At 66.8% G+C, this 56,288-nt stretch carries 53 protein-coding genes and 3 pseudogenes (1 of these 56 running past the window's edge); 18 read left to right on the forward strand and 38 right to left on the reverse strand.

All coding sequences use genetic code 11. The annotated features are described in order from the left end of the window. Positions 1-435 precede the first annotated feature (435 nt). The 3 pseudogenes from SM191_RS06540 to SM191_RS06550 all read left to right on the forward strand — a co-directional run. Positions 436-573: pseudogene (locus SM191_RS06540) on the forward strand (IS3 family transposase); the annotation flags it as partial. Positions 574-589: 16 nt separating this feature from the next. Beyond that, positions 590-808: pseudogene (locus tag SM191_RS06545) on the forward strand (transposase); the annotation flags it as partial. Positions 809-854: 46 nt separating this feature from the next. Then, positions 855-1,073: pseudogene (locus SM191_RS06550) on the forward strand (transposase); the annotation flags it as partial. A gap of 6 nt (positions 1,074-1,079) precedes the next feature. Here SM191_RS06550 and SM191_RS06555 read toward each other — a convergent pair. From SM191_RS06555 to SM191_RS06595, 9 genes are all read right to left on the reverse strand, one after another. Then, complete coding sequence (locus tag SM191_RS06555) at positions 1,080-1,397, reverse strand: 2Fe-2S iron-sulfur cluster-binding protein (RefSeq protein ID WP_341505474.1); 318 nt, start codon at positions 1,395-1,397, stop codon at positions 1,080-1,082. A gap of 14 nt (positions 1,398-1,411) precedes the next feature. Next, entirely contained in the window at positions 1,412-2,341 is a 930-nt protein-coding gene (locus tag SM191_RS06560) for an electron transfer flavoprotein subunit alpha/FixB family protein (protein WP_341505475.1), read from the reverse strand. Then, on the reverse strand, positions 2,338-3,084 hold the full coding sequence (locus SM191_RS06565; protein WP_341505476.1) for an electron transfer flavoprotein subunit beta/FixA family protein: 747 nt from the start codon (positions 3,082-3,084) through the stop codon (positions 2,338-2,340). The genes SM191_RS06560 and SM191_RS06565 overlap by 4 nt, the downstream gene beginning before the upstream one ends. A gap of 670 nt (positions 3,085-3,754) precedes the next feature. Beyond that, the gene (locus SM191_RS06570) at positions 3,755-4,393 is read right to left on the reverse strand and encodes a TetR/AcrR family transcriptional regulator (protein ID WP_341505477.1); all 639 of its coding nucleotides are present in this window, start codon (positions 4,391-4,393) and stop codon (positions 3,755-3,757) included. 56 nt (positions 4,394-4,449) lie between these two features. Further along, positions 4,450-5,553: an NAD(P)H-dependent flavin oxidoreductase gene (locus tag SM191_RS06575; RefSeq protein ID WP_341505478.1), complete on the reverse strand. Its 1,104-nt coding sequence runs from the start codon at positions 5,551-5,553 to the stop codon at positions 4,450-4,452. Positions 5,554-5,579: 26 nt separating this feature from the next. Continuing rightward, a complete protein-coding gene (locus SM191_RS06580) occupies positions 5,580-6,470 on the reverse strand; it encodes a crotonase/enoyl-CoA hydratase family protein (protein WP_341505586.1) in 891 nt (296 codons plus the stop codon). 113 nt (positions 6,471-6,583) lie between these two features. Beyond that, positions 6,584-7,561 (reverse strand): SDR family NAD(P)-dependent oxidoreductase, encoded by a 978-nt coding sequence (locus SM191_RS06585; RefSeq protein WP_341505479.1) that lies wholly within the window; start codon positions 7,559-7,561, stop codon positions 6,584-6,586. Then, positions 7,561-8,556: an SDR family NAD(P)-dependent oxidoreductase gene (locus SM191_RS06590; protein WP_341505480.1), complete on the reverse strand. Its 996-nt coding sequence runs from the start codon at positions 8,554-8,556 to the stop codon at positions 7,561-7,563. Before SM191_RS06590 ends, SM191_RS06585 begins: the two co-directional genes overlap by 1 nt. Next, entirely contained in the window at positions 8,553-8,972 is a 420-nt protein-coding gene (locus tag SM191_RS06595; protein ID WP_341505481.1) for a carboxymuconolactone decarboxylase family protein, read from the reverse strand. Before SM191_RS06595 ends, SM191_RS06590 begins: the two co-directional genes overlap by 4 nt. Positions 8,973-9,209: 237 nt before the next feature. On the opposite strand from SM191_RS06595, the gene SM191_RS06600 reads away from it, so the two are divergent. Continuing rightward, positions 9,210-10,532, forward strand: a complete 1,323-nt coding sequence (locus tag SM191_RS06600; RefSeq protein ID WP_341505482.1) for an MFS transporter — start codon at positions 9,210-9,212, stop codon at positions 10,530-10,532. On the opposite strand, the gene SM191_RS06605 is transcribed toward SM191_RS06600, so the two are convergent. Beyond that, complete coding sequence (locus SM191_RS06605; protein ID WP_341505483.1) at positions 10,529-11,299, reverse strand: tyrosine-protein phosphatase; 771 nt, start codon at positions 11,297-11,299, stop codon at positions 10,529-10,531. The genes SM191_RS06600 and SM191_RS06605 overlap by 4 nt on opposite strands. Next, a complete protein-coding gene (locus SM191_RS06610) occupies positions 11,289-12,410 on the reverse strand; it encodes a phosphotransferase family protein (RefSeq protein WP_341505484.1) in 1,122 nt (373 codons plus the stop codon). The genes SM191_RS06605 and SM191_RS06610 overlap by 11 nt, the downstream gene beginning before the upstream one ends. A gap of 171 nt (positions 12,411-12,581) precedes the next feature. On the opposite strand from SM191_RS06610, the gene SM191_RS06615 reads away from it, so the two are divergent. The 4 genes from SM191_RS06615 to SM191_RS06630 are packed head-to-tail and all read left to right on the forward strand — an operon-like array spanning position 12,582 to position 16,812. Further along, positions 12,582-13,715, forward strand: a complete 1,134-nt coding sequence (locus SM191_RS06615) for a hypothetical protein (protein WP_341505485.1) — start codon at positions 12,582-12,584, stop codon at positions 13,713-13,715. Positions 13,716-13,737: 22 nt separating this feature from the next. After that, a complete protein-coding gene (locus SM191_RS06620; RefSeq protein ID WP_341505486.1) occupies positions 13,738-14,673 on the forward strand; it encodes an NADP-dependent oxidoreductase in 936 nt (311 codons plus the stop codon). Positions 14,674-14,699: 26 nt separating this feature from the next. Further along, positions 14,700-15,581: an enoyl-CoA hydratase/isomerase family protein gene (locus SM191_RS06625; protein WP_341505487.1), complete on the forward strand. Its 882-nt coding sequence runs from the start codon at positions 14,700-14,702 to the stop codon at positions 15,579-15,581. Between the two features lie 25 nt (positions 15,582-15,606). Further along, positions 15,607-16,812 carry a cytochrome P450 gene (locus tag SM191_RS06630; protein WP_341505488.1) on the forward strand — a complete coding sequence of 402 codons (1,206 nt, stop codon included), beginning with the start codon at positions 15,607-15,609 and terminating at the stop codon, positions 16,810-16,812. 100 nt (positions 16,813-16,912) lie between these two features. On the opposite strand, the gene SM191_RS06635 is transcribed toward SM191_RS06630, so the two are convergent. From SM191_RS06635 to SM191_RS06645, 3 genes are read right to left on the reverse strand one after another with little or no spacing between them, the layout of a single operon-like run. Then, on the reverse strand, positions 16,913-17,398 hold the full coding sequence (locus tag SM191_RS06635; RefSeq protein WP_341505489.1) for a MaoC family dehydratase: 486 nt from the start codon (positions 17,396-17,398) through the stop codon (positions 16,913-16,915). Beyond that, positions 17,395-18,570 carry an acyl-CoA dehydrogenase family protein gene (locus tag SM191_RS06640; protein ID WP_341505490.1) on the reverse strand — a complete coding sequence of 392 codons (1,176 nt, stop codon included), beginning with the start codon at positions 18,568-18,570 and terminating at the stop codon, positions 17,395-17,397. The genes SM191_RS06635 and SM191_RS06640 overlap by 4 nt, the downstream gene beginning before the upstream one ends. A 13-nt stretch (positions 18,571-18,583) precedes the next feature. Further along, positions 18,584-19,333: an SDR family oxidoreductase gene (locus tag SM191_RS06645; protein ID WP_341505491.1), complete on the reverse strand. Its 750-nt coding sequence runs from the start codon at positions 19,331-19,333 to the stop codon at positions 18,584-18,586. A 206-nt stretch (positions 19,334-19,539) separates the two neighbouring features. Here SM191_RS06645 and SM191_RS06650 point away from each other — a divergent pair, with 206 nt between their 5' ends. Beyond that, entirely contained in the window at positions 19,540-20,352 is an 813-nt protein-coding gene (locus SM191_RS06650) for a helix-turn-helix domain-containing protein (protein ID WP_341505492.1), read from the forward strand. Positions 20,353-20,384: 32 nt separating this feature from the next. On the opposite strand, the gene SM191_RS06655 is transcribed toward SM191_RS06650, so the two are convergent. Beyond that, a complete protein-coding gene (locus SM191_RS06655; RefSeq protein WP_341505493.1) occupies positions 20,385-21,167 on the reverse strand; it encodes an enoyl-CoA hydratase-related protein in 783 nt (260 codons plus the stop codon). Between the two features lie 187 nt (positions 21,168-21,354). Between SM191_RS06655 and SM191_RS06660 the strand changes: the two genes are divergently transcribed. Next, the gene (locus SM191_RS06660; protein ID WP_341505494.1) at positions 21,355-22,164 is read left to right on the forward strand and encodes an IclR family transcriptional regulator; all 810 of its coding nucleotides are present in this window, start codon (positions 21,355-21,357) and stop codon (positions 22,162-22,164) included. A gap of 17 nt (positions 22,165-22,181) precedes the next feature. Here SM191_RS06660 and SM191_RS06665 read toward each other — a convergent pair whose 3' ends face one another. From SM191_RS06665 to SM191_RS06675, 3 genes are read right to left on the reverse strand one after another with little or no spacing between them, the layout of a single operon-like run. Beyond that, entirely contained in the window at positions 22,182-22,937 is a 756-nt protein-coding gene (locus tag SM191_RS06665) for an SDR family NAD(P)-dependent oxidoreductase (protein WP_341505495.1), read from the reverse strand. Continuing rightward, positions 22,934-23,506, reverse strand: coding sequence for a nuclear transport factor 2 family protein (locus tag SM191_RS06670; RefSeq protein ID WP_341505496.1), 573 nt, complete (start codon positions 23,504-23,506; stop codon positions 22,934-22,936). Before SM191_RS06670 ends, SM191_RS06665 begins: the two co-directional genes overlap by 4 nt. Next, positions 23,503-24,645 carry an NADH:flavin oxidoreductase gene (locus SM191_RS06675; RefSeq protein WP_341505497.1) on the reverse strand — a complete coding sequence of 381 codons (1,143 nt, stop codon included), beginning with the start codon at positions 24,643-24,645 and terminating at the stop codon, positions 23,503-23,505. The genes SM191_RS06670 and SM191_RS06675 overlap by 4 nt, the downstream gene beginning before the upstream one ends. 150 nt (positions 24,646-24,795) lie before the next feature. Here SM191_RS06675 and SM191_RS06680 point away from each other — a divergent pair, with 150 nt between their 5' ends. Together SM191_RS06680 and SM191_RS06685 are read left to right on the forward strand one after the other, a co-directional pair. Continuing rightward, the gene (locus SM191_RS06680) at positions 24,796-25,437 is read left to right on the forward strand and encodes an SDR family oxidoreductase (protein ID WP_341505498.1); all 642 of its coding nucleotides are present in this window, start codon (positions 24,796-24,798) and stop codon (positions 25,435-25,437) included. After that, entirely contained in the window at positions 25,434-26,207 is a 774-nt protein-coding gene (locus SM191_RS06685) for an SDR family NAD(P)-dependent oxidoreductase (RefSeq protein ID WP_341505499.1), read from the forward strand. Before SM191_RS06680 ends, SM191_RS06685 begins: the two co-directional genes overlap by 4 nt. A gap of 18 nt (positions 26,208-26,225) precedes the next feature. Here the strand turns inward: SM191_RS06685 and SM191_RS06690 are convergent, their stop codons facing one another. Together SM191_RS06690 and SM191_RS06695 are read right to left on the reverse strand one after the other, a co-directional pair. Next, on the reverse strand, positions 26,226-27,188 hold the full coding sequence (locus SM191_RS06690; protein WP_341505500.1) for a DMT family transporter: 963 nt from the start codon (positions 27,186-27,188) through the stop codon (positions 26,226-26,228). Then, positions 27,185-28,192, reverse strand: a complete 1,008-nt coding sequence (locus SM191_RS06695) for an acyl-CoA dehydrogenase family protein (RefSeq protein ID WP_341505501.1) — start codon at positions 28,190-28,192, stop codon at positions 27,185-27,187. Before SM191_RS06695 ends, SM191_RS06690 begins: the two co-directional genes overlap by 4 nt. A 171-nt stretch (positions 28,193-28,363) precedes the next feature. Here SM191_RS06695 and SM191_RS06700 point away from each other — a divergent pair, with 171 nt between their 5' ends. From SM191_RS06700 to SM191_RS06710, 3 genes are all read left to right on the forward strand, one after another. Next, complete coding sequence (locus tag SM191_RS06700; RefSeq protein WP_341505502.1) at positions 28,364-29,686, forward strand: aromatic ring-hydroxylating oxygenase subunit alpha; 1,323 nt, start codon at positions 28,364-28,366, stop codon at positions 29,684-29,686. After that, on the forward strand, positions 29,683-31,353 hold the full coding sequence (locus tag SM191_RS06705) for an FAD-binding protein (RefSeq protein ID WP_341505503.1): 1,671 nt from the start codon (positions 29,683-29,685) through the stop codon (positions 31,351-31,353). Before SM191_RS06700 ends, SM191_RS06705 begins: the two co-directional genes overlap by 4 nt. A gap of 66 nt (positions 31,354-31,419) precedes the next feature. After that, positions 31,420-32,649 carry a CaiB/BaiF CoA transferase family protein gene (locus SM191_RS06710; protein WP_341505504.1) on the forward strand — a complete coding sequence of 410 codons (1,230 nt, stop codon included), beginning with the start codon at positions 31,420-31,422 and terminating at the stop codon, positions 32,647-32,649. A gap of 176 nt (positions 32,650-32,825) precedes the next feature. Here SM191_RS06710 and SM191_RS06715 read toward each other — a convergent pair whose 3' ends face one another. Next, positions 32,826-35,342, reverse strand: coding sequence for a TonB-dependent receptor (locus SM191_RS06715; RefSeq protein WP_341505505.1), 2,517 nt, complete (start codon positions 35,340-35,342; stop codon positions 32,826-32,828). Between the two features lie 313 nt (positions 35,343-35,655). Beyond that, complete coding sequence (locus tag SM191_RS06720) at positions 35,656-36,546, reverse strand: SDR family NAD(P)-dependent oxidoreductase (protein WP_341505506.1); 891 nt, start codon at positions 36,544-36,546, stop codon at positions 35,656-35,658. A gap of 136 nt (positions 36,547-36,682) precedes the next feature. Between SM191_RS06720 and SM191_RS06725 the strand changes: the two genes are divergently transcribed. Next, the gene (locus SM191_RS06725; protein ID WP_341505507.1) at positions 36,683-37,495 is read left to right on the forward strand and encodes an SDR family NAD(P)-dependent oxidoreductase; all 813 of its coding nucleotides are present in this window, start codon (positions 36,683-36,685) and stop codon (positions 37,493-37,495) included. A gap of 1 nt (position 37,496) precedes the next feature. Further along, positions 37,497-38,246, forward strand: a complete 750-nt coding sequence (locus SM191_RS06730) for an SDR family oxidoreductase (RefSeq protein WP_341505508.1) — start codon at positions 37,497-37,499, stop codon at positions 38,244-38,246. Between the two features lie 16 nt (positions 38,247-38,262). On the opposite strand, the gene SM191_RS06735 is transcribed toward SM191_RS06730, so the two are convergent. The 15 genes from SM191_RS06735 to SM191_RS06805 all read right to left on the reverse strand — a co-directional run bounded on the left by SM191_RS06735 (position 38,263) and on the right by SM191_RS06805 (position 53,518). Then, positions 38,263-39,867, reverse strand: a complete 1,605-nt coding sequence (locus SM191_RS06735; RefSeq protein ID WP_341505509.1) for a GMC family oxidoreductase — start codon at positions 39,865-39,867, stop codon at positions 38,263-38,265. A 5-nt stretch (positions 39,868-39,872) separates the two neighbouring features. Then, the gene (locus SM191_RS06740; protein ID WP_341505510.1) at positions 39,873-41,015 is read right to left on the reverse strand and encodes a serine hydrolase domain-containing protein; all 1,143 of its coding nucleotides are present in this window, start codon (positions 41,013-41,015) and stop codon (positions 39,873-39,875) included. 25 nt (positions 41,016-41,040) lie between these two features. Further along, positions 41,041-41,784, reverse strand: a complete 744-nt coding sequence (locus tag SM191_RS06745; RefSeq protein WP_341505511.1) for a 2-oxo acid dehydrogenase subunit E2 — start codon at positions 41,782-41,784, stop codon at positions 41,041-41,043. Beyond that, on the reverse strand, positions 41,781-42,107 hold the full coding sequence (locus SM191_RS06750) for a hypothetical protein (RefSeq protein WP_341505512.1): 327 nt from the start codon (positions 42,105-42,107) through the stop codon (positions 41,781-41,783). The genes SM191_RS06745 and SM191_RS06750 overlap by 4 nt, the downstream gene beginning before the upstream one ends. Beyond that, a complete protein-coding gene (locus SM191_RS06755) occupies positions 42,104-42,334 on the reverse strand; it encodes a lipoyl domain-containing protein (RefSeq protein ID WP_341505513.1) in 231 nt (76 codons plus the stop codon). The genes SM191_RS06750 and SM191_RS06755 overlap by 4 nt, the downstream gene beginning before the upstream one ends. Positions 42,335-42,357: 23 nt before the next feature. Continuing rightward, positions 42,358-43,368, reverse strand: a complete 1,011-nt coding sequence (locus tag SM191_RS06760; RefSeq protein WP_341505514.1) for an alpha-ketoacid dehydrogenase subunit beta — start codon at positions 43,366-43,368, stop codon at positions 42,358-42,360. Then, a complete protein-coding gene (locus SM191_RS06765) occupies positions 43,365-44,348 on the reverse strand; it encodes a thiamine pyrophosphate-dependent dehydrogenase E1 component subunit alpha (RefSeq protein ID WP_341505515.1) in 984 nt (327 codons plus the stop codon). The genes SM191_RS06760 and SM191_RS06765 overlap by 4 nt, the downstream gene beginning before the upstream one ends. A gap of 111 nt (positions 44,349-44,459) precedes the next feature. After that, positions 44,460-45,632, reverse strand: a complete 1,173-nt coding sequence (locus SM191_RS06770; protein ID WP_341505516.1) for an acyl-CoA dehydrogenase family protein — start codon at positions 45,630-45,632, stop codon at positions 44,460-44,462. After that, a complete protein-coding gene (locus SM191_RS06775) occupies positions 45,629-47,164 on the reverse strand; it encodes an AMP-binding protein (protein ID WP_341505517.1) in 1,536 nt (511 codons plus the stop codon). Before SM191_RS06775 ends, SM191_RS06770 begins: the two co-directional genes overlap by 4 nt. After that, positions 47,161-48,399 carry an acyl-CoA dehydrogenase family protein gene (locus SM191_RS06780; protein ID WP_341505518.1) on the reverse strand — a complete coding sequence of 413 codons (1,239 nt, stop codon included), beginning with the start codon at positions 48,397-48,399 and terminating at the stop codon, positions 47,161-47,163. The genes SM191_RS06775 and SM191_RS06780 overlap by 4 nt, the downstream gene beginning before the upstream one ends. Beyond that, positions 48,396-49,433 carry an acyl-CoA dehydrogenase family protein gene (locus SM191_RS06785; RefSeq protein WP_341505519.1) on the reverse strand — a complete coding sequence of 346 codons (1,038 nt, stop codon included), beginning with the start codon at positions 49,431-49,433 and terminating at the stop codon, positions 48,396-48,398. The genes SM191_RS06780 and SM191_RS06785 overlap by 4 nt, the downstream gene beginning before the upstream one ends. A gap of 107 nt (positions 49,434-49,540) precedes the next feature. After that, complete coding sequence (locus SM191_RS06790; protein ID WP_341505520.1) at positions 49,541-50,356, reverse strand: enoyl-CoA hydratase/isomerase family protein; 816 nt, start codon at positions 50,354-50,356, stop codon at positions 49,541-49,543. Continuing rightward, entirely contained in the window at positions 50,353-51,456 is a 1,104-nt protein-coding gene (locus SM191_RS06795) for an acyl-CoA dehydrogenase family protein (protein ID WP_341505521.1), read from the reverse strand. Before SM191_RS06795 ends, SM191_RS06790 begins: the two co-directional genes overlap by 4 nt. A 4-nt stretch (positions 51,457-51,460) precedes the next feature. Then, entirely contained in the window at positions 51,461-52,609 is a 1,149-nt protein-coding gene (locus tag SM191_RS06800) for an acyl-CoA dehydrogenase family protein (RefSeq protein ID WP_341505522.1), read from the reverse strand. 105 nt (positions 52,610-52,714) lie between these two features. Further along, positions 52,715-53,518 carry an enoyl-CoA hydratase/isomerase family protein gene (locus SM191_RS06805; RefSeq protein ID WP_341505523.1) on the reverse strand — a complete coding sequence of 268 codons (804 nt, stop codon included), beginning with the start codon at positions 53,516-53,518 and terminating at the stop codon, positions 52,715-52,717. 207 nt (positions 53,519-53,725) lie between these two features. On the opposite strand from SM191_RS06805, the gene SM191_RS06810 reads away from it, so the two are divergent. After that, the gene (locus SM191_RS06810; protein ID WP_341505524.1) at positions 53,726-55,828 is read left to right on the forward strand and encodes a 3-hydroxyacyl-CoA dehydrogenase NAD-binding domain-containing protein; all 2,103 of its coding nucleotides are present in this window, start codon (positions 53,726-53,728) and stop codon (positions 55,826-55,828) included. 48 nt (positions 55,829-55,876) lie between these two features. Here the strand turns inward: SM191_RS06810 and SM191_RS06815 are convergent, their stop codons facing one another. Beyond that, a protein-coding gene (locus SM191_RS06815; RefSeq protein WP_341505525.1) for an acyl-CoA dehydrogenase family protein crosses the window boundary here: on the reverse strand, positions 55,877-56,288 show its 3' portion. It continues 716 nt past the right edge of the window; 412 of the gene's 1,128 nt are visible here — the last part of the coding sequence; its start codon lies beyond the right edge, outside the window; the stop codon is at positions 55,877-55,879.

Consider the following 56,288-nt stretch of genomic DNA (forward strand, 5'->3'; position numbering starts at 1 on the left):
AAAGGCACAGTTCGCCGTCATCTTCGGCGAACGCTTCATCAAGGCCATGGCGGCGTAATGTTCATCCGCCCGCCCGCACACGAAATTCCTGACACTCCCGCTTCAAGCGCGCCGCAGTGGCCGTTGCCCGCAAGCTCGCCGTCATCATGCATACCATGCTGACCACCGGCGAACCGTTCCGGAGCACAGCTGCCGCCATCTGATCCCCAACTCGCCAGCGTCGCAAGGCGCCAACGAGACGTCCTGCCGGGACGTAGGCTGATCCATTCCGCGACGTTCGTTGCACCAGTCGCCTGTCAGCGCTCCAGTGCGCCGAAAACATAGGAAGGGTCACCCGCGAAGCCCCATCATGCGGCGGCTCATGCCGACCGCGAAGACGACCATGCTTCCGGCAGCGACAGCTCACATAAGTCTTGCAACCAGCGCGATTAGACGACCCGTGAGGAAGCCCGGCAGGACGTGTTCGATTACGTCGAGATGTTCTACAACCCTGTGCGCAAGCAGGTCAGGAACGGGTTGCTGTCGCCCGTCGCGTTCGAACGGCAGCAGGTTTCGAAGGTGGAAGGCGTCTAGAAATCTAGGGGCTACTCACACCACCAATGCCATCGAGGCGCTCAATTCCAAGCTGCGCCGGGCCGTGTGTGCCCGCGGACATTTCCCCAGCGACGAAGCCGCGACCAAGCTGCTCTACCTGATCTTGAACCGCTCGGAGAAAGAGTGGAAGATGCCGCCACGTGAGTGGACCATGGCCAAGGCCCAGTTCGTCGTCATCTTCGGCGGACGTTTCATCAAGGCCATGGCGGCGTAATGTTCAGCCGCCCGCACGCACACGAAATTCCTGACAGTCCCGCCACGGCATCGCTCTCAAGGTCGTCAAACGGCCAGAGGCCACGCTTACCTTCGTCCTCCTGCCACGACGCTGGGTCGTCGAACGGTCCTTCGCATGGGCGACCCGCTTCCGACGCCTCGTCAAAGATTACGAGCGATACGCCGGAACACCCGCCGGACTTCACATCGTCGCCTTCGCATGCCTCATGATGAAGCAGGCTGCCACGATCGCCGCAGGTTCATAACAGCTTCTAGTCTTCCGCCGCGATCCGCACGGTCAGTCCATCAAGCGCGGACGTGACCGGAATCTGGCACGACAGGCGCGACGACGGATCGCGGTCACTGGAGCTGTCGAGCAGATCATTCTCGTCCTCGCCAAGGGGTGGCAGGATGTTTTCGAACCCCGGCTCGACATGCACGTGGCACGTCGCGCAGGAGCAGCAGCCCCCGCACAGGGCGAGCATCTCTTCGATACCGGCATTGCGGATCGCCTCCATCAGCGACCCATTCTCGTCCGCTTCGAAAGAGACGGTTTCACCGCTGCGGCGCACGACATTGATGGTGACCATGGGAGCGTGATCCTTCAGAGTTTTCCGGTGAGTTCCGGGACGATCTTGAACAGGTCGCCCACTAGGCCAATGTCCGCGACCTGGAAGATCGGCGCGTCCTCGTCCTTGTTGATCGCGACGATCGTCTTGGAATCCTTCATACCCGCCAGATGCTGGATCGCGCCCGAGATGCCGACCGCGATATAGACTTCGGGCGCCACGATCTTGCCGGTCTGCCCGACCTGATAGTCGTTGGGTGCATAGCCCGCATCGACCGCCGCACGGGACGCACCAACGGCGGCACCCAGCTTGTCGGCCAAGGGCTCGATCAGAGCATGGAAATTGTCGCCGTTCTGCAGCGCCCGGCCGCCCGACACGATGATCTTCGCGCTGGTCAGTTCGGGACGCGCGCTCTGCGCGATCTCGGCGTCGACAAAGGTCGCGACGCCCTGGTCCCCGGTCGCGGCGACCGCCTCGATCGTGGCGCTGCCGCCCTCCGCCGCCGCCTTTTCGAAGGCGGTGCCGCGAACGGTGATCACCTTCCTGGCGTCGGACGTCCGCACCGTCGCGATCGCGTTGCCGGCATAGATGGCTCGGGTGAACACATCCTCGCCCTCGACCGAAAGGATATCGCTGATCTGCATCACGTCCAGCATCGCGGCGACGCGGGGGCAGAGATTCTTGGCGGTCGTCGTCGACGCGGCGACGAAGGCGTCATGCTCCTCCATCAGTCGGACCACCAGCGGCGCGATATTTTCCGCCAGTTGGTACGCATAGGCCGCGTCGTCGGCGACATGGACCTTGCCGACGCCCGCGATCCGCGCGGCGCCCTGCGCCACCGCATCAACGCCCTGCCCCGCGACGAGGAGATGGACCTCGCCCAGCTTCAACGCCGCACCGACAGCGGCGAGCGTGGCGTCCTTGACGGTCTTGCCGTCATGTTCGACCCAGACGAGCGTCTTCACTTGGCAATCCCCATCGCGTGCAGCTTCATGACCAGTTCGTCGACATCGGCGACCTTGACGCCCGCCATACGCCCGGCCGGCTCCACCACCTTCAGTGTCGTGAGGCGCGGCGTGACGTCGACGCCGTAATCGGCGGCCGTGTTCTGCGCGAGCGGCTTCGACTTGGCCTTCATGATGTTGGGCAGCGACGCGTAGCGCGGCTCGTTCAGGCGAAGGTCGGTCGTCACGATCGCGGGCAAGGGGAAGCGATCCGTCTCCAGGCCGCCATCGACCTCGCGCGTCACGGTGACGCCGTCCGCCGCCAGTTCGACCTTCGACGCAAACGTGCCTTGGCCCCAGCCGAGCAATCCCGCGAGCATCTGGCCGGTCTGGTTGTTGTCGTCGTCGATCGCCTGCTTGCCGAGGATGACGAGCGAAGGCTGCTCCTCCTCAACGATTTTCGCCAGGATCTTGGCGACGCCGAGCGGCTCGACCTTCTGGTCGCTGGTGACGAGGATGGCCCGATCGGCGCCCATGGCCAGCGCGGTACGGAGCGTCTCCTGCGCCTTCGGTTCGCCGATCGAGACCACCACGATCTCGGTCACGCCCTTGTCCCGGAGCCGGATCGCCTCTTCCACCGCGATCTCATCGAACGGGTTCATGCTCATCTTGACGTTGCCGAGATCGACCCCCGTCCCGTCCGCCTTCACACGCGGCTTCACATTATAGTCAAGCACGCGCTTGACCGGCACCAGCACCTTCATCAGCGGTCCTTCCTCAACCGATCGCCGATGATCGTCATCGGTTTTCCGCCCCCGTCATCGCCGTACCGGGCCGGGCTGACAATCTGCGTTCTGGGCCACGCAATCATTCATCCCGTTTGTGAAATGGCACGCGGCGCTGCGGCATCTTCCCGGATCGGAATATCGCATATGCGATAGAAGAGCGTCATTTGGTCATTCTCGCGCTGTTATTGACGTGGATCCCAAAGAACCACCGCGCAATCCGATGACGACTCGCACAAATTGGCTATGCTCCGCATCGGCAAGATGACATGATGACGTTCGCAACGACGAAATCGCAAAAGGTTCTTTTCGAGAAAATCTGACGACTGGGCCGCCACCCGTTGACTAAGACCGGAAGAATGCATCATCATCTCCCGACCGAGCATAGACTTGGCATGAGAGGATGCAGCGTGGCTCAGAAAACGGAACTCGCTAAACCGATTCACCCTGTTCACCAGATCAAGCGGAACATCCGCTTGGGGCAAGACGATGGGGAACGCCGATGGCTTTGGGTCCAGGCCATTCTCGCCGCCTGTCGCTGATCCGAAGCACCGCGGGACGCGATGGCAGGACGACAGTCCTGCCCGTGACGGGCCAAAGCGCCGCCCTCGTCGACCGTCCGGTCGTGCCGACGATTACCGCCCGGTGATCATGGCCCGGTGTCGGGCTCGACCTTGAGGCCACGGATCAATGTCTCCATCAATCCGCTCGCGACATGGCGGAAGTCGCGGATGGGACCGCTGATATAATAGCGGGTGATCGCCTGCATCACAGCTGCGGTGGCGAGGCTCGCCTGGCGTGCATCCAGGGTGGCATGGAGTTCGCCCGCCTCGCGCGCCTGCTCGAACAGCCGGTCGAGCAGGCGGCGGACGCGGCGCGTTTCACGATCGATCGTCGCGCGCTGTTCGTCGCTCAGATGCTCACGCTGCTCGTAATAGGCATGGCGATAATCCGCGCGGACCTCCAGATCGACGATATTCTCTTCGATAAAGCGGCGGATGCGCATGTCCATCGTGGCCGGAGACAGGAGCATCGCGTCCAGTCGCGCGACGGAGTCGCGAATGCCCGTCAGACAGACTTCGAGAAGCGCCTCCTCCTTGGACCGGAAATAATGGTAGAGGCTTGCGGGATTGACGCCTGCCCGCTCGGCGAGCGCCCGCATGCTGGTGCCATGATAGCCCTCGCGCGCGAACATGGCAGCGGCGATATCGAGCATCTCTCGCCGACGGGTGGTGGAGGGCGGGCGACCACGCGGCCTGGGCGGCACCTCAACGTCTGATCCGGCCATCCCACTCCTCCCCGACCGCTGTCATGATCGCGCGGTCGCACAGGCGGCTGAGCCGATCAAGCGACCGCGCGCGGCGTGCCCCGCCCGGCCGCCGCCGATGCCGTCGCCACCACCTCCCGCTCCATCAGCGTGGCGAGGCGACCGAAGCTCTCCTCGGCCTCCGCGACGACACGTTCGATCACCTCGGCGATCGACGGGACGTCGTGGACCAGCCCCACCGACATGCCCGCGCCGCACTGGCCATGGTCGAGGTCGCCGGTATCGCGGGCGATCGTTCCCATCTTCAGCATCCGCGCCATGCGCATCATCGCGAAGGTTTCCTTCGGGCCCTTGCGAAGCACGTTGGAGAACATCTTCAGATAGGGCTGGTCCAGTTCGCGCGCGATCGCAAAGGACTGGAGGAAGACCGAGAGCGGGTTCAGCGTCTGCTTGCCCTTATAGATGCGCTCCGGCCCCGGCGTGTTGAGCACCCGGCACATATGGCCGTCGAACTTGTTCGAGAACAATGTGCGATCGACGTCCGATTCGACGGCGCGCTGCTTGAAATTGTCGTGGACGACGCCCTCGTTGGTCAGCAACATACGCGTGCCCATCGACACGCCCTCGGCGCCGAGCGCCAGCGCACCGATCAGGCCCGAGCCGTTGGCGACCCCACCCGCCGCGATGATCGGAATGTCGAGCAATTCGGCCAGGCGCGGCACCAGCACGAAGGTCGGAATGTCGCCCGCATGGCCCGCCGCCTCATGCCCGGCGGCGATCACCGCGTCGGCACCGTGTTTCTGCGCGCTCAGCGCCAGTTTGACGCTATTGACCGACGCCATGACCTTGCCGCCATAGGCATGGGCGCGCTTCACGATCCAATCGCCCCGTCCCATCGAATAGTTGATGACCGGGACCTGCTCGTCCAGCGCGATCTTGACGTTCTCCAGCGCGTTCGGAAGGGCCAGCGGCGCATTGATTCCGAACGGCCGGTCGGTCGCCGCGCGGATGCGACGAATATCCTCGCGCACTCGTTCGGGCGGGTTGGAGCCCGCGCCGTACACGCCCAGGCCGCCAGCGTTGCACACCGCGATCACCATCTCGGGATAGGCGATCCGCCCCATTCCCGCATTCAGGATGGGATGCCGGATATCGAACATTTCGGTAATGGCAGTCTTCATGATCCACCTCTCTCGGACGGATGAGTTCAGCTGTAGGCGGGCTCGTCCCACCATGGATAGAAATCGGGCATGTCGCTCGACACCTTGCATTCGAAGTCGGGAAGGCGTCGCTCGACGAAGGACTTCACGCCTTCCTTCGCATCGGGCGTGCGACCACGGGTCGAAATGCCGCGACTCTCGATCCGGTGCGCCTCCATCGGATCGGCCATGCCCAGCCCCCGCCACAGCATCTGGCGCATCAATGCGATCGATACGGGGGCGGTGTTCTCGGCAATTTCGCGACCGATGGCATAGGCGGTCGGCAGCAATTCCTCGGGCGGCACCACCTGGCTCAGCAATCCGGCGGCCTTCATCTCCTCAGCGGGCACGATACGCCCGCTGAAGCTCCACTCCAGCGCCTTGTTGATGCCCACCGCGCGCGGCAGGAACCAGGACGAGCAACATTCGTGGACGATGCCGCGCCGGGCATAGACGAAGCCCAGCCGCGCCTTGTCGCTGCCGATACGGATGTCCATCGGCAGCGTCATCGACGCACCGACCCCTGCACCCGCGCCGTTGATCGCGGCGATCACGGGCTTCAGGCTGCGAAAGATGCGCAGCGCTAGGATTCCGCCGCCGTCGCGGGACAGCGGATTGGCATAGTCGATGCTGCCGTCCGCCCGGATCGGGCTGTTGGCGGGATCGCGGTTCTTGTCGAAGACGGCGGCGCCCTTGGAAAAATCGGCGCCGCCGCAAAATGCCTTGCCCGCCCCGGTGACGACGACCGCACGCACATCGTCATCGGCATCGGTCAGATCGAACACGTCGATCAGTTCCTGCCGCATGCCCCCGCCCATGGCGTTCATCACCTCGGGCCGGTTCAGCGTGATCGTCGCGATCTGGTCCTTCACCTCATACAGGATCGTCTCGAAACCCATGCGCATCCGCTCCTCGTGCGATGCCGCCGACAGGTTCGACGGCATCGTTCGTCAGCCTTCATAGCACATTTATCAAACGATCGTTAGATAAAATATCTGCGGTGGGATCGGTGTCAGATCACACCCTGTCGCCGCGCCGCTGTCGAGGCGGCGGTGAACTCGTCATAGACGGTCAGCGGCTCGTGCTCGATCGTCGGATCGCACACCGCATCCCACTGCCGCGCAAGCTCCTCGATCGTTGGCGGCGCGTCAGCGACTGGCGCTACCCAGCCGTCGGCAGCCACGATCCGCACCTTGGCGTAACGGCCGCTGTTCTGCGAGAAGATGCCATGCGTCTCCCGGCACGCCTCGCTCACCAGATAGAGGGCAAGCGGGGTATTATATTCGGGCGACGTGCGCCCGCGGGCAGCGGCGCGATCGGATCGCGCGATCGAGTCGGCAAAGGCAGGAATTTCCTTGAATCCGTCCGTCATCTCGGCGGCGAGACGCGAGGCGGCGGTAGGCAGCAGCAGGTTGGAGGTGATGCCATAGGCGGAACCTTCGATCGCGACGACATGGCTGAGCCCCATCAGGCCGCCCTTGCCCGCCGCATAATTGGCCTGCCAGGCATGGCCAAACATCGCCGAAGCCGAACCCGTGAACAGGAAGCGGCCATATCCGTTGCGGCGCATCGCCTTATAGGCCGGCTGCGCGACATGGAATGCGCCCTTCAGATGCACGCCGAGCACCGCGTCGATCTGCTCGTCGCTCAAATCCTCGAACCGCCCGTTGCGCAGGAAGCCCGCATTGGCGATGCAGATATCGACCTTGCCGAACGCATCGATCGCGGTCTGGACGATCGCAGCGCCGCCCTCGCGCGTCGCGACGCTGTCATAGCTCGCCACCGCCTCGCCGCCCGCATCGCGGATCTCACGCACCACGTCGTCCGCCGCCGCGGAGGATGCACCGATGCCCGCCCCCGTGACGCCGAGATCATTCACCAACACCTTGGCGCCGCGCCGGGCGAGTTCCAGCGCGTAGTCGCGTCCGAGCCCGTTGCCCGCCCCCGTGACGATGGCCACTCGCCCGTCGAATCCGATATGATCGTTCATCATGCCTCTCCTGCTTGCGCGTCGCGCGCCGCCCGCGCGGCGACGACCGTATCCATTTCCTCCAGCCCGCTCCTGGGAACGTCGAACCGTCCAAGGTCGTCGATCTCGGCGAGGTGGGCGAGGATGTCCTCGCTGGTCGGCGCGTCGCTGCCGGGCTGATGCCAGCCCTGCGTCAGCCCGACGAAGATGCGGGCGAACTTGCCGCCCAGAACCGAATACATGTTCTGCGAGGTCGTGCAGGCGTCGCTGGCGAGATAGACCGCCATGGCCGCGACCGATTCCGGCGTCATCGCATCGGCATAATGGCGGCTGCGCGCGCCCGCGGCCTTCAGGAAATCGCCATCGGGCCGTTCGGCGAGCGGGGTGCCGCCCAACCGCCCGCCACGGGCATTGGGGAAGAGGCAGTTGACCGCTACGCCCGGCGGCGCCTCCTGCGCGATGACGTTCATCAGCCCGATCATCGCCGTCTTCGCCGCCCCGTAATTGGCGCGGATCGGATTGCCGAACACGCCCGATTGCGACCCGATCAGCAGCAATCGGCCATAGCCCTGTCGCACCATCGCCCGATAAGCGGGCTGGCAGACGAAGAACGCGCCCTTCAGATGCACCGCCAGCACCGCCTCGATATCGTCGGCGGTGAATTCCCCGAACCGCGCATTGCGCTGGTTGCCTGCATTGCTGATGACCGCATCGACCCGACCGAAGCGGGATAGTGCGGCGTCGATGATCGCCTCGCCCCCCGCCTCGGTCGCGACGGTGTCGTAATTGGCGATGGCCCGGCCGCCTGCCGCCTCGATCTCGCGCACGACCGCATCGGCATAGTCGACGCCACAGCCCTGCCCGGTCGTGTCACCGCCCAGGTCGTTGACGACGACGGCCGCACCGCGCCGCGCCAGTTCCTTCGAAAAGGCCGCACCCAATGCGCCGCCGCCGCCGGTGACGACGACGACCCGGTCGCGATAATCGATCGCGGCGGCTGTTCCCGCGCCGCTCACAACATGCCTCGCTCTTGCGGCGTGGACACCGCCGGGTCGAGCCCCATCTCGCGCAGCACCTCGATGACCGGCGCCTGGGCCGAGGCGACGGCGGGAAAGCCCAGATAGGGCGCGCACTGGATCAGCGCCTCCTCGAGCTCACCCGCGGTCAGCCCGTTGCGGATGCCGATCCGCACATGATTCTTCAGTTCGGCGTAGTTGCGCGTCGCGATCAGGATGGCGATCACGATCAGGCTGCGCTGCTTCATCTCCAGCCCCGGCCGCGACCATACCCCGCCAAAGGCGAAATCGAGCGCCAGCGCCGACGTGCCCGACAAAAAGCCACCCGCATCCGCATTGGCGGCCATGCGCCGCGCGACGTCCTCGCCCATCATCCGGGAGAACGTCGCCAGACCCTCGGCGCGATAATCGGTCATCTCACTATCCTCTCTTGGCATCCGCCCGTCGGCGCAGCGCCCCTTGTGCCGGAGCGCGGGGCGGGGCCGCAACGGCGGCGCGAAGCGATCAGGATTGTGATCCGACGCGGCCACCGGCCCGGAGGCCGCGCCACTTCGCCCACATATGTGATCGACACGGCCTAACCGACCTCTCCCCCTCGTAAGCCATTCGCAATCAGGGAAAGATGATCGCAACGCTTTGATGGAGAGCCAGCCGTGCCGAGCGAAGAAACCACCCCGATCCGCGCCTGGTGGACGCTGGCGACCCTGGTCATCCTGTACATCGTCTCGATGCTGGATCGCCAGATCATCGCGCTGCTGATCAATCAGATCAAAACGACGCTGCAGATCAGCGATCTTCAGGTCAGCCTGGTCTATGGACTGGCCTTCGCCGTGTTCTTCTGCCTGGCGGGATTGCCGATCGGCTATGCGATAGACCGCTATGCGCGCCGCCCGATCATCTTCGCGGGCGTGGTCGTCTGGTCGCTGGCGACGGCCGGATGCGGGCTGGCTACGCAATATTGGCACCTGGCAATATCGCGCTTCGTGGTCGGCGCGGGCGAAGCCGTTCTGTCACCGGCCGCCTATTCGCTGCTCGCCGACACGATGCCCAAGCGACGCCTGAGCCTGGCGCTCGGCATCTTCGGTATCGGCGGTGCGCTCGGCACGGGCATCGCGCTGGCGACCGGCAGCTATATCCTGTCGCGCTTGCCGGCCGGAGGGATGTCGACCCCATTCGGCACGTTCGAGCCTTGGCAGCTGACCTTCATCCTCGTCGCCATCCCGGCCCTGCTGCTCGCGCCGCTGGTGTTCAGCTTTCCGGAACCCGAGCGGCGCGGCGTGATCGAGGTGGCCAAACCCGGCATCCGCGACACCCTGGCCTTTATCTGCGCCCGCAAGGCCTTCTTCCTCCGCTTCTTCGTGGGCAATGGCGTGATGGTGATGTGCGCCTATGGCTTCGCCGCCTGGGTGCCGACCTTCCTGGTCCGCCGCTTCGCCGTGACGATGCCGGTGGCGAGCTCCTGGGTCGCCGGCTGTGCGCTGGTCGCGGTTCCGGTCGGTCTGCTGATCCTCGGCCAGATCGCCGACCGGCTGTTCGCGCATGGCCACCGCGACGCGCATATGAAGCTCTTCAGCGTGGTCGGACTGATCTATGCCGTGGCAGGCCCGGTCATGGCCTCCGCCGCGACGCCGATGGTGGCGCTGGCGGCGATCTTCGTGATCTTCCTGTTCAGCGGCATCGCGGCGATCGCCGCCGCCGTGCCCCTGACCACCCCGAACCAGTTTCGCGGTCAGGTGTCGTCGGTCTATCTGCTGGTCACCAATCTGCTCGGCGCCGGCCTGGGCCCGACGATGGTGGCGTTGTTCACCGACAAATACTTCCATAACGATGCCATGGTCGGCTGGAGCATCGCGGTGGTGCTGTGCATCTTCGGTCCCGTGTCGTCCATCCTGCTGCTCACCGCGCGGCGGCCGATGCTGCGGGCGATCGATGCGGCGGCCGAATGGAGCGAGCCGCTGCCGGTGCCGACGCGCTAACCGGCGAGGCGTTCGGCAAGCGCGGCGCGGGCGTCACTCCCCCAACCGGCTCGCGCGAAATAGTCGTCGAGCGAGCCGAACTCGGTATCGATCGCCGCGAACGCCGTTTCGAGATAGGCGGCGTCGACGCCCGTCACGTCCGCCAGGCACTGCGCGTCGATCGGCGCACCCAGTCGCCGCTCCAGCAAGGCGCGTGTCCAGGCGACGACGGCAGGGTTCTCCCGATCACCGCTTTCCAGATAATCGGCGAGGATCGCCGCGCGCGACACGCCGATCGCGGCCAGCACCAGCGCGACGGCGATGCCGGTGCGGTCCTTACCGGCGGCACAGTGGACTAGCACCGCCCCGTCACCTTCGCCCAGCGCGTCGAACAGCCGTCCCAGATGCGGCAGCATGGCGAAGGGAAGCGCGCGATAGGTCGCCATCATCATGCGCCGCCCGCCTTCTCCTTGCGGGTCCTCGACCAGCGCCTGCCAATGGGCGCCGGCATTGCGGGCATCCGCGATCAGGTCCCATTCGTCGATCCGCACGCCCTGCGCACGCCACCAGCCATTGGGCGCGGCCTCCCGCTCGCCTTGCCCGCGCAGGTCGAAGACATGGCGGATGCCCAGCGCGGCGATCGCCGCACTCGCGATTTTGGAAGGTGTGCAGAGTGCCTCCGAGCGATAGAAGTGACCGGCGCGCAGCACCCGCCCGTCCGCCATCACCAGACCGGCAACGGCCCGCAGGTTCGGATAGTCGGGACAGATCGGCGGATCACAGGTCATCGAACGCGCCATGATCGATCGCCGCCAGCGCGAAGCGCGGCGCCACCGCGCAATTATTCGCCTCCGCCTGGAAGGCGGCCGGGTTCACCAGCCAGACGCACAGGCCATAGGGGATATGCACGCGAAACGCCTCCATTGCGGCCCGGTGCGAGGGCGGATCGACGACGCCGTGCAGGGCGAGCCGTTCCAGATAATGGCCGATCAGATCCTCGACCCAGCGGCGACGGTCGAGCATGTCGAGCGCCGAGATCAGGAAATAGGTGAGGTCGTGCGCCCAATGGCCACGCGACCATGTCTGCCAATCGAGCACGCCGGGTCGACCCTCAGCGGTGAAGTACAGATTGCCGAGATGGAAGTCGCCATGGACCAGGCACCAGGGCCGCTCCTGACCGAAGAGGGTGGCGCGTTCCATCGCCGCACGCATCAAGGCCGGATCGTGGAACCGTTGCGGCAAGGCCAGACCGCGCGGCATCGCGGCATAATCACGATAGGTCTCGGGCCGTAACTGACCCTGGAGATACGCACCGCGCGCGCCGGTCGGCAGGGCCTGCCACCGGTTGACGGTTTCGAACGCGCCGCCCGTTTCGAACGCGGCGTCGTTCCAGAAGCGTGCATGGAGCCGCGCCATCACGTCGAGGAACGCCTCCGCCTCCGATCGGGACAGCGGATGCGTGACCCGGCAATAGCGGGTCGCCGAAAGGTCCAGATCCTCCAGCATCACCAGATATTGCCGCGCCGCCGGATCTTCCGCCGTCGCCAGGCAGCGGGGCACGATGATGTCGAGCTGCCCCGCAATCTCGCGGAAGAAGCGCGCCTCATGCGCGTAGATGTAGCTCATCCGCAGGCGATGTTCGGAAAAGCCGCCCTTCACCATGATCCGCGCCGGCCCGTCGCGCCCGCCCCAGTCGAGCCCCATCCGCATCTTGGTCGCGGTGCCGACGATCGGGTCTAGGCATGTCGCGCCGGTCAATCCCGGCATGCCGACGCCCTCGAAGACCTGACGCAACCAGGCGACATCGAGCCCATCGCAATGTGTCGGCACCGGCTGCGGCCCGATCGGCTGGAGCCCCTCTCCATCGAGGACGAAGATCGATGTTGACGGTTGCGGCATGGCTCATCCTTCGCTGATCGGTCGGTCCGTGATGCCCCAGGTGATGCCGCCGCCCCATCCCGGTACACGCGATCCGGCCATTCATCACGCATGTGGCAAGACGCGCGCACGCCTTGGCCGCGACCGGCGATCATGCGAGGCCGGGGGCCTGTCCCACAAAGGTCAGGGTGCATGTCCCAGACGCCAACCTCTTCGTTTCCCGACCGTCCGGCCATCACCCTGTCCGGCGATTCCGCTCCGGCGCTGCCGCTGCCGCTGACCGTCGAGGGCATCACCGCCGCATGGCTGACGCGCGCGATCGGGACGACGGTGCCGGGACTCGTCGTCCGCGACGCGCGGGAGCTGGAGGTGATGCCGGGCACCTCGACCAAAATCCGGGTCGCGATCGACTATGCCGATCCCGTCCACGACCGGACGCTGCCCCGCCGCGTGATCGTCAAGGGCGGGTTCGAGGATCACAGCCCGACACTGGCGGCGATGTTCCTGAACGAGATCCGCTTCTACCGCGATATCCAGCCGATCGCCGCGCTGCGCACCCCGATGGCGCTGTTCGCCGCCAGCGACCCCGCGAGCCATCAGGCCATCGTCGTGATGGAGGACCTGTCCGCGCGCGGCGTCACCTTCTGCACCCCGCTCCAGCCGCAGAGCTTCGCCATGTGCGCGCGGCGGCTTGGCGACCTGGCGCGGTTCCACACGCAAAGCTGGAACGCCCCGGACTTCGCGCCCGGCGGACGATGGGACTGGGTCCGCAGCCGCTTCACGACCGACAGCGCCGCCTATGCCGCGCGGTATCTCGCGCCCGATGTCTGGGGCCATTACATGACGCTGCCACGCGCCGCGGCGGTTTCGTCGCGGCTGCACGACCGCGCATGGATGGCGCACGCGCTGCACCGGCTGGGCGAGATCGACGCGCAGGGTGACCGCTGCATCCTTCACGGCGACACCCATCTGGGCAACCTCTATGTCGAGGCGGACGGCACGCCCGGCTATCTCGATATGCAGGTAACGCGCGCCAACTGGGCGCTGGAGGTCGCCTATCATATCGCGACCTCGATCGACCTGGCGGACCGGCGGCGCTGGGAGGGGGCGCTGCTGGAGGGGTATCTGCTCGCCTTGCGGTCGGCGGGGGTCGCGCCCCCCGATTTCGACACGGCGTGGCGCGCCTATGTCCGGGCGCTGGCCTATGCCTATTTCATCTTCGTCATCAATGAGGTGCGGTTCCAGACCGAGGCGGTCAACAGCGCCAACACCGCGCGCGTCGGCGCGGCGATGATCGACCTGGGCACGATGGAGGCACTGTCATGATCCCCCGCCGAAGGAGCCGGCCATGACCGATACCATGCGCGCCATCGTGTTCGATCGCTATGGCGATCCGTCCGTCCTGCGCGAAGCGCGGGTGCCGGTGCCGGTTCGGAGGGCGGGCCAAGTGCTGATCCGGGTCCGGGCGACCGGCGTCAATCCGGCGGACGGCAAGTGGCGATCCGGCATGTTCGAACGTTCCCGACCGCTGCGCTTTCCGCACATCGGTGGATATGACGTCGCGGGCGAGGTGGTGGCGGCGGACGCGGGCGATTTGGCCCCCGGCACCCGGATCGTCGCGCTGCTCGATGTGGTCGCGCAGGGCGGCTATGCCGAATATGCGGTGGTCGATCGTGGATCGGTCGCGGTGATCCCCGATCGGCTCTCGTTCGAGGACGCGGCCACATTGCCGACGCCCGGCCTGACCGGCGTGCAGATGATCGAGGAGCAGCTCGACGTCCAGCCGGGCCAGACGATCCTGCTGACCGGCGCGACGGGTGCGGTCGGCCGCTTCGCCCTTCATGCCGCGCTCGGTCGTGGCGCGCGGGTCGTCGCGGCGGTCCGCGCGAAGCATGTGGCGATGGCCGAGGCGCTGGGCGCGACGCGGGCGATCGCGCTGGGTGAGGGCGTGTCGGCAGAAGGCGCGTGGACCGGCGCGCCGTTCGATCATGTCGCGGATACTGTCGGCGGCGCGGTGGTCGCCGACCTGTGCCGCCGGGTCCGCGCCGACGGTCGCATCCGCACCGTCTCGACCACCCCTATCCCCAGCGACGGCCTGCCGGTCGCTCCGGTCTTCTTCGGGGTCCATGCCGATGCCGCGCGGCTGGCCGAACTGGCGCGCGCCGCCGCAGAGGGTGACGTGGTGGTGGAGATCGCCGCCCGCCTGCCGCTGGCGGAAACCGCCGAGGCGCAGGCCCGGGTCGATGCCGGGACCGGCGGGGGCAGGATCGTCCTGATCCCCTGAGTGCGGAGAGCCATCAAGCATATGATTTGCCGCCCCCGCCCCGCGCAGCACCGCGCACCCATGCTATTCTGCCCGACGATCCCGTGTTTCCGGAGCCGATGATGAACGACCGCTATGCCAAATATGAACGCCTGACCTTCGACCGGCCGCATCACAAGGTCCTGCGCATCCGCCTGGACAATGGCAAGATGAACACCGCCGACCATCGCATGCACTGGGAACTGGCGGAGATCTGGAACGACGTCGACGCAGATCCGGAGATCAATGCGGCGATCATCACCGGCAACGACCGATTCTTTTCGGCCGGGGGCGATTTCGCGATGGTCGAGGACCTGATGAACGACGCCGAGGCGCGCGCGCGCGGATGGAAGGAGGCGCGGGCGATCGTCTACAACCTGATCAACTGCAACAAGCCGGTGATCAGCGCGATGCGCGGCGTGGCGGTGGGCGCGGGGCTGGTCACCGGCATCCTCGCCGACATCTCGATCGCGACGAAGGAGTGTCGCATCATCGACGGCCACACCCGGCTGGGCGTCGCGGCGGGCGACCATGCCGCGATCATCTGGCCGCTGCTCTGCGGCATGGCGCGGGCCAAATACTGGCTGCTGCTGTGCGATACGTTGCACGGCGAGCAGGCCGCCGAGATCGGCCTGATCTCTCTTGCCGTCGAGGATGCCGAACTGGACGACAAGGCGGTGGAACTCGCGACCCGCCTGGCGACCGGCGCGCAGTCGGCCATCCGCTGGACCAAACATTCGCTCAACAACTGGCTGCGCCAGATGGGACCGACCTTCGACGCCAGCCTCGCGCTCGAATTCCTGGGTTTCGCCGGTGCGGAGCCGCAGGAAGGCGTGCGGTCCCACAAAGAAAAGCGCAGCCCCGCCTGGCCCGAAACCAGCGCCGTTTGACATTCCCCAGACAGGAGCAGAGCCCATGGCCACCGCCGCCGAGAAACATCCCGTTCCCGCCCATGTTCCCCCCGAACTGGTCGTCGATTTCGACGCCTATCGCCCGATCAAGGGCGGCGAACACTATCACGAGCCCTTCCTCGCGCTTCAGCAGAAGGCGCCCGACATCTTCTGGTCGCCGTATAACGGAGGCCATTGGATCCTGACGCGCCGCGACCATCTGGCCGAGGCGTTCGCGGATTACGGGCGCTTCACCTCCAGCAAGGGCGCGAGCCTGAATCCCACGCGTCCGCCCAACGCCCCGAAGCTCGCCCCGATCGAACTGGACCCGCCGACGCAGCAGGTGTTCCGCAAGCTGTTCGCGTCCGCCTTCATCGTCTCGGCGATCAAGGCGCGCGGCGAGGAGGCGCGCGCGCTCGCCATCGAACTGATCGACGGGCTGAAGTCGCAGGGTCATTGCGAGTTCATCAAGGATTTCGCCCAGCATCTGCCGATCAAGATCTTCATGCGCATGGTGGACCTGCCGGAAGAGGACCGCACCACCCTGCTCCCCCTCGCCAATGCGCAGGTCGTCGCCGACGCGCCCAAGGAAGAGACGATCAAGCTGCTGTTCGAATATACCGGTCGGCATGTCATGCAGCGCGCCGCCAATCCCGGCGACGACCTGATCAGCAAGATCGCGACCGCCGAGATCGATGGCCGCCCGATCACGGTCCAGGAGGCGGTCGGGGTATCGACGCTGCTGCTGATCGGGGGGCTGGACACGGTGGCGTCGATGATGGGCCATATCATGCAGTTCCTGGCCCAGTCTCCCGAGCACCGGTGCCAACTCGTCGAACAGCCCGCGCTGATCCCGACGGCGGTGGAGGAATTCCTGCGCCGCTTCGCGCTGACCAACCCGGCGCGCGGCGTCGTCGAGGACATGGAGTTTCACGGCGTGACCATGCGCGCCGGCGACCGCGTCCTGCTGTCAACCCCCTTCGGGGCCGTCGATCCGCGCGACTATGCCGATCCGCTGGCCATCGACTTCACCCGCAAGTCCGGCACCAAGACGACCTTCGGCGCGGGGCCGCATGTCTGCCCCGGCTCGATGCTCGCGCGTCTGGAGTTGAAGATCCTGCTGGAGGAATGGCTGACCCGCATCCCGGACTTCACGCTCGATCCGTCGGACCCGCCGCGTCTGAAGACCGGCGTGAACGGCAGCTTCGAGCATCTGCCGCTGCTCTGGTGACCATCGCCGCGTAAAGCGCACCGCGAAAAGAAAGGGGGGGCGGATCCGGCCGATGGATCCGCCCCCTTTCTTGTTCTGCCGCTCGGCTCGGCGGGGGATGTCAGCCCTCCGTCCGAGCCTTCACCATGCGCAGCGGCGTGTAGGTCAGCACATGGCTGCCGTCCTGCTTGAAGACGCGGTTGAGCGTGCGCACCAGGCCGCGATTGGGCCGGCTCTGGCTGCGGCGGCTTTCGATCACCTCGCATTCGACATGGATCGTGTCCCCGACAAAGGTCGGACCCTCGATCTTGAAGTCCATGCCCAGAAAGGCGAAGCCCGTATGCTGCATCGTCGACTGCACCAGCAATCCCTCGATGAAAGTGAACACCATCGCGCCGGGTATCACCTGTCGCTTGATGTCGCTTTCCGCCTTCAGGAACTCCAGGTTCGTGAACAGCACCTCGGTCATGCCGGTGCAGGTCGTGAAGGCGACCAGATCGGCCTCGAACAGGGTGCGCCCGATGGTGCGGAACTTCCGCCCGACGGGAAGGTCCTCCAGGAAACAGCCCAGACCGATGACCGGATAATCGTTCGTCACGTCGTTCATGCCCGCGCCTCCTGCTCGCGACCCAGCATCGTGCGCGCGATCAGGTTGCGCTGGATCTGGTTCGTCCCCTCGATGATCTGCAAGACCTTGGCATCGCGGAAATAGCGGCCGATCGGATATTCGGCGGAAATGCCCGCCGCCCCGAACAGCTGCACCGCGTCGCTTGCGACCTTCATCGCGGTATCGCTGGAGAAGGTCTTGGCGATCGCGGCGGCCTTGGCCATCGCCTGGCCGGTAATGCCGGCATCGACCATCGTCGCGGCGCGATAGGTCAACTGGCGCGCCGCCTCGGTCTGGATCTCCATGTCCGCGACCATCCAGCGAATGCCCTGGAAATCCGACACCGTCCGCCCGAAGGCCCTTCGGTTGCTGATGAAGTCAGTCGCATGGTCGATTGCGCCCTGCGCCAGCCCCACGCCTCGCGCGGCGACGATCGGGCGCGAGCCGTTCAGCGCTTCCATCACGCTGCGAAAGCCATCCCCCTCGGGTCCGATGCGCTGCTCCTCCCCGACGACCACATTGTCGAGGAACAATGCGTTGGACGGCACGCCGCGCGCGCCGCTCTTGTCCTCCTTGCGCCCGATCTCGAAACCCGGCGTATCGGTGGGCACGATGAAAAAGTTGATGCCCGACTTGTCCGGCCCGTCGACCCGGGCGGCCACCAGCACGAAATCGGATTTGGCGGCGTTGGTGCACCAGATCTTCGCGCCGGAGATGCGGTAGCCGGCGCCGTCGCGAACTGCCCGTGTCTTCATACCCGACACGTCCGAACCCGATTGCGCCTCCGTCAGCGAAAAGGCGCCGCGCGTGCGCCCCGCCGCTAGGTCGGGCAGATAGCGGTCCTGCTGTTCCCGCGTGCCGCCGCCAATGATAGCACCGATCGGCAGCCATTGCATGAACAGGATATAGGCGGTGTTGTAGCAGACCCGCCCCAGTTCCTCGACGGCGACGCATCCCGACAAGAGATCGTTCGCCCCGCCATAGCTTTCGGGAAAGGGAAGCAGGAACAGGCCGAGTTCGTTCAAAAGGTCGAACATGTCCTGCGGGTATTCCGCCGACGCATCGATCGCGGCGGCGCGCGGCGCGACCTTTTCCAAAGCGACGCGGCGGACCAGATCGCGCACCGCGACCTGCTGTTCGCCCAACGCGAACGTGGCATTCGTCTGTATCATGATTTTCCGCCCGTCAGGACATGGTGAGACCACCGGAAATACTGATCGTCTGGCCGGTCATAAAGGCGGCGTCATCCGATAACAGGAATGCGATCATTCCCGCATAATCGTCCGGCTGACCAAGACGCCGCAGGGGAATGGCCTTGGCCAGTCCTTCCGCCAGGCGATCGCCGCCGGGCATATCCTTGGTGAAATCGGTGAACAGCGGGGTCTCGGTGGGCCCTGGGCACAGGACGTTGAGGATCACGCCGTTCCGCGCCAGCTCGCGCGCCAGGGTCTTGGTGAAGGCGATGATCCCGCCCTTGCAGGCCGCATAGACCGACTCGCCCGACGACCCGACCCGTCCGGCGTCCGACGACACGTTGACGACACGCCCGAAGCCGCGCTCCGCCATCCCGCGCACCACAACATGGTGCATGACCAGCGAGCCGTAGAGGTTGATGCGGATGACCTTGTCCCACACCGCCGGATCGCTGTCCATGAACAGCCGGGCGGAATCCCAGCCCGCGACATTGGCCAGTCCCCGGGTCGGGCCGAAGCGCGACTCGAACGCGGCGAGCGCGGTGGTCACCTGCTCGCGATCGCTGATGTCGACATGGTAGGCCGCCGACCGATCGCTGCCGATCTGCTCGACTGTGGCCCGGGCCCCGGCCTCGTCCAGATCGAAGATGCCGACCATCGCCCCTTCCACCCCCAGGCGAATCGCCGCCTCTCGGCCGATTCCGCTCGCTCCACCGGTCAGGATGATTGCTTTGTCTCTCAAACCACGCATGCTGTCCCCTCCTGGTAAACCTATTGAAATCCGGCATTGACACCATGCCTGCGCGATGTTCATATACATGAACGCTGGTCTGTAAACAGAATTGTGGTCACACAATCGGTGCCCGGACAGGCGGTAGGAGACGGAGGAACGACATGGACGTTGCCACCCCAAAGCCCGCGGCCCGAAAGTATCGGATGCCGGAAGTCGTGAAATCGGCTGTGCGGGTCCTGGAAATTCTCGAATATTTCGATCGTCGACGCGGACGGGCGACCGTCGGCGACGTCGCGCACGACCTGGATTATCCGCAGTCGAGCACATCGGCGCTGATGCGCAGCCTGGTGGCGGTCGGCTATCTCAGCTACGACGCTTATGAGCGCGCGTTCTTGCCGACGCACCGCCTGCCGCTGCTCGGCTGCTGGTTGGGCGAGCCGTTCTTCCAGGAAGGGCCGATGCTGGGGGTCGCGCGCGAGATCGCGGACCGCACCGGCTTCGCGGTCGGCATCGCGCGCCGCAACGTCAACAAGCTGCAATGGATGCACGCATCGACCACCGTCGACCTCTCCGTCGATGATGTGTTCGCCAGCGCCACCTCGCTTCTCCACTCGGCCGTCGGCCTCAGCCTGATGGCGGCGCTCGACGATCGTCAGGTCCGGGCGCTCGTCCACCGGCTCAATGCCGATGTCATCGATCTGGCCGATGTCGTATCACCGACCGACCTGATGACGCGGATCGGCGATATTCGTCGCGACCGCCATGTCTTCACGAACGGAGGCGAGATCGCGATGCTGGCGATGACGCCCCCGCCGAGCGATGCGATGGAAACCGTGTCGTTCGCGATCGTCGATCGATCCGGTTTGCTCGCCGAGCATCTGACCGATACGCTCAACGTCGCCCGCGAGTGTATCGCGCGGCTCAGCGGCGCCTATCCGCCCCCCGGCACGCTCGCCCTGCGACATCAGGCGACTCGTTGCCATATCGAGCCCCATACCCAGCCTGAACTCCGCGCCGCCCAGGGATAGGAAGCGCGATTTCCCCGCCGAGACCGGGAAACTCAACGCCCGCCGAACAACGGCGGGCGTTTTTCCATCCAGGCGGTGCGTGCTTCCAGATGATCGTCGGTCATCGCGCAACGGCTCTGGTTCGCCGCCTCCCAATCCAGTGTCTCGGCCAGGCCGCCATGTTCGGCGAAGTTCAGGTTGCGCTTCATCATCGTCCAGGCGACCAGCGGCCCGGCGGCGAGCGATGCCGCGAAGGCCGTCGCCTCCGCCATCAGCGCCCTATCCTCCACCAGCCGCGTCACCAGCCCCAGCCGGTCGGCATCCTCGGCGCTCAATCGCGGATTGAGGATCAGCAGTTCGCGCGCCCTTGCCGGGCCTACCAGTCGGGACAGCGACCAACTGACGCCGAAATCGCCTGAAAAGCCGACCGCGGCAAAGGCCGTCCCGAATTTTGCAGACTGTGCGACGATCCGAAAATCCGACATCAGCGCGAGGCTCAACCCCGCCCCCATCGCGGCGCCGTTGACGGCGGCGACGATCAGCTTGGGGCATCGGTGCATTGCCAGCGCGACACCCTGTTTATGGCGCAAATCCTCGATGCGCTTCTCCAGCGTCCGCTCCGCCCGGCCCGCCAGGTCCTTGACGTCGCCGCCCGCGCAAAAGGCACGGCCCGCCCCGGTTAGGACGATCGCGCCCACATCGGGATCGCGTCCCAGCGACTGAAACGCCTGGATCAGGTCGTCGATAAGGCCATCGGTCAGCGCGTTCATCGCATCGGGGCGGTTCATCGTCAGCGTGACGACTCCGCCCTCGCGCGCTTCGATCAAATCGGACATGCTGGCCTCACTGCCGTACTCGGGTTCTCCCGTCAGGACTGCCCAGCAAAGCGGCGGCCCGCAAGAAGCGTCTACCGTCATCGCATATATGCTGAAATCCGTTCCATGTTCGCGATGGTGCGGGCGCGTCGCTTGCACAACCCGGGACAGACCGTAGGATCAGGATTTAACCTATCGGAGAAACCGAGTGACTCTGGCCGAGCCTCAAGTGCAGGACACCCGTCGGCCGGTGCAGGATCCGCCCCGCAGCGTCGGACGGGTGCTGAGCGTGCTGGAAGCCGTGGCCGACCGCCGCGACGGGCTGTCGCTGTCGGAACTGGCCCTGCTGGTCGATACTCCCAAAAGCAGCCTGCTCAACATGCTGAAGGGCCTGGTCGCGTCCCAGCACCTGACCGTGCTCAACCAGCGCTACCGCCTGGGCGGCGCGTCCTACCGGATGGCGCATATGATCTTGGCGGCGCGCCCGAGCATGTCGCCCGTCTTGCATGAAGCGCTGGAGGAACTGCTCGAACGCACTGGCGAGACGGCGGTGCTGACGCGGCTGGACCCCGCCACCATGACCGTCACCTATGTGGAGGGGATCGATAGCCGCCAAACGGTGCGGTACACCGTATCGCTGGGCTCCAGCCGGCCGCTCTATTCGACGGCGGCCGGACAGGCCATCCTGGCCCATGAGGATGAGGCGGTGCGGGAACATTATCTGACGCATACCCCCTTCCGCCACCTGACGCCCTATACCATCACCAATCCCGACCGGCTGCGCGCCAAGCTCCAGACCATTCGCGACGACGGATTCGCGATCAGTATTCAGGAAGGTATCGTCGGCGCGGTCGGCATCGCGGCGGCGCTGTGCGATACGGGCGACCAGCGCCGCGGAAGCCTGGCACTGTTGGTGGCAGGACCGATCGGTCGTCTCGACAAACGAATCGACGAGGTATCGCAGATCGTCGTGGAGGTGGCGGAAAAGACGTCTACGATGATGCGCTTCGCCCGATAAGCCCCGATCTGGCGACGTCATCGCGCGCCGCCGCATACCTCCAGATTGGTGCCCGTGATCATCGCCGATCGATCGGAACAGAGGAAGACGATCGCATCGGCAATTTCGCGCGGCTGCACTGCACGGGCGATGAGCTGGCCGCCAGCGGCGATCGCCGCCTGCTGGTCGAGCGTGAACATCCGCTCCACGATCGTGGTCGCGGTCAAGCCGGGCGATAAGCTGTTGACGCGGATGCCTTCCTCCGCGTGGGCATGGGCGGCGTAGCGGGTCAGATGCAGGACGCCGGCCTTTGCCGCGGAATAGGACGGGGCCGCCGCCGGGGAATAGCGGACCCCGGCCATCGACGCGGTGTTGACGATCGATCCGCCCCCCTTCGCGACCATCGCCGGGATCTGATACTTCATGCCCAGCCATGTCGCCGTGAGCGACAAACGGACGGTGCGGTCCCAGCCTTCCAGCGTCTCGTCGCATATACCGACGCCGGTATCGCCCCCTCCGACATTGTTGACGGCGCAGTCCAGCCGGCCGAACCGGTCCAGCGTCGCCGCGACCAGCGCGGCCTGATCGGCTTCGAGCGTGGCATCGATCCGGATCGCCTCCGCGTCGCCGCCGCGTGCGCGTGCATCGGCCAGGATCGGGTCGAGGCCCGCGATATCGAGATCGGCGAGCATCACGCGGGCGCCATCGGCGATCAGCGCCATGGCGGTGGCCCGGCCGATGCCCGAAGCGGCGCCGGTGACGATCGCGACCCGGCCCATCATGTTCGTGGTCATTGTGCGCTCTCCACCCGCATCGCGGTCAAGGCACCGATCTGCTCGTCCGGCACCTCGCGCCAGAACCGGCTCCAGCTCGGAAAGGCAGCCGGGAGCCGGGGGACGCTGCGCTCATGCCCCGGCCACCCCGTGAACGGAGCCGTCGGCCGTTCGAGCAGATCCGCCGCGTACCAGTGCCGTTCGCGCCGCCGCGTGAACATCCATGCGCCGTCGCGCCGCTCGTAATCGTCGAAATAGCAGATCGCCATTACGTACCAGCCGCCACGATCCTCGTGCTCCGCGCGGCAATAGACGCGACCGGTGGCATGATCCGGGTCGACGAAATCGACCGCGTGCCCGCAAATCTGGTGGACCGAGCGATAGAAGGTCCGCACCCCCGGTTCTATGAACGCGCGCAACGCCTCGCGTCCGCTGCCCAGGGTGCCGCAGTCGACATCGGGAATGAACAGCGCCAGCCACGCATCGATATCGCGCCCGTCGATCGCCAGCGCATAGCGGATCGGCAATTGCTGGATCGCGAGCTGCGACTCGATACGGTCCAGCCGCGCCGCGATGTCGGGGTCGCTCATGTCAGCCGCTCCAGATTGGCAGGGTCGAAGGGCAGGAAGTCGCGCGCGCCCATGGCGCGGCGCAGCCAGCCCGGATCGTTCAGCAGAGACCGACCGACCGCGATCAGGTCGAACTCACCGCGCTCGAACCGCTCGACCACCCGCCCCAGATTATCGTCGGAGGGCTGGCTGCCATCGATATGCAAGGCGGGCTTGCCGCTCTTGCCCAGCCCCACGCCGCCGACCGTCATCGAACGGACGCCGGTCAGCTTCTTCACCCAGCCGGCCAGGTTCAACAGCGATCCGTCGAACAGCGGCGTGTCGAAGAACCGCTGACTGCAATCGAACAGGTCGACCCCCGCATCCGCCAGCGGGCCGAGCAGGTCGGCGAGTTCGTCGGGCGTCTCGGCCAGCTTCGCGCGGTAATCCTGCATCTTGAACTGGGAGATACGCAGCGCGATCGGGATCGTCTCGCCGACCGCGGCGCGGATCGCCCGGACCACCTCCGCGCCGAACCGTGCCCGGCCGGAACGGCTTCCGCCCCAGCGGTCGGTACGGCGATTGGTATAGTCCCACAGAAAGCTGTCGATCAGATAGCCGTGCGCGCCGTGAATGGCGATGCCGTCGAAGCCGATCGCCACCGCGCGACGGGCCGATCGCGCATAGGCATCGATCGCATCGGCGATCTGCTCCTCCGTCATCGGCATGGTCTCCGGCAGCGACTGGACGCGCTTGTCCGGGCGCACCGAAATGACGCCGTCGGGCGGCCCCCATATCCCGGATGGCCGAAGGGCGACGCCCGCCGGTGTCCCGGTGCCCGCATATTCGACGTTCCACATCGCGCCCTGATGCCAGAGCTGCGGCCAGATCGGACAGGAGGCGCCGTGCACGGCATCGACCACCGCGCGCCACCCGGCATGCGCCTCCGCGTCATGGAGATGGGGGATGCCCGGATTGTCCGTGGCGACGGGATGATCGACGGCCACGCCTTCCGTGATGACGAGGCCGACGCCGCCCTCGGCGCGGCGGCGATAATAGTCGGCGACGTCGGCGGTCGGCACGCCGCCTGCGCAAAAATAGCGCGACATGGGCGACATGACGATCCGGTTCGCGACCGTCGTCCCGCGAAGCTGTAATGGCGTCTGCAAGGATTCGAGCATGCCCATGGCCTAGGGTTTACGACGTCGGAAGGCGAGGCGGAGCAACGCGGACGGATGTACGAATCCCATATCTGATGGATGCCCCGAACCGATCGATCGCGATTGCGCCTTTGCTGCTGCATCGGCACGAAAAATGTCGAAAGGATGTCCATGACCGCCGACACATTTCCGCGCAGCGCCGTCATCATAGCCACCGGTTGCGATTTGTCGTGGCTGTCCGAGGCGCTCGGCAGCCTCGGCTGGACCGTAGGCACAAGGACAATCGACGAGGTGGCGCAAGGCGGCGACGATCCGGTGGACCTGGTCGTCCATTGTCACATGCCCGGCATCACCGCACCCGTGCCGATCGCCGCGACCTCGACCGATGGCTGGGACAACAGCGCCATGCGACCGATGGTCCATACGCTGGCGACGTTGCGGGCAGCGCCGGCCATGCTGGGCGGGCGCGGCGCCGTGGTTGGCCTCGGCCCCGCCTTCGCCCTCCAAGGCACCGCCGGTCTCGCCGCGCTTGCCGCAGCGGCGGAGGGGCAGCGGACGCTGGTCAAGGCGACCGCGCGGCAATGGCTGGGCGGGTCGATCGTTTCGAACTGGATCTCGGTCGCGACCGAGATGCTGCTGCCGGCCCTTGCCGACGTTCCCAACCTCACCCGCTATTCGGTCGGCTCTTCCGTTCGGCGGCCACCGGGCGGGGCGCAGATCGCCGCGCTCGTCGACGCACTGGCGGGCGGCGCTGGGCAGGCACTGGCGGGCCAGACACTGATCGCGGACGGCGGGGATTGGATGACACCATGACGGACAGACTTTTGGAAGGACGCGTCGCACTGCTGACCGGCGTGGGATCGGGCCTGGGGCGCGGCCTCGCCACGACCTTCGCCGAGATGGGCGCATCAGTCGTGCTGGTCGCCCGCAGCCATGACGTGCCCGCCGCGATCGCCGACGACATCGTCGCGGCCAGCGGCGTGGCGATGCTGGTCCGGGGCGACATCAGCGACGATGCCTCGGTCGAGCAGGCCGTGAAGACGGCGGTCGAGCGCTTCGGCCGGCTCGACATCGTTGTCCAGATCGCGGCGCATCCGCGTTCGAGCAGGCCGCTGGAGCTGTCAGCGATCACGGATACCGAATGGTCCGAACAGGCGGACGTGACGCTGACGGGCTGCTTCCGCCTGGCGCGCGCCGCCCATCCGGCGCTCAAGGCGAGCGGACGGGGGCGCTTCATCGCCATCACCTCGGCCTATGGGCTGGCGGGCGACGGCGGCAATCCGGTCTATTCGGCGCAGAAGGGCGCATTGCGCGGCTTCGCCAAGTCGCTGGCCAAGGAATGGGGGCCGGACGGCATCACCGTCAACCTGTTCGCGCCAGCCAGCGAGAGCGAGACCACCACCGCCTATTTCGAACGTTTCCCCGATGCGTGGGAGGGCCTGCGCAAGACATTCCCGCTGGGCCGGCTAGGCCATCCGCGCAACGATATCGCGCCTGCCGTCGTAGCGCTGGCCGGGGATCAGTTCGGCTTCGTCACCGGACAGACCATCCCGATCGATGGCGGTCATTACACGACCTTGTGACCGGCGCCCTGCAACGCGTCAGGGCGTATCGGCGATGATCGAGGCCGCCCGCGCCACGCGGCGGCGCGAATGCAGGGTGATGAACACGGCGGCCCCGACGATGATCGCCGCGCCCGCCAGCGTCTCGACGTCGGGCACGTCGCCGAAAAAGGCGTAGCCGAAGACCGAGGCGAAGACGATGCGGGTATAGTCGATCGGCGCGAGCGCGGTGGCATCGCCCATCGACATGCCCCGGATGTAGCAGGCCTGCGTCACCGTCGACAGCAGGCCCATCAGCCCGAGCAGCGCCAGATCCCTGCCATGCGGCGTCGTCCATTCGAGTGCGGCGGCGGGCGCGGTGAAGATCACCCCCAGCACCGCCGCCCAGGCGAGCAACGTCATCTGACCATGATCCCGCGTCATCGACTTGACGCCGATCAGCGCCCATGACGCGAGCAGCGCGGCGGCGATCCCCGCCGCCGACGCCCAGCCGATGATGGTTTCGGCGCTCCACGGCTTCAGGACGACCACCACCCCCGCGAAGCCGATCAGCGTCGCGACCACGCGCCCGGCCATGACCCGCTCGCCCAGGATCAGCATCGCCAGCGGCACCATGAACAGGATGCGCGTGAACGACAGCGCGTTCGCCTGCGCCAGCCCCAGTTGCTGATAGGAGGTGTAGGTGAGGATCAGCCCGATGCTGCTCGCCGCCGACCGGCTGAGCATATAGCCGGGCCGCGACGTGCGCAGGATGCGGCGCGGCCCGGCGAGGACGAAGGGCAGCAGCACGATCAGGCTGACGACCTGCCGACAGAAGGTCTGGACCGCCGGCGCGAAGCTGTTGCCGAGGAACTTCACCAGCGCCATCGCGAGCGTGAAGGTGACGGCGGCGGCGAGCATCCACATCGCGCCGTGGAGCGGCCGCTGAACCGATGCGATTGTCGCGGGGGCGTTCGTGGGTTCGTCGCCTTCGCTTGCCGAACGGGCCGGGAGCCCGGTCACGCCGCCATCAACGTGCCGTAGCGCTTGCGATGCCAGCCCGCGCTGCCCCCCTGATTTACCAGGACCATCGCGCGTCGAAGATACAGGCCGATATCGCTCTCGTCGGCGAAACCGATGCCGCCGTGCATCTGGATGCCCTGGCGCGTGACCAGCATCGCCGTGTCGGCGGCCCGCGCCTTGGCCCGCGACACCGCCTGGCGGATGGCGTTCCGATCCTGTCCGGCATCGAAGGCCTGCGCCGCCGCGCCGATCGCCGCGCGGGCCAGTTCGATCTGGACCAGCAGGTCGGCGCAGCGGTGCTGGAGCGCCTGAAAGCTGCCGATCGCGCGGCCGAACTGCTGGCGCGTGCGCAGATAGTCGAGCGTGAGGTCGAAGGCGCACCCCGCGACGCCGAGCAGTTCGGCCGCCAGACCCAGCGTCAGCCGCTCGATCGTCATCGCATCCCCTGCCGTCCGGCGACCCGGCGCGTCGGCCAGGGTGATGGTCGCGATGTTGCGTCCGTCCTGCGTCTCGGCACTCTCCACCGACACGTTGGCGGCGTCGACGCTCCAGAGCGTATCGCCGACCCCGACCAGGAAGCCTTCGGCGGCGCGGGCCGACAGCACGCCGGGGCAGCGACCGCTCAGCCGTCCCTCCCGCTCGACCACCTCACCGTCCAGCGCCGGTAGGACGATCCGCTCGCCGTCCAGCACGGCGGACCGATCCGGGTCGTCCAGCACCGGCGCGATCGCGGCCACCGAGACGAACGGTTCGGGCACCAGGCCCCGGCCCAGTACCTCCGCCAGCGCGGCATATTCGCCCATGCCCAACCCAATGCCGCCAGCATCCTCCGCAACCAGCAGCGCCGGCCAGCCCAGCGCCGCCATGTCGCGCCAGATGGCGGGGTCGAAATCCCGCTCGCCGAAGCGCAACGCGCGAACGCGGGCGACATTGCCATCGGCCGGGATCACCGCCGAGGCGCTGTCGCGGATCATCTGGATACGGTCGGCGCGGTCCTGGTCCATCGTCTCTGCTCCCGGGCGTTGGGCTGACCTCTTATCGGCATCGCGGGCCCGCTCACCACCCAAGCGCGGGGACCATCACATATGTGCAGTAGGGCCCCGATCGGTTGCCCGGTCCGGGCGGGGGGCATAGCGTGGTGCGACAGGGACGCCCCAGGCGAAGGACCGACCAACATGTTGAAGACCCTAGAGACCCCCTCCCCCGTCCGTGACGACTTCGTACCCGCCGCCGACTATGTTTCGCCCGACTTCGCCCGACTGGAGCGCGAACGGCTATGGCCGCGCGTTTGGCAGATGGCGGGGCGCGAGGAGGAACTGGAGGCGCCGGGCGACTTCATCACCTACGAGATCGCGAACGAGTCGATCACCGTCGTCCGCAACGCCGCAGGCGAACTGAAGGCTTTCTACAACGTCTGTCCGCATCGCGGACGCAAGCTGACCAGCGGCTGTGGCCGGATGGGGCGGTTCCATTGCAAATATCATGGCTGGAAATGGGACCTCGACGGCCGCTCGGTCGACGTGATCGACCGCCAGGACTGGGACGGCACGCTCGACGATGCCGAGATCGCGCTGGAGCCGGTGCGCGTCGACACCTGGAACGGCTGGGTCTTCGTCTGCGCCGATGCGGAGACGCCGCCGCTGGACGAATGGCTGGCGCCGGCACCCGAATATCTCGACATGTTCGAGATCGACCGGATGCGCTATAAATGGCGTCGCCAGGCGATCCTTCCCGCCAATTGGAAGGTCGCGCTGGAGGCCTTCACCGAGGGCTATCACGTCCAGACGACGCACCGCCAGCTGCTCGCCTTCACCTCCGACTATACGGTCAGCCGCAAGCACGGGCTGCACGGCATGTTCGGCTATGGCCCCGGCCGCCCGCTGGGCCTGCCTTCGCCCCGGTTGGGAGATCCGCCGGCCGATCTCGACGTCCGCGACGCGGTGGTGCGCATCTTCGAGGAACTGCTCGAAACGCTCGACACGACGATGACCGAACATACGCTGCGCGCCGCCCGGCGGCTGCGCGAAGAGATATCCGCCGATGCGGAGCCGATGGAGGTCGTGCGCGCCTTCATGCGCTTCAACCGCGAGGAGCATGAGGCGGCCGGCGCGGGCTGGCCCGCCAACCTGACGCCCGAGGCGATGGGCAAGGCCGGCACGTCGTGGCACATCTTCCCGAACATGGTCTTCCTGCAGGGCCCGTGCCACCTGCTCGGCTATCGGGCGCGGCCGAACGGCGACGATCCCGATAGCTGCATCTTCGACGTCTATGCGCTGGAGCGTTACCCAGAGGGCAAGGCGCCGCGCACGGAGTTGTCGGTCCGCCCCGATATCACCAGCGTCGCCGACTGGGGCCTGATCCTGACCCAGGATTTCCAGAACATGGCCGACATCCAGCAGGGCATGAAGAGCCGCGGGTTCAAGGGCTCGCGGACCAATCCCAAGCAGGAGCTCGCGGTGTCGAACTTCCACCGTGCGCTGCACGAGTTCATGGCATGACCCAGGCGTTCGACGAGGAGGTCGACTTCGTCATCATCGGCTCGGGCGGCGGCTCCTTCGCCGCCGCGCTGGCAGTGAAGGATGCGGGCAAGACGCCGCTCGTGCTCGAAAAGACCGACAAGGTCGGCGGATCGACCGCCATGTCGGGCGGTGTGCTGTGGATTCCCAACAACCCGCTGCTGAAACGCGACGGCATCGCCGACAGCTACGAACGCGGGCTCGAATATCTGGCGGCGACGGTCGGGGACAGCGCCCAGGGCGGCAAGGGCGTCACGCCGGCGCGGACCGACGCCTATCTGCGGACCGGCCCCGAGATGGTCGAATATCTGGAGGTTAAGGGCGTTCGCTTCCGCCGGTTCGACGGCTGGTCGGACTATTATGACGACCGCCCCGGCGGTGCGCCGCGCGGACGTTCGCTGGGGATGACGCTGTTCGACACACGCAAGCTGGGCGAATGGGAAAGCCGGTTGCGCCGTGGCCCCTTCCCCGTGCCGTTCAAGCGGCGCGAGATGCACCGCGTATCGCTCGCCAAACGAACCTGGGAGGGGCGGCTCGCCGCCTTGACCCTGGCCTTCCGGATGACGCGGATGCGCTTGACCGGCAAGCATCTGGTAAGCGCCGGGACCGCGATCCAGGCGCAGATGCTCGACGCCGCGCTGCGCAACGATATCGATATCCGCATCAATGCGGGCGTGGAGGATTTCATCCTGTCGGACGGCGGCGCGGTGATCGGGGTCGTCGCCACGATCGCGGGCCAGTTCCGGCGGATCGGCGCGCGCGACGGTGTGCTGCTCAACACCGGCGGCTTCGCGCGCAACCAGGCGATGCGCGACCGCTATCACCGGACGCCGACCTCGACGCGCTGGACCAACGCCAATCCGGGCGACACCGGCGAGATGCTGGAGAAGGCGATCGCGCTGGGGGCGGACACCGACAATCTGGACAAGGCCGTGTGGATTCCGGGCTCGTTGCCGCCCGGTGCCGAGGTGCCCCTGATGCATCCGCAGGACCTGGCCAAGCCGTACATGATGCTGGTCGACGTCCATGGCGAGCGCTTCTGTAACGAAGCGGGCAGTTATATGGAGACGGGCGAGCGCATGCACGACGTCGCCGAGCGGACCGGCCAGCCAACCTGGGCGATCCTCGACAGCCGTCATCGCAACAATTACGTCTGGGGGAAATTCCCGCCGCTCCTGACGCCACCGAGCTGGTTCGAGAAGGGCTATATGGTGAAGGCGGACAGCCTCGACGAACTGGCCGCCAAGATCGGCGTAGACGCCGCCGGGTTGAAGCGGAGTGCCGAACGCATGACGCGTTTCGCCAAGACCGGCATCGATGAGGATTTCAACAAGGGCGCCCGACATTATGACCGCTTCGGCGGCGATGCGTCGGTCAGGCCCAACCCCTGCCTGGGTGCGATCGAACGGCCGCCCTTCTACGCGGTGCGGTTGTTCCCCGGCGATGTCGGCACCTATGGCGGCCTGGTGACCGACGAGGACGGCCGCGTCCTGAAGCCGGACGGCGGCGCGATCCCGGGTCTCTACGCGACGGGGAATTGCACGGCGTCGGTGACCGGCGGTGTCTATCCCGGCGCGGGGGCCTCCATCGCGGCCTCCTTCATCTTCGGCCTTCGCGCCGCACGCCGCGCCGTCCGCGCCAATCGATAGGATCACGGCTCCGCCCCGCCCGACGGATCATGCTCGGGCGGGGCGCGACCTTTACAGGAGTTCTCCATGGCTGACCGCCCCCTTACCGGCATCCGCGTCCTCGATCTGACCCGCGTTCTGGCGGGACCGCTGACCGCGCAGATGCTGGGCGATCTGGGGGCGGAGGTGACGAAGGTCGAACGGCCCGGCAGCGGCGACGACTCGCGCATATATGGCGCGCCCTATCTGCACGATGCGGAAGGCCGCCAGACGCGGGAGAACGCCTTCTACCTGTCCGCCAACCGGAACAAGAAGTCGGTCACGATCAACATCGCCACGCCCGAGGGGCAGGAACTGATCCGCCGCCTCGCCGCCGAGGCCGACATATTGCTGGAAAACTACAAGGTCGGCGATCTCAAACGCTATGGGCTCGACCATGACAGCCTGAAGGCGTTGAACCCCCGGCTGATCTATTGCTCGATCACCGGCTATGGCCAGGACGGCCCCTATGCCAAGCGTCCCGGCTATGACGCGATCTTCCAGGGCATGGGCGGCCTGATGAGCGTGACCGGCCTGCCCGACGGGGTTGAAGGCGGCGGGCCGATGAAGATCGGCCCCTCGATCGCGGACGTGCTCGCCTCGCTGAACGCACTGTCCGCCGTGCTCGGCGCGCTCTATCATCGTGACGCACAGGGCGGGACCGGGCAGCATATCGATATCGCGCTGCTCGACTCGGTCGTCGCGGCCATGTCCCATTATGCGCAAATCCATCTGATCTCGGGCGAAATCCCGGTGCGGCGCGGTACGCAGGGCAATGGCGGGATGCCGGCGGCCATGTTCCCCACCTCGGACCGGCCGATCATGCTGACCGCGGGGAACGAGACCCAATATGTCCGGCTCTGTCGCGCCGTCGAGCGTCCAGACCTGATCGAGGACGCACGTTTTCGCACCAATGCCGATCGCGTCCGCAACCGGGCGGCGCTGACCGAGGTGTTCAACGCGATCTTCACGACGCGCTCGCGGGCGGAATGGCTCGACCGGCTGGACAAGGCCGGTGTGCCGAGCGGTCCCGTCAACGATCTGGGCGAGGTGTTCCAGGACGACCACGTCCGGCACCGGGGCCTGCGGGTCGATGTCGATCATCCGCTGGGCCAGCAACTGGGATTGATCCGCAGCCCGCTGCGCTATTCGCACACCCCGCTCGACCATTATGCTCCGCCGCCCATGTTCGGCCAGCATACCGACGAGGTGCTCGAGAGCGTCCTGGGCATCGATGCGGATCAACGCGAGCGTCTGCGGGCCTCCGGGATCATCTGATCCGACACCGGGGGGCACGCATGCCGAACCCGCACCTGACCTGACAAAAAGTACGGGAGCGACGGTATGCCCGCCGCTCCCGTTCTGTATCGCTTTCCACGAAGCGCCACGACAAGAGTTCGACCCGAATAAAGCCCCCCGACGGGGAGGGGCTCTTCGCGTCGGTTCATGCAGCCCTAGAAACGGACGCCCAGTTCCGCACCAACCTGACGCGGATGGTTCTGAATGTAATTGGCGCTCGGGGCCGACCAGATCGGATAGATCTCGTTGGTGATGTTGTTGGCGTAGATCGACAGACGTGCGGTCGTCGGTCCCAGCTTGATACCGTCCAGGGTCAGGCGCGCATTGCCTTGATGCCGCTCCAACGGCCAGGAAAATTGCGTGATCCCGATGCGGCCGGTGCCAAAGACGTTGCTGGCAAATGCGTAATCGGCATGGGCGTTCAGCGTCAGGTTTCCGGACCGCAGCATCGTCCAGTCGACGGCCGAACTGGCCTGGAACTCCGGTGTGTTCTGCACCGTATAGTTTGCTTGCGCGCTCACCGGCAGTGCCGCGTTGATCGCGAGCAGCTCGGGCGGCAGGCGGAAGGTCGTGTACGCCGAATTGAAACTGACAGACACATCGCGCGTGGGGCGCATCACGACTTCGGCCTCGATACCGCGTACCCGGGTCGTCCCGGGCGTGTTCACGGTATCGACGAGGTTCGGTGCATTGAGTGGGTCGATCTGGAAATTCAACTGGCGATCACGGATATCGTTCTGGAACAACGCGACGTTGATCGTGAGCGCCCGGTTGATGAACTGGCTCTTGATGCCGACCTCATAGGACTTGACCGATTCCAGCCCGAATGGTCGGAAGCTGGGCGACCGGACGCTGACGCCTGCCGCCTTGTACCCCGTGGCGTAGCGAGCGTAGACGTTGAGGTCCTTGGTGAAATCATAGGCGATCGTCCCCATCGGATCGAAGCGCTTGGCACGGAACGGTGTACCGACATTGTTGACAGGAACGCCATTGTTGAGCGTGCGCAGGAAGTCCTTCTGATCGTCGGTGTAACGCAAGCCGCCGGTCAGATGCAATTTGCCGTCCGCGAACTCGGGCGACCACGTAATTTGCCCGTAACCCGCGATCGTGCGCGATTTCGCTGAAATATCCGTGTCGCCATTTGTGCCAAGCGCCGCACCGGCCACGGCACCCCTCAACTGGAAGGGATTAAGCGACAGGTAGTTGGTGTAGGTCGGGTCGGTGTAGATCAGCGAGAAACTTGTCGCACGAGAATCATCGACATTCTCGTGATAGTAAAAGGCACCGAACTGATATTGCAAGGTGTCGGTCGATCCGATCAGCTGCAATTCCTGGCTGAAGGCACGCGAACGCAATTCTCTGACGATCGGAACAGATCCGCTGAGCGCATATACCGGCGTATTGCCAGCTATACCCAGCGTCTGACCGGAGTAGGCGGGCTGGATATTCAGTGAGGCCACCGTGGATCCGGCCGGAACGAGAAAGGGACTGTTCACGAATGCGAACGCGCCACCAAGATTTTGGGGCCCTGCGAAATTGACCACGCGATATCCCGTGATCGCCTTTAATTGCAGCCGGCTCGTCACGTCATAGGACGCGGCAAAGGAATGGGCGTCGGACGCGGTGCGGTTCACGTCCTGATAAAGCCCGGTCCAGGACGTGTCATTGAAGTTGTAAATGTCCGGCTCGGCCGTTCCCCGGGCCGGGGCCAGGAACTGCGGATAGGAGGCGGGTGCGCGCTGTCCAGGGTTGGTCAGCGACACATAGTCCGGTGTGATCTTCGTGACCAGATGCGTGTATGAATAGTCGAGGATGAGCCCGCTCACGGGCTTGATCCGAACCGCGCTACGGAAGCCGGTATTGTTCTGATATCCGAAGTCATATTGGTGCGACAGCAGCGGATTACGGCTAGTGCCGTTATTGGTGTACCCGCCAACATCGTCGTGCAGCGCGTCGAGCTTGATCGAGATGCCGGCGAATTCCGGCAGGTTCAGGTGGCCGATATAGTGGCGATTGCCATATTCGCCGATCGACGCCCGGAAATCACCACCGAAGACGCCGGTGGGCTTGCGCGTGACGATGCGGATCGCACCGCCTTCGGCATTGCGGCCGAACAACGTCCCTTGCGGTCCGCGCAGCACCTCTATCCGTTCCGGGTCCGACAGCGAATTGCCCGAAGCCTGGGCGCGGCTGACATAGACGTCGTCCTCGTAGATCGCGACACCGGGCTCGATGGTACCCTGCCCTGGATCCGCGGTCGTTATACCGCGCATATCGATCAGCAGGATTTGCGGATTGCCAACGGAGGGTTGGACGGTGAGGCTGTTGACCGGAACGCGCGCAAGATCCGCCACCGAGCGAACGCCTTGCGTTTCGAGCTGCGCCCCCCCCAATGCGGTGATGGAGATCGGCACGCTTTGCAGCCGCTCTTCGCGACGCTGCGCCGTGACGACGATGTCCGCGGTGCTGGCATCGTTCAGTTGCGGGGCGCGAGTCTGACCCGTCGCTGCCGCGGCGGGGTCGTTCGCCTGCAAGTTCGTCGCTGGCGTTTGCTCCGGCGCCTCCTGCGCAGGAGCGGCCGTCGGCGTCGTCGAGGCTGGCGACGCCTGCGCCATTGCCGTCGCGGGCATCACAAGTGCTGTCACGCACATCAGAGCCAATTTAGGCTTCATGGTCATCCTCCCCATCCTGCTCCGCTTGAAAGTCCGGCCGTGATCCCGCCGTGTGGTAACATTCATCGGCACCGCTTCTTTCGTCGCTGCTAGTCGCGGAAACGGACATACCGAGTAGGTTGACGTATAAGCCGCTCAGGCGGTCGACAATCGATGTCCGGCCCGAATGCCGTTCGATCATAAGCATGATGGCAGCGAGGCATCCTGAGTGTGATCGAAGACGACGGGCCGTCTCTCCGGTCACGCAGATGCTGGCCCGCCGTGCTTCGCAAGGTGGCTGGGGTGCAGATGGCGGTACCGCGGAACCTGTTGGTCACGCCTCTCGCGGAAAAACCTCGGCGTAACGGTCACTCGCCTGACGCTGCGTCTCGAGCAGGTCGAGTCGCTGGGTAGTGAGGAAGCCCGCCCGGGCGCAATCGACCGCCTCGGGGGAGATATCGGGATCGAGAACAGCCGGCCCGTCCCCGAAGCCGATCCTGGCGATCCGCCCGCCCCCGGTCGTGACCGCCACGCCCGAGACGTCGCACACCTCCGACACGAACCATAGCAGCGCTGCGGCGACGCGCTCGGCGGGCAGGTGACGCCGATACCAGTCGACCAGGGCCGCGTCCGGGATCTGCTCGGTCATCGGCGTATAGGCGCTGGGCAGCGCAGCGTTGACAAGGATGCCGGCCGGCCGCCCGTCAATCGCCGTGTCGAACGTCAGGCCCAGCATCGCCGCCTTGGTCGCGGCATAGACCGCCGAATGCCCGATGCCGAGAGCCCCGATCGAGGCGATGTTGAGGATGCGGCCATAGCCCTGCCCGGCCATTGCCGGCCACACCGCACGCATCAGCTCGAACGGACCGAGCAGGTTGGTGGCGAACTGCAAGGCGACATTGGCGTCGTTCAGCCGGTCGAAAGGCTCGGCTCGTGCCACCCCCGCGTTGTTGATGAGGATGTCGAGCCGGCCGAACTGCGCGAGTGCCTGCGCCGCGATCCGGTGCGCGGCGTCCGCCGTTCCCACCGGCACGGATACGGCCAGCGCGCGTCCGCCATCGTCGGCGATCCGGGTCGCCACCGCCTCTGCTCCCTGCACATCGTTCACCACCACCGCGCACCCACGCGCGGCGAGCGCGTGGACATAGGCCAGTCCCATGCCGCTCGCGCCGCCGGTGACGATGGCGACTCGCCCGGTGAAATCGATCGTCCTGCCCTGGTCCATCATCCCATCCTCTGCCGTTTCGCGGCCTTTATGGCGCGCGATCGGGATGGGTCAGACAGGCGGACCACGAGCATCACATCCATGCTGCGATTGCCGCGGCATTGCTTCGCCCGCCGCAGCATCCGACGACAAGCGTATGGATACACCAGAACAGGGCGTGCCGTTGCTATCCGGCCGCGTCGCCATCGTGACGGGATCGACCGCCGGCCTCGGACGCGGCATCGCCGTCGCGCTTGCCAAGGCGGGCGCGAAGGTCGTGGTCAATGGCCGTGTCGCCGAACGCGCGGCGGCGGTGATGGCCGAGCTGGACCGTATCGGCGCCGACGCCCTGTTCGTCGCGGGCGACGTCGGCGAGGAGGATGTCGCGCCGGAGCTGGTGGCGGCCACGATCGCGCGGTTCGGGCGGCTCGACATCCTCGTCAACAACGCACAGGCGCGGGTGCCCTATTCCCGGCTGGAAAGCGCGGAGATCCCGGCCCGAGTCACGACGATGCTGCATTCGGGTCTCTACGGATCGCTATGGGCAGCGCAGGCGGCCTTCCCGCATCTGTGCGCGAGCGGCCATGGCCGGATCATCAACTTCGGCTCGCTCAACGGTGTGTCCGGTGCGCGCTTCGCCGGCCCCTATAACGTCACCAAGAGCGCGATCGAGGCGCTGACCCGGACCATGGCGAACGAATGGGGACGCCATGGCATCACCGCCAATGCCGTCCTCCCTTCCGGCATGAGCGAAAGCTATGCGCGGTTCTTCGCCGACGATCCGGCGCGCGGCGAACGCGCGGCGCGCGCCAATCCGATGCGCCGCCATGGCGATCCAGAGCGCGATATCGGCGCGGCGGTCGTCGGGCTCGCCGCCGACGACGCACGCTATATCACCGGGCAGTCACTGTTCGTCGATGGCGGCCAGTCGGTCCTCGGCATGCCGCAATTCCACCAGTTGGAGGATTGAGATGGGACAAGGCCACGCCGTTCTCGGCGGCCGCCGCGCGATCGTCATCAGCGGCCCCGATTTGGGTCGGGCGCTGTCGATGCGCTTGCGCCAGGCGGGCGCCGAGGTCGCCGACCTGCACTGGGACGCCGGGGCCGGTATCGATCCCGACAGCCCTGCCATGATCGGCGGATTGGTCGGAGAGGCGGCGAAACGGCTGGGCGACGTGGACGTGCTGGTCGTCGATCTGCTTCCGACCGTTGCGCCCTGCCCGCTCGACGCGATGTCGACCGACGCCATGACGGCGGCGCTCGGCAGGGTCGCCGGCACGGCGGCGGCGATGAACGCCGCCCATGACGCGCTGTGTCGCAGCGACCATGCGCGGATCATCGTCATCGGCCACCGTTACGGCCAGGGCGTGGCGGAGGGGATCGCCCCCTATAATGCCGCCGCCTGGGCGCTTGTCGGGGTGGTCCGGTCGGCCGCGCTCGACTGGGGACGGCACGGCATCGCCACCAACCTGCTGCTGCCCGGCGCGGCGACGGCGGTGTTCGACGCCGCCCGCGCCGAGCGACCGGCATTGATGGACGCGCTGGTCGCGCAACTGCCGCTCGGCCGGATGGGCGATCCCGTGGCGGACATCGGGGGCGCCGTCGTCACGCTGGCGGGCGATGCCGGAAGGTTCGTCAACGGACAGACCATCCATGCCGATGGCGGCCGTCACATCGCCGGAGCGGTGATCTATCCGATCCGCCTGGCACGGTCGCGCTGATCGCTGCGGCTCGCGATCAGCGGTTGGTGTCCGCCAGGATCAGGTCGGCGGCGCGCCAGGCGCTCGCCATGATCGGCCCGTTGGTGTTCGCCGACACCATCGTCGGCATGATCGATCCATCCACGACGCGAAGCCGCGACACGCTGCGAACGCGCAGCTTCTCGTCCAGCACGGCATCTTCGAAATCGCCCATGCGGCAGGTGCCGCAGGCGTGATATCCGGCGTTGCCGCGCGTCCGATAGGCGTGCAGGATCTCCTCGTCGGTCTGGAGATGGCGGGTCGTCTCCCGCTCCGACACCACCATCGGCGCGATCGCGGGCCGGTCCATCCAGGCTCGCAGATAGCGGTGCATCGCGACGGTCACGCGCCGATCATAGGCGTCGGAGAGATAGCCCGCCCGGATCGAGGCCGCCGCGCCCGGATCGGCCGAGGTGATATGCACCGAGCCTTCGCTGCGCGAGCGCAACGGATAGCCGAACAGCTGGACGCTGTGCACCTGATCGGGGCGATACCGCCCCTTGGCATCGGGCATCGCGACGGTGGGACTGAACAGGACCTCGATGTCCGGCGTCTCGGATTCGGCCAGGACGGTCGCGAACGCCCCGACCATGCCATATCCGACCGCCATCGGCCCCGACCTCGCCAGATAATAGCGCAACACGTTGAGCGGCAGGCGCCAGCCGCGCAGTTGCGCATTATGGCTGTAGGGGACGTTGATCTCGAACTGCATCATCAGCAGCCGATGTTCGAGCATATGCTCGCCGACGCCGCGACGGTCGGCGACGACATCGATGCCGAGGCCGCGCAGGCGATCGGCGTCGCCGACACCCGAACGTTCCAATATCTGTGGCGACATCAGCGCACCGGCGCTGACGATCACCTCCCCATCGGTCAGGAAATCGGTGGGCTTTCCATCGACCGCCACCCGCACGCCGCATGCGCTGCTCCCGTCGAACAGCACGCGATCGACGACCGCGCCGGTCACGACCCGCAGGTTCGGCCGCCCGCGCGCGCGCTTGAGGAAGGTCTGCGCCGTGTTCTGCCGCCGCCCTTTCCAGATCGTCCGGGTGGCATAGCCGACCACCTCGCCCTGGTCGGGACGGTTAAGATCGTCGACGCGCGCCAGTCCCATCTGCTCGCCGGCGGCGATGAAGGCTTCGGTCAGTGGCGAGCGTTCGGTTTCGACGCTGATGCCGAGCGGACCATCGCCGCCCCGCACCTCGTCCCCGCCCAGCGCATGACACTCCATCGCACGAAAGGCGGGCGCCATCGCGTCCCAGCCCCAGCCCCGCGCGCCGAGCATCTGCCAGCTGTCGTAATCCTCCGGCTGGCCACGGAAATACATCATGCCGTTGACCGAGGAGGACCCACCCAGCATCTTGCCGCGCAGCCAGACCTCGGGGGGTACGTCGTCATGCCCCTCGGTCCGGAAATGCCAGACGTGGCGGGGGTCGGCGAACAGCTTCGCCGAAGCGCGCGGCATGTGGACGAAGGGGTGGCGGTCGACCGGCCCCGCCTCGAGCAGCAGGACGCGGTTGCGCCGGTTCTCCGACAGGCGGTCGGCGAGCACGCACCCCGCCGAGCCCGCGCCGACGATGATATAGTCCCATTCGCCGGACATGCCGCTCACAACGCCGCCCGGATCGCATCGCCGATGATCGTCCGGCTGTCCTGCGTAATGTCGCGGGTATCGAACATGCGGTTGTGGCAGAAGGCCACCGCCAGCTTGCTGTCGGGATCGGCCCAGCCGATCGACCCGCCCATGCCGGGATGGCACAGGGCGCGCATGTTGCGGGGCGCGGCGACCGGCGGCGTCTCCGCCCCGCCCAGCCAGTATCCCGCCCAGCCGATCGGCACGACCATGCCGAAGAAGACCGGATCGGCATCCTCGAAATGCGGGCGCGGCGCGGCGAAGCTCCTCACCCGCTCTTCGGACAGGAGGCGCACGCCGTTCAACTGGCCGCCATTGGCGAGCATCGCCCAGAAACGCGCCTCGCTCCGCGCGTTGAAGATGCCGCCGACCGCCGGAATACAGGCGCGGCGGACATAGGGCCGCTCGAACGGATCGGGCATCAGGTCGACGATCTTCGGCTGCGCCTCGCGCATCAGATTGCCGTCGGGCGCGACATAGACCGCGACCGCGTCGAGTGTGGCGACGCGCGGTTCCGCCGCATCCGGTATCCCCAGCCACAGGTCCGTCGCGCCCAGCGGCTCGGCGATCTCCTCGCGCACGAACTGGCCGAAGGGGCGGCGTTTCGGATCGGTCCGGCGCACGATCTCCCCCACCAGCCAGCCAAAGGTCATCGACTGGTAGGAGGAGCGGCTGCCGGCCGGATAGACGCCCGGCATCTCGGCGATGCGACGGCACATCCAGTCCCAATTGGTCATCAGCTCGGGCGTCACGTCGGGCGGCATGCGCAGCACGCCCGAGACATGGCTCAGCACATGGCGGACGGTGACGTCGCCCTTCCCCGCCGCGGCGAAATCGGGCCAGTAATCGGCGACCGGCGCGTCATAGTCGATCAGGCCGCGCTCGACCTGGATGTGCACGGCGGTGGCGCTGACCGCCTTAGACACCGAATAGACGTTGAACAGCGTGTCGGCATCGACCGGACGGCCGCTGGCGGCATCGGCCAGCCCCGCCCAGCAATCGACGATCTGCTCCTCTCCCTGCCAGGCGCAGATCTGGATGCCGATCTCGCGTCCATCGGCGACCAGCCGGTCGAGAACCGGCTGGATGACGGCGTTCAGGCGATTGGAATGGGCCATAGTGTCTCGCTTGCTTTGCGCGGGGTCAGGCGACGAGGTCGGCGGCGGCGAGCCGGTCGGCGATGAACCGGACGAACCGCGCCGCGTCGGCGCCGTTGATGACGCGGTGATCGTAGCTGAGCGACAGCGGCAGCATATCGCGCCACGCCACGCCGCCATCCTCGCCGCGCGTCGCCACCGTACGCGCGCGCGTCACGCCGAGAATGGCGACTTCCGGAGCGTTGACGATCGGCGTGAACGCCGTGCCGCCGATATGCCCCAGCGAGGTCAGCGTGATGCACCCGCCGGTCATGTCCTGCATCGGCAGGCCCTTGGTCCGCGCCCGGTCGGACAGGGCGGCGACCTCCCCGGCGATCTCGCTCGCGCTCTTGCGGTCGCAGTCGCGGATCACCGGGACGAGCAGCCCGCCCGGCGTGTCGACCGCCACGCCGACATGGACATATTTCTTGAGGACGAGCGTCCCGGCGCGCGGATCGAGCGAGGCGTTGAACTGCGGAAAGGCGGCGAGCCCGTCGGCCAGCGCCTTCACCAGCAGCGGCACGATCGTCAGCTTCGCGCCCCCGCCCGCATTATGGGCGCGGCGGCGCGTTTCCAGATCGGTGATGTCGGCATCGTCATGGTGGGTGACATGCGGGATCGCCACCCAGTTGCGGCCCAGGAACGATCCGACCAGCGTCTGGATGCGGCCCAGCTTCCTGATCTCGACCTCGCCATGTTCGGCGAAGTCGGTGGCGGGCCATGGGGCCAGTCCGGACAGCAGATCGCTCATGACCGGGTCGCCTTCGCGCCCAGGCTGTGGAACACCTCCGTGCGGACCGACGCGGTATCGAGCGCATCGGACAATCGCAGCCCGGCGGTGCGCAACTGGCCAAGCGTGCCGGGGAGGTCGTCCGTCTCGATCTCATAGACCGCCAGATAGGTTTCGGGCGGCCGCGCGTCGGGGTCGAGCGGAACGGGGACGAACCGCTCCCCGGTCAGGAAACCGTCGAGCCCGACGACTTCGGCAAGGTGCGTCTCGTCGTACCAGCGATGATATTCCTCCTCGCGCCCGGCGACCGGGCGGGTGTGGAGATGCAACTGATAGCGTGTCACTCGATCACCGCGAGCAGGGTGCCGACCTCATAGGTCTCGCCCACGGGCTTGAGGATGGTGAGCCGACCCGAGGCCGGCGCCTCGACCTCCTGGGTCGATTTGTCGCTCTCCAGCGCATAGAGCGGCTCGCCTTCGACCGCCTCGCCGCCATCGGCGACGAGCCATTCGGCCAGGAAACCTTCGTTCATGGAAAAGCCGATTTTCGGCAACAGCACATCGGTGCTCATTCGCGGTCTCCGGTTCGGGGGGATTATCGATGCCCGACAAGCTGTCGCGCGGCCGCCACGATGTCGGCGGTGCGCGGCGCGAAGGCGGTTTCGAGAGGCTTGGAGAAAGGCACGGGGCAAAACGCGCCGCCGAGCCGCTTGATGGGTGCGGCGAGCTTGCCGAACAGCGCCTCGCCGATGGTCGCCGCGATCTCGGCCCCGACGCCGAAGGGCGTCACCGCTTCATGGACGATCAGCAGCCGCCCCGTCCGGGCGACGGAGGCGAGAACCGTCTCGCGATCCCAGGGCGCGATGGTGCGCAGGTCGATCAGTTCGGCGGAAATCCCCGCCTCCGCCAGTTGCGCGATCGCGGGCGTTGCCTCCTGGATCATCCGGGCATAGGCCAGGATGGTCACGTCATGCCCCTCGGCCAGGACATGGGCCTTGCCGATCGGCACGCGGTGCCCGGCGGGCGCGGCATCCGCCTGGTTCCAATAGGTCGGCAGATTCTCGATGAACAGCACGGGGTCGGGATCGTCGATCGCCGACCGCATCAGCCCATAGGCGTCCGCCGGACTGGATGGCGCGACGACCTTGATCCCGGCGGTATGGGCGAACCACGCCTCCAGATAGTCGCAATGCTGCCCGCCCGAGCCGAAACCCGTGCCCGTCATGGTGCGGATGACGATCGGCACATTGGTCTGGCCGCCAGACATGAAGCGCAGCTTGGCGGCGTGATTGACGATCATGTCCATCGCGACCGTCGTGAAGTTCATCAGCATGATCTCCGCGACGGGCTTGAACCCCGCCAGGCTGGCGCCGATCGCCGCGCCGATGATCGCCTGTTCCGAAATCGGCGTCGTGCGCACGCGATGCTCACCGAAGCGGGTGGACAGGCCACGCGTCACGCCGACGACGCCCCCCTCCTCCGCGTCGCCGATATCCTCGCCCAGCACCAGCACCGTCTCGTCCTCGGCCAGCGCATCGGCCAGTGCGGCGTTGACGGACTGAAGGATGTTCGACTTGCCCTCGGCAAGCGCTGCGCCCCGGCTCATGCCGACACCTCCTCGGCAAAGACATCGCGGGTCAGTTCGCCCGAGTCGGGAAAGTCGCCGGCGAGCGCGAAGTCGACGGCGTCGTCCAGCGCCGCCTCGATCGCCGCTTCCATGTCCGCCAGCGTCGCTTCGTCGGCGATGCCGTTCTCGATCAGATGCGCCCGGAAGAGCGGGACCGGATCGGCGGCGACCGCGGCGGCCTTGCGCGCCTTGTCCATATAGCCGTCGGCGTCGCCGAAGACATGGCCGTGGAAGCGATAGGTCATCGCCTCGATCAGCGTCGGCCCCTCGCCGGCGCGCGCACGCTCGATCGCGGTGCGCGCGGCGTCGTACATCGCGAAGACGTCGTTGCCGTCCACCCGCACGCCCGGCATGCCGTAGGAGCCGCCCCGCGCCGCCACCGGCACGTTGCTGGTCTTGTCATAGGCGGTATGCTCGCCCCATTCGTTGTTCTGGCAGACGAAGATCACCGGCAGCTTCCAGACCGCCGCCAGGTTCAGCGATTCGTGGAACGCGCCGATATTGGACGCGCCATCGCCGAAATTGGCGATCGTCACGCGCCCGTCGCCCTTCAGTTGCGCGGCCCAGGCGAGGCCGTTGGCGATCGGCATGGACGATCCGACGATCCCCGTCGTCACCATCACGCCGGAGGCGGGATGGGTGATGTGCATCGGCCCGCCCTTGCCCTTGCAGGTGCCGGTGACGCGCCCCGCCAGTTCCGCCCACAGGTCGCGCAACGGCACGCCCTTGGCCAGCATGTCGTGCGTGCCGCGATAGATGGTGCAGATATAATCATCGTCGGTCAGGCAGGCGGAGATGCAACTGGGGATCACTTCCTGCCCGCGGGGACTATAATAGGGCATGACTAGGCGGCCCGAACGGATCACCTTGCGGCTGCGCTCGTCATTCGCCTTGATCAGCGCCATGCGACGATAGATGCCGAGCTGCGTGTCGGCGTCGGGTAAATGCCTGTTGTCCATGCACAGAGACGTGCCACGCTTCGCCCCGCCCCGCCACGCCGTCCGCCACGATATCCCGTTTGTGAAATGTCCGCGTGCCCGGAGGCTGGAAGAACGGACATACCCGCCCGGTCAGGCCGGCAGGCCCAGCACTTCGCGCGCCAGGATGCCGCGCTGGATCTCGCTGGTGCCGCCATAGATGGTCGTGGGCCGCGACTGGATGAAGAAGCCGGCCGGATGGATCGCCCGGTCGCCGCCCGCAGGGTCGAGCAACCCGGCATCGCTGCCCGCGATCTCGATCATCAGGTCGGTGATCCGCTGGTAGAGGTCGGTCTGATGCAGCTTCAACATCGATACGTCGGCGCCCAGGGACTCGCCCCGGCGCAACTGATCGGCGAAACGCTCGAACAGGTCGGAATGATCGGCGAGATCCATGTGCAGGCGCACGAACTTGTCGCGAAACACCGGATCGTCCGCCACGCTGTAATGTTCGGCCAGGTGCCGCAGCCGCTCCAGCGCGAAGGCCGACTGCCGGGGACTGCCGAAGAAGATGCGTTCGAAACCGAGCAGTGCCTTCGCCATCGGCCAGCCCCGGTTGACCTCGCCGACCAGATGATCGGCGGGCACGCGGACATTGTCGAAGAACACCTCAAAATATTCGTCATGCATCTCGAGGTTGACGATCGGCCGTATCGTCACGCCCGGCGCATTCATCGGCACCAGCAGGAAGCTGATTCCGGCCTGTTTCTTCGCGCTCTTGTCGGTTCGCGCGAGCAGGAACATCCATTGCGCGTCGGAGGCCAGCGTGGTCCAGGTCTTCTGCCCATTGATGACCCAGTCGTCGCCGTCGAGCACCGCCTCGGTCCGCAGCGCGGCGAGGTCGGACCCCGCCCCCGGCTCCGAATAGCCCTGGCACCAGATGTGCTCGCCCGACAGGATCTTGGGCAGGAAGCGGGCGCGTTGCGCCTCCGTTCCGTAGCGGATCAGCAACGGCCCCAGCATGATGATGCCATGATCGGGCAGGCGCGGCACGCCGTGGCGCTCGAACTCGTCGATCAGGATCATCTGACGCGCCGGGGACAGTCCCATGCCGCCATGGTCGCGCGGCCAGCCCGGGGCAAGCCATCCCTTTTCGGCCAAAATCCGATACCAGTCGCGCACCTCATGGAAGTGCAGGCGCCTGGCGGGAAAGCGCAGGTGTTCGGGACAGGCACCCACGACCCATTCGCGCACCTCGGCACGGAAGGCGTCGTCGTCCAGCCGGTCCAGCGCGTCATGCGCGGCCTGGTGATCCCGCAGGGTCATGCCTGTTCCTCCTCCCGTCGGCGCAAGGCCATCTTGTCGATCTTGCCGTTCGCGATGCGGGGAAGTTCGCCGACGAACGCGACATGCTTGGGGCATTTGTAGCGCGCGATGCGCGTGCGGACATGGTCGATCATCGCATCGGCCGAGGCGGTCGCCCCGGCGGCCAGCACCACGAAGGCCTTCACCGCCTCGCCCCATTTCGCGTCCGGCACCCCGATCACCGCCGCCTCGATCACGTCCTGGTGGGTGTGCAGCGCATCCTCGACCTCGCGGCTGTAGATATTCTCGCCGCCCGAGATGATCATGTCCTTCTTGCGATCGACGAGATAGAGATACCCGTCCTCATCGAAATAGCCGACATCGCCCGAATGCATCCAGCCGTCGCGCAATGCCTCGGCCGTGGCGACCGAGTTGTTCCAATATCCCGCGAAGACGTTGGGCGAGCGGAAGGTGACCTCCCCCGGTACGTCGGGCGGACAGACGTGACCCGCCTCGTCACGTATCTCCACCTCGATCTGCGGCGCGGGGCGGCCGACGGAGCGCAGCCGCTTCGCCGCCTTGGGCCCGGCATCGGGATCGACCTCATAGCGGTATAGGCCCGATACGCGCCCCTCCGTCATTCCATATTGGATGATGAAGATCTTGCCGAGCTTGGCGATCGCGCGCCGCATCAGTTCGGGCGAGGCGGGTGCGCCCGCCACCATCCAGGACTGCATCGACGACAGGTCGTAATCGTCGGCGACGTCCAGCACCGCCTGCAACATCGTGCCGACCGTCATCGTGCCGGTGACCCGCTCGTCCTGGATATCGCGCAGCGCGCGGACGGGATCGAAGCTGCGATGAAGGACCACCCGGCCCGACCGCATCTGCTGGCTCAGCCGCGTGCCGTTGCCGCCGATATGGAATTGCGGCGAATGGACCAGCCAGGTGCCCCCCTTTACCATCTCGGACTCGGAAGCGCCGATCTCCGCGCCGGCCAATACCGCTCGCTGGATCAGCATCGCGCCCTTGGGCCGTCCCGTCGTGCCGCTGGTGTACATCAGATAGCACAGATCGTCGGGGCGGGCGCGTATGGGAGGTCCCTCGCTCGCCCCGCCGTTCAGGAAATCCTCGAAATGCGGCGTGCCGTCGCCGCCCGCCGCGTCGCGCATCCGCAGCCAGACGAGATCGGGATGATGTGCGCGGAACGTCGCGGCGAGCGGCATCAGGTCCGCCTCATAGACGATGGCCGCAGGGCGGATATCGTTCAGCAGATAGTCGACCTCCGCCGGAGCCAGGCGAAAATTGAGCGGCACCGCGGCAAAGCCCGCAAGCTCCGCCGCCCCCATGATCTCATAGATTTCCAGACAGTTGAGCGCGAGCACCGCGATCCGGTCGCCGCGCCGCAGGCCGCTGGCGTGGAAGGCGTCGGCGAGGCGACGAATGCGATCGAGAAAGCCCGCATTGGTCAGCCGCCGCCCCTCGAACACGAAGGCCTCCCGTTCGGCGAAGTAGCGGGCGTTATATTCGTGAAGGTCGCCGACGGTCTTCATCGCGGCAGCCCCAGGATGCGCTCGGCGAGAATGTTCTTCAGCACCTCGTTCGACCCGCCCGAGATCGTCCAGCTATAGGCCGAGAGATAATCGTCCATCGGATTGTCCGTCAGTTTTCCCGCCCCCAGCGCCTTGGGCCGCGTGACCTGCGCCGCCATGCCGTCGCGCTTCAGCACGAAGCTGGTGTAGCGCCGCAGCAATTCGGAATAGGTCAGCTTGACCAGCGTCGGCGTCGGCGACGCGCCCATATGCGGGTCGTTCACGATCTCGTCGATCATCCGGTCCACCAGGCTGCGGACGGCCAGCGCCCGCGCATAGAGGCGCAGGAATTCGCGCCGCAATTCGGCATCGCCCCACCATGGCAATCGGCCCGAACGCGCCTCCACGAGCACGCCCTCCAGCACGAACTGCATCCGCTGCGCCTGGTCGACGATGATCAGGCCGCGCTCGGCCGAGAGGGTGGATTGGGCGATCGCCCAGCCCTCATTCTCGCGGCCCACCAGGTTTTCCGCCGGTATCTCGACATCGTCGAGGAACACCTCGCAGAATTCGGCATCGCCGTTGATCTGGCGGATCGGTCGCCGGATCAGGCCGGGACTGTCCATCGGCAGCAGGAAGAAGCTGATCCCGGCCTGTTTCCGGGGCGCGTCCGGATCGGTGCGCGCCAACAGCATGTAATGGTCCGCATGCATGCCGAAGGACGACCAGACCTTCTGCCCGTTGACGACATAGACGATGCTGCCGTCGGGCTTGACCCGGCGTTCGGCGCCGGTGCGCAGCGATGCGAGGTCCGATCCCGCCCCCGGCTCCGAAAAGCCCTGGCACCACAATTCGCCGCGCTCGCGCACGCCGGTCAGGTAGCGGTCGCGCTGTTCGGGCGTGCCGTGCGCGAACAGCGTCGCGGGCAGATGATAGAGCGACACCGTGTAGAGAAGCGGGCGGGGCGCGCGGACCTTGCCGAATTCCTCGTTCATCACGACCTGATATTCGAGCGGCAGTTCCTCGCCGCCCCATGCCTTTGGCCAGTGCGCGGTCGCCAGCCCGACCTTCATCAGTTCGCGAAACCACCAGCGCTGGAAATCGACATAGGCCTGCTCGCCGCCGCCGGTGATCGTCGCCAGCCAGTCGTCGGGCAGCGTCGCCTGGAGCCAGGCGCGCACCTCCGCGCGGAAGGCGGCCGGGTCGCCCAGCCTGGCGAGCGGCTCGAACCGGCGGTCCGCCACCGCGACCGTCATGCCGCCCTTCCCATCAGGTGATCGGCGGCGCGATCGAGATGGCGTTCCGCATTGCCCCATAGCATCTCGTTCATCCGCGCCCGCTTCAGATAGAGGTGGCAGTCATGCTCCCAGGTGAAGCCGATCCCGCCATGAAGCTGCACCGCGTCGTCGGCGATCGCCGCATAGGTTTCCGCCGCCGTCACCCGCGCCAGTGCCGCGATCGCATGGGCATCGGCGCCGCCGTCCTGCGCCGCGATCGCGGTGTCGATCAGCGATCGGGCCAGTTCCAGTGCCAGGTGATGGTCCGCCACACGGTGCTTGAGCGCCTGGAACGACCCGATCGGCTTGCCGAACTGGACCCGCACCTTCAGATATTCGATCGTCTTCGCCAGTATCGCCGCAGCGCCGCCGATGCTGTCCGCGGCGACCGCAAGCGCAGCATGGGTGGCGAGCGCGTCGGCATCGACCGCGATGACCGCGCCTTCCGCGTCGTCGAAGGTGACGGTCGCCAGCGTCCGCGTGCGGTCGACCGCGGGCAGCGCCTCGATGGTGACGCCCGGCTGGTCCGCCGCCACCAGCATGAAATCCTCGCCCGCCCGCACCAGGAACAGGTCCGCACCTACGGCGTCGACGACATGGTCGAACGACCCGCTGACCCGGTTTGCCGCGACCGCGACGCGACCGTCGAGCGCGACGGCGGCAAAGGCGCGCCCCCCGGCGAAGGCGGGAAGCCAGCGGGTCTGCTGCGCCTCGTCACCGCGCCGCGCCAGCATGTCGGCGACGATCATGGTCGACGCCAGCGGCAATGGTGCGGGACCGCGCCCCAGTTCCTCGTACAGCACCGACAATCCGCGCAGGCCCAGCCCCAGCCCGTCATGGCCTTCGGGTACGCCCAGCGCGCCCCAGCCGAGTTCGCCCGCGATCCGCCGCAGATCCGCCGCGATGGTCGCGTCGCCGTCATAATGGCGGTGCACACGCTCGCTCGACGCCTCGGCCTCCAGCACGTCGCGGATCCCGGTGCGCAGTTCCTCCAGATCGATGGCTTCGCTCACCTCGACTCCCGTCTCTGCCGGAATGGCTTCCCCCTGGTTAGGGCAGGCGGGGAGAAGGCGGCAACGGCCCCACCCCGCCCATCACGCTTGTGAAGAACCCGGGGGGTTCAAAGACCCTGGAAATCGGGTCGGCGCTTTTCCAGCATCGCGCGCACCGCCTCGCCATGGTCGGCACTCATCATCGTCAGCGCCTCATAGGCGATCCCTGCGTCGAAGACGGTGTTGAGTTGCGCCTTGATCCCCTTGTTGATCGTCGCCTTCGTCCAGCGGACGGAGAGCGGGGGCAGGCTGGCGATTTCCTGGGCGATCTCCTTCGCCCGCGCCAGCACCTGGTCGGCGGGGGCGACATGGTTGCAGATGCCCTGCCGCTCCGCCTCGATCCCGTCGATGACGCGGCCGCGCATCAGGAAGTCCTTCGCGCGATTGGCCCCGATCAGCAGCGGCCAGATCACCGCGCCGCCGTCCCCCGCAACCAGCCCGACGCGGACATGGGTGTCGCCGAACCGGGCGGTTTCGGCGATCACGCTGACGTCGCAGGCCAGCGCGATCGTCGCGCCCAGCCCCATCGCATCGCCGTTCACCGCCGCGATGATCGGCGTCTCGACCTCGAACATCCCCTGGAGCAAAAGGCGGGCGAGACCCGGCACGGTCATCACGTGATCGCGCCCCGCATCGGTGCCGAAACGCGCCGCCATCGCCTTCAGGTCGCCGCCCGCCGAAAAGGCGCGGCCCGCCCCCGTCAGCACGATCGCGCGCACGTCCCGGTCCTCGGACAGCGCCATCAGCACCTGCGGAATGGCATGATGCAGATCGCGATCGATCGCGTTCAGCGCCTCGGGCCGGTTCAGCGTGACGATCGCGACATGCCCTTCGCGCGTGACGGTCAGCGTCTCGGTGCCGGTGGCGGGGTTCGGGTGGTTCATGGCCGGATCATTCCCATTTCGATGTAGCGACGGCGATGGACAGCGGCGTTGCCCAGCCAGGCCGACAGCGTCAGCGCGCGTTTCAGGTACAGCCCGATGTCATGTTCGTCGGTGAAGCCGATCGCGCCGTGCAGGTGCAGCGCCTCGCGCCCGATGCGGTTCGCCGCCGCACTGGCGCGCCCCTTCGCCCGCAGCGCACCCATGACGCGCTCGCCCTGCCGCGCGAGTTGGAGGCCGTAAGCGACGGTCGCGACGGCGATCTCCTTTTGGATGTAGAGGTCGACCGTCTTGTGCTGCAACGCCTGGAACGATCCGATCGAGACATCGAACTGGTGGCGGACCTTTAGATAGTCGATCGTCATGTCGAGCATCCGCTCGCCCAGGCCGACCAGACCGGCCGCCGCGACCAGCCGCGTCTCGTCGAGCGCCGCCTCCACCGCCGGACCGCCCCGGTCGGCCGATGCGATCAATATTGCATCCTCCGCCCCGTCCAGCGTCACCTGCCCGACCGGCGTCTCGTCGGCGCGCCAGCGTTGCGTCTGGACCAATCCCGGCGCGTCCACGGCGACGGCATAGAGCTCGACGCCCGCATCGCATCGGACCGGCACGATCAGATGCGTCGCCGCCACGCCCCCAGCCACCGCCGCGCACCGCCCGGTCAGGCGTCCGGCCGACCACCGCACGTCCGGCAGCGCCTCGTCGAAGTCGAGCGCCAGGGCCGGGCGGACCTCGCCGCCCAGCACGCCGGCGAGCAACCGGTCGGCCGCCTCGCGTCCCGCATGGACGAGGGTGCGGGTGCCCAGCACCGCGATCGGCAACAGGGGATCGGATATCAGCCCCTTTTCGAGCGTGCGGACCAGCACGGCCGTCTCCGCCAGACCAAGGCCCAGCCCGCCCTTGTCCTCGGGAACCAGTACGCCGAACCAGCCGAGTTCGACGAACGTGTCGACCAGCCCGGTGTCATGGCCCGGTACGGTGCGGCGCAGTCGCCGGGTCCGGGCGAGGTCGGCCTTGTCGGCGACCACCCGTTCCGCCGCATCGCGCAGTTCGGCGATCATGTCCTGATCGGCATCGTCCTGCGTCATTTCGATCACGCTCATCGGATCACCCCGGCAGGCCAAGCACCTGCTTGGCCAGAATGTTGCGGTGGATTTGCACGGTGCCGCCATAGATCATCGGCGCGCGCGCGAAGAGGAAGGCCTTGAGCAGGTTCGACGAGCCATCGCCGAAATCGGTATCGCCGAACATCGCACCGCGCTCGCCCGCCATCTCGACCATCAATTCGGTCACGCGCGCGAACGTCTCGGTATTGGCGATCTTCAGCGTCGACACCTCGAAGCCGAAACTGTGGCCCTTGCGAACCTCCTGCGCCAGCGCCTCGAAGGCTACGGCGATATCCTCGACCTCCAGCTTCAGCTCGGCCAGCCGGTCAACCATCACGGGGTCGCGGTCCAGCCCGGTCAGCGCCATCATCTCGGCGGCCTGGGTCACGGCGTTGCGGCTGAAATGCGGTGCGCCGGCGAAGATGCGTTCGAACCCCAGCAGCGACTTGGCCACCGTCCAGCCGCGATTGAGGCCGCCGACGACATTCTTTAGCGGCGCCCGCACCTCGTCGAAGAACACCTCGGCGAAGTCGGTATCGTGGTTGACGGTGACGATCGGCTTCACGGTGATGCCCGGCTGGTCCATGTCGACCAGGATAAAGCTGATGCCCTTCTGCTTCTGCGCCGCCTTGTCGGTGCGGGCGAGGACATAGATGTGATTGGCGTCGAGCGCGCCCGACGTCCAGATCTTCTGCCCGTTGATGACGAACGTGTCGCCCTCGATCCGCGCGTCGGTGCGCAGTCCGGCCAGGTCGGAGCCGGCGCCCGGCTCCGAAAAACCCTGGCACCAGCGATGCTCGCCCGACAGGATCTTGGGCAGATATTCCTCGATCTGCTCCTGCGTGCCGTTGGCTAGCAATGCGGGGCCGACGTTGAGCGGCCCCTGCGGCAGGATGGTCGGCACCCCCAGGCGCGTCCACTCCTCCAGATAGATCAGGTATTTCGCGGGCTTCAACGCCATGCCGCCATGCTCGACCGGCCAGCTTGGGGCGAGCCAGCCATGCTCCGACATGCGGTGATACCAGATCGCCGCCTCGGCCCAGCGCGGATGCTCCTTGCGGTGACGCAGATCGGGCGGGCAATGGGTTTCGATGAAATCGATCGTCGCACGGCGGAATTCGCCGTCCGACATCGCGTTCCAGTCAGGCATGCGATCCTCCTTTCCGGTCAGGACTACCGGTCGGCGCCAGCGGCGGCCACGGGGGGCGCGCCGTTATCAGGAATGTGAACGAAGGCCTTGCCGCCCTGCCCCGCGTCATCGACCGGTGAAGACCGGTTTGCGCTTCTCGATGAACGCCTTGCGCTTCTCTGCCGTGTCCTCGGTCGAGGTGCTGGTGAAGATGCCGCGATTCTCCAGCTCGATCGCGTTGGCCAGGCTGCCCGCATCGGCGTTCATGTGCATGGTCTGCTTGGTGATGGCGATGCCTATCGGGCTGTTGACCATGATCGCCTCGGCCAGCTTCAGCGTCTCGGCTTCCAGATCGGTATCCTCGACCATGCGCAGGGCGAGCCCGATCCGCTCGGCCTCCTCCGCATGAACGGCGCGGCCGGTCAGCATGATCTCGGCCGCGCGCTGCGTCCCCACCGCGCGGGGCAGCAGATAGGAGAAGCCCATCTCATGCCCCGTTCCGGCATTGTGGAAGGCGTTGACGAACTTGGCCGATCGCGCGGCCAGCACCAAGTCGCCCGCCAGCGCGAAGGCATAGCCCGCGCCCGCCGCCACGCCGTTCACTGCGACGATGATGGGCTGCGGCAGACCGCGCATCAGCAGCGGGATCTGGCCCAGCCGCGCCAGCGTCGCGCGGTTCCGCTGCGCCCGCCCGAGGTCCTCGGCGACCCAGCCCGGCTTGCCCCCCGCGCGCAGGTCGTGCCCGGCGCAGAAGCCCCGACCGCTGCCCGTCAGCACCACCACCTGGATCGAATGATCGAAGCGGATCCTCTCGAATTGCGCGATCAGTTCCTCATACATGGCGAAGGTCATCGAATTCAGCGCGTCGGGGCGGTTCAGGGTCAACCGGCAGACGCCGTCGATGGGGGTGTCGATCGCAATGTCGCTCATGCCGGCCTCCGATGATTCGTGTCGTTCGCGGCTTACGCCATCGCGGTCCGATCGCCAGGAGCCCGGCCCCAGCCATCACAAGACTGAAATGATGCGCTGCCTTGGCCCGGTGCTCTTGCCGCCGCGAAGGGCGGCGATAGGTCGATGGGATGATCGGTGAAGCGGCCCCGGCGGCTTTCCCACCTTCCCAACGAGAGAGGCAGCGACATGACCAGCATCAACGACACGGTATCCGTGCGGCACGAGGACGGGATCGGCGTGATCCTCGTCGACAATCCGCCCGTCAACGCGCTGGGCCACACCGTTCGCGACGGGATCGTGCGGGGCATCGCCCGGTTGGTGGCCGACGACACGGTCCGGGCGATCGTCATCGCCTGTGCGGGCCGGACCTTCTTCGCGGGTGCCGACATCACCGAATTCGGCAAGCCCCGCCAGGAGCCGTGGCTGCAAGAAGTGATCGAGCGGATCGAACATTGTGGCAAGCCGACCGTCGCCGCGATCCACGGCACGGCGCTGGGCGGAGGGTTCGAGGTCGCGCTGGGGTGTACCTATCGCGTGATGGTGGAGGGTGCGCAGGTCGGGCTGCCCGAAATCCATCTCGGCCTGCTGGCGGCGGGGGGCGGCACGAAGCGCCTGCCGCGCCTGATCGGGCCGGAAGCTACGCTGAGGCTATGCCTCTCGGGCGAACGCCTGTCGGCGGCCAAGGCGCTCGAACTGGGGGTCGCGGACCATGTCGCCAGTGGCGATCCGATCGCGGCGGGCATCGCGTTCGCGCGCACCGTGACCGGCCGGTCGATCGTCCCGGTGAGCGAGCGCGAGGACCGGATCGCGGCGACCCGCGCCGATCCGTCGGCGTTCGAGGCGCTGGCGGCCAAGCTGCTCGCGCGCACCGCCGGACAGGCCGCGCCCCGCGCGAATGTCGACTCGGTTCGCGACTCCTTCACCCTGCCCTTCGACGAAGGCATGGCCAGGGATGCGCAGACCATCGACGCGCTGATCGCGGGCAGCCAGTCGCGCGCCCTGCGCCACCTGTTCTTCGCCGAACGCGAGGCGGCGCGCATCCCCGGCCAGCCCGCCGATGTGAAGCCGCGTGCGATCCGCACCGCCGCCGTGATCGGCGCGGGCACGATGGGCGGCGGCATCGCCATGTCCTTCGCCGCCGCCCGCATTCCCGTCACCGTCGTTGACGCGACGCAGGACGCGCTCGACCGGGGGCTCGACCGGGTCCGCGCCAATTATGCCACATCGGTCAAGCGCGGCTCGATGACCCAGGTCGCGATGGACGAGCGGATGGCGCATATCACCGGCGACACCGATCGCGCCGCCGCCGCGGCCGCCGACCTGGTGGTCGAGGCCGTGTTCGAGGACATGGACGTGAAGCGGGACATTTTCTCCGACCTCGGGGCGAAGGCTGCGCCGGGTACGGTGCTGTCGTCGAACACCTCCGCGCTCGACGTCGATGACATCGCCGCCGTTCTCGACCGGCCGGAGGATTTCGTCGGCATGCATTTCTTCGCCCCCGCCAACGTCATGAAGCTGCTGGAGGTCGTGCGGGGCGCGAAGACCTCTCCCGAGACGCTGGCGACCGCGATGGCGGCGGGGCGCGCGATCGGTAAGGTTCCGATCGTGGCGGGCAATTGCGACGGCTTCATCGGCAATCGGATGCTCGCCAAGCGATCGCAGGAGGTCGAGCGCCTGCTCCAGCGCGGCGCGACTCCGCGCCAGATCGACGACGCGGCCAAGGCGTTCGGCTTTCCGATGGGACCGCTCGCCATCGCGGACATGTCGGGGCTCGACGTCGGCTGGTCCATCCGCAAGCGGCGCGGCACGCCCTTCCCGATCGCGGACGCGATCTGCGAGCGCGGATGGTTCGGGCAGAAGACCGGATCGGGCTATTACCGCTATGAGGCGGGGGCACGTGACGGGTCGGACAATGGCGATATCGCCGCATTGATCGCCGAGACCTCGACGGCGCTGGGCATCGCGCAACGCGACTTCGATGCCGAGGAGATGATCGCGCGGATGCTCTATCCGCTGGTCAACGAAGGCGCGCGCATCCTTGAGGAGGGCATCGCCTATCGCGCGTCCGACATCGATGTCGTCTGGGTCAATGGCTATGGCTGGCCGCGCCATGTCGGCGGGCCGATGTTCTGGGCCGACGAGGTCGGACTGGCGACGCTGGTTGAGCGGCTGGATGCCTTCGCCGCCGACACGCCGGAGGATCCGTCGCTGCGCCCCGCCGCGCTGTTGCGTGAACTGGCGGCGAGCGAATCGAGCTTCGCAGCGTGGCAGAAGGCACGGACCGTCTGAACCCCGGACGCGCCGGGCGGGGCTCCCTTGCGGGACGCCGCCCGGCGGTCAGGCGAGTTGCGGCAGCCCCGGCGCAGCGGCGATGCGCCCGAGATGATGATCGGCGTCGCCGAACAGCGCATCGATCGCGGTCAGCCGCTTGAACAGATGGCCGACCTTATATTCCGAGGTGAAGCCGATCGCGCCGTGAAGCTGGACCGCATTCTGTCCCACCATACGCCCGGCGCGACCGATCTGCGCCTTGGCCGCCGCGACGTTGAGCGCCCGGTCCGCCGCCGAGGTGTCGTCGATCGCCAGCGCGGCATGGGTCGCCATCGAACGCGACAATTCGACCTGGATCAGCATGTCGACCAGCCGGTGCTGGAGCGCCTGGAACGTGCCGAGCGGCGTTCCGAACTGCTGACGCGTCTTTAGATATTCGCCGGTCAGGTCGACGGTTTCGGCCATGACGCCGACCGCC

The sequence above is a fragment of the Sphingomonas sp. 2378 genome, assembly GCF_038084995.1.
Classification (GTDB): domain Bacteria; phylum Pseudomonadota; class Alphaproteobacteria; order Sphingomonadales; family Sphingomonadaceae; genus Sphingomonas.

Excerpts from the sequence above, each read along its gene's own strand:
- SM191_RS06555 (WP_341505474.1), bottom strand. The coding sequence starts at position 1,397 with ATGGTCACCATCAATGTCGTGCGCCGCAGCGGTGAAACCGTCTCTTTC.
- SM191_RS06565 (WP_341505476.1), bottom strand. The coding sequence starts at position 3,084 with ATGAAGGTGCTGGTGCCGGTCAAGCGCGTGCTTGACTATAATGTGAAG.
- SM191_RS06570 (WP_341505477.1), bottom strand. The coding sequence starts at position 4,393 with ATGGCCGGATCAGACGTTGAGGTGCCGCCCAGGCCGCGTGGTCGCCCG.
- SM191_RS06575 (WP_341505478.1), bottom strand. The coding sequence starts at position 5,553 with ATGAAGACTGCCATTACCGAAATGTTCGATATCCGGCATCCCATCCTG.
- SM191_RS06580 (WP_341505586.1), bottom strand. The coding sequence starts at position 6,470 with ATGGGTTTCGAGACGATCCTGTATGAGGTGAAGGACCAGATCGCGACG.
- SM191_RS06585 (WP_341505479.1), bottom strand. The coding sequence starts at position 7,561 with ATGAACGATCATATCGGATTCGACGGGCGAGTGGCCATCGTCACGGGG.
- SM191_RS06595 (WP_341505481.1), bottom strand. The coding sequence starts at position 8,972 with ATGACCGATTATCGCGCCGAGGGTCTGGCGACGTTCTCCCGGATGATG.
- SM191_RS06605 (WP_341505483.1), bottom strand. The coding sequence starts at position 11,299 with ATGACCTGTGATCCGCCGATCTGTCCCGACTATCCGAACCTGCGGGCC.
- SM191_RS06610 (WP_341505484.1), bottom strand. The coding sequence starts at position 12,410 with ATGCCGCAACCGTCAACATCGATCTTCGTCCTCGATGGAGAGGGGCTC.
- SM191_RS06615 (WP_341505485.1), top strand. The coding sequence starts at position 12,582 with ATGTCCCAGACGCCAACCTCTTCGTTTCCCGACCGTCCGGCCATCACC.
- SM191_RS06620 (WP_341505486.1), top strand. The coding sequence starts at position 13,738 with ATGACCGATACCATGCGCGCCATCGTGTTCGATCGCTATGGCGATCCG.
- SM191_RS06630 (WP_341505488.1), top strand. The coding sequence starts at position 15,607 with ATGGCCACCGCCGCCGAGAAACATCCCGTTCCCGCCCATGTTCCCCCC.
- SM191_RS06635 (WP_341505489.1), bottom strand. The coding sequence starts at position 17,398 with ATGAACGACGTGACGAACGATTATCCGGTCATCGGTCTGGGCTGTTTC.
- SM191_RS06640 (WP_341505490.1), bottom strand. The coding sequence starts at position 18,570 with ATGATACAGACGAATGCCACGTTCGCGTTGGGCGAACAGCAGGTCGCG.
- SM191_RS06655 (WP_341505493.1), bottom strand. The coding sequence starts at position 21,167 with ATGTCCGATTTGATCGAAGCGCGCGAGGGCGGAGTCGTCACGCTGACG.
- SM191_RS06665 (WP_341505495.1), bottom strand. The coding sequence starts at position 22,937 with ATGACCACGAACATGATGGGCCGGGTCGCGATCGTCACCGGCGCCGCT.
- SM191_RS06670 (WP_341505496.1), bottom strand. The coding sequence starts at position 23,506 with ATGAGCGACCCCGACATCGCGGCGCGGCTGGACCGTATCGAGTCGCAG.
- SM191_RS06675 (WP_341505497.1), bottom strand. The coding sequence starts at position 24,645 with ATGCTCGAATCCTTGCAGACGCCATTACAGCTTCGCGGGACGACGGTC.
- SM191_RS06680 (WP_341505498.1), top strand. The coding sequence starts at position 24,796 with ATGACCGCCGACACATTTCCGCGCAGCGCCGTCATCATAGCCACCGGT.
- SM191_RS06685 (WP_341505499.1), top strand. The coding sequence starts at position 25,434 with ATGACGGACAGACTTTTGGAAGGACGCGTCGCACTGCTGACCGGCGTG.
- SM191_RS06695 (WP_341505501.1), bottom strand. The coding sequence starts at position 28,192 with ATGGACCAGGACCGCGCCGACCGTATCCAGATGATCCGCGACAGCGCC.
- SM191_RS06700 (WP_341505502.1), top strand. The coding sequence starts at position 28,364 with ATGTTGAAGACCCTAGAGACCCCCTCCCCCGTCCGTGACGACTTCGTA.
- SM191_RS06705 (WP_341505503.1), top strand. The coding sequence starts at position 29,683 with ATGACCCAGGCGTTCGACGAGGAGGTCGACTTCGTCATCATCGGCTCG.
- SM191_RS06710 (WP_341505504.1), top strand. The coding sequence starts at position 31,420 with ATGGCTGACCGCCCCCTTACCGGCATCCGCGTCCTCGATCTGACCCGC.
- SM191_RS06715 (WP_341505505.1), bottom strand. The coding sequence starts at position 35,342 with ATGAAGCCTAAATTGGCTCTGATGTGCGTGACAGCACTTGTGATGCCC.
- SM191_RS06720 (WP_341505506.1), bottom strand. The coding sequence starts at position 36,546 with ATGGACCAGGGCAGGACGATCGATTTCACCGGGCGAGTCGCCATCGTC.
- SM191_RS06725 (WP_341505507.1), top strand. The coding sequence starts at position 36,683 with ATGGATACACCAGAACAGGGCGTGCCGTTGCTATCCGGCCGCGTCGCC.
- SM191_RS06730 (WP_341505508.1), top strand. The coding sequence starts at position 37,497 with ATGGGACAAGGCCACGCCGTTCTCGGCGGCCGCCGCGCGATCGTCATC.
- SM191_RS06735 (WP_341505509.1), bottom strand. The coding sequence starts at position 39,867 with ATGTCCGGCGAATGGGACTATATCATCGTCGGCGCGGGCTCGGCGGGG.
- SM191_RS06740 (WP_341505510.1), bottom strand. The coding sequence starts at position 41,015 with ATGGCCCATTCCAATCGCCTGAACGCCGTCATCCAGCCGGTTCTCGAC.
- SM191_RS06745 (WP_341505511.1), bottom strand. The coding sequence starts at position 41,784 with ATGAGCGATCTGCTGTCCGGACTGGCCCCATGGCCCGCCACCGACTTC.
- SM191_RS06755 (WP_341505513.1), bottom strand. The coding sequence starts at position 42,334 with ATGAGCACCGATGTGCTGTTGCCGAAAATCGGCTTTTCCATGAACGAA.
- SM191_RS06760 (WP_341505514.1), bottom strand. The coding sequence starts at position 43,368 with ATGAGCCGGGGCGCAGCGCTTGCCGAGGGCAAGTCGAACATCCTTCAG.
- SM191_RS06765 (WP_341505515.1), bottom strand. The coding sequence starts at position 44,348 with ATGGACAACAGGCATTTACCCGACGCCGACACGCAGCTCGGCATCTAT.
- SM191_RS06770 (WP_341505516.1), bottom strand. The coding sequence starts at position 45,632 with ATGACCCTGCGGGATCACCAGGCCGCGCATGACGCGCTGGACCGGCTG.
- SM191_RS06775 (WP_341505517.1), bottom strand. The coding sequence starts at position 47,164 with ATGAAGACCGTCGGCGACCTTCACGAATATAACGCCCGCTACTTCGCC.
- SM191_RS06780 (WP_341505518.1), bottom strand. The coding sequence starts at position 48,399 with ATGACGGTCGCGGTGGCGGACCGCCGGTTCGAGCCGCTCGCCAGGCTG.
- SM191_RS06790 (WP_341505520.1), bottom strand. The coding sequence starts at position 50,356 with ATGAACCACCCGAACCCCGCCACCGGCACCGAGACGCTGACCGTCACG.
- SM191_RS06795 (WP_341505521.1), bottom strand. The coding sequence starts at position 51,456 with ATGAGCGTGATCGAAATGACGCAGGACGATGCCGATCAGGACATGATC.
- SM191_RS06800 (WP_341505522.1), bottom strand. The coding sequence starts at position 52,609 with ATGCCTGACTGGAACGCGATGTCGGACGGCGAATTCCGCCGTGCGACG.
- SM191_RS06805 (WP_341505523.1), bottom strand. The coding sequence starts at position 53,518 with ATGAGCGACATTGCGATCGACACCCCCATCGACGGCGTCTGCCGGTTG.
- SM191_RS06810 (WP_341505524.1), top strand. The coding sequence starts at position 53,726 with ATGACCAGCATCAACGACACGGTATCCGTGCGGCACGAGGACGGGATC.